The organism is Vampirovibrio sp. (assembly GCF_041737375.1).
In the GTDB taxonomy this organism is placed as follows: domain Bacteria; phylum Cyanobacteriota; class Vampirovibrionia; order Vampirovibrionales; family Vampirovibrionaceae; genus Vampirovibrio.
Map to the genome: position 1 here is coordinate 1 of NZ_JBGSRV010000017.1, position 44,275 is coordinate 44,275.

Here is a 44,275-nt window from a genome sequence, read left to right on the forward strand (position 1 = left end):
TAGCGGCTTTCCAACCGGTTTTTTACAGCCGTTTCTTCTGATTTTTTTACGACGAAGTTTTTTTTGTAACCCAAAGAACTGGTCGTGATAAAATCCAAAAATCTCTAATTCAAAGTGGATCTAAATTAAGGACCCGGTCACAGTCATGTGGTGATTGATCATCCTATTTACTGAGGGGTTGGCTTAAAACACAACCCTTACTCAACATTCACTACAAACTCCCTGCTTCGGGCGACGCACACTCCATTTTTGATGATGAAACATTCGATGCAATGAGATCCCGTATACTCGGTACCTTCCATACGCACAAGTGGGTTATCAAAGATATTACCGCGAAGTCCTCGTGAATTGGCGGCTTGAGTACCAGTATTAACAACCTGCCATTTGACGTCGTATGGTTGCGGAACATTAGGATAGGCTGTGAACTTCAAGGATGCGTATTTGGGAAGAGCGGTACCATCACTATAGAATTCGGTGTATGGGCCATTACCGTATTGCATTTCCCCACGAATGGTGACAGTGTATTGAGAAATATCGGGCCAGCGCAGCGCTTCACGATGCGGAAGATTGAAAAATTGACGTATGGCTTGAGGCGCCCGGCGAGCAACCGCAGAAGAGACGCTTTTAGTTTTTTCGACTAGATCTGATAGTGAAGGGCCTTGGGTTAATGGGGGGCTTCCAAAACTTTTTTGAACTGCTTTTGTAGCGGCATCTTTACCGTAAGCAGCTTGGAGTTTGACCGAGACGTCTTCGTAGCTTCGCGAGTGAAGTAGGTCGATGTGAAGCTGCTCAAGGGCATCCAGCCATCGGAAGAAGTTTAGCATTTTTCGAGGGTGGTCTTCCCATTTGTCTGCAAAATTTTCTAAGGGATTAACTGGATTCGGTACCCAAAATTTGCCATTGATTTTTTTTATTTCAGCACGCATACGGGGGATACCCTGGTATAGGGTCTCCATCAAATCTTCTTCGTTTTGGTAGGCATGCGCAGCAAGAGTTGTAATGATAATCGAGATCGGTTTATCGTCATCATTCTGAAACATAAGATCACGATGGCGCTTCAAGAGCTGAACCATTCGTTGAAGGGGAGTACGAACCTTATAATCGGGAACGTCTACGACTTCAGCCTTCATAACTTGTGCCTGGATGAGCCGGTGCTTCTGAAAGGTGGTTGCCATCCTAGTTTTAAACCATTCTGCATAGCCTTCGGGGTTGCTTCTCGGCCACTCGATATCGTGATCCCAAGTCGCGCTGTCCGTAATGCAGATAGCATGTCTAGCATGACTTGGATCAACGCCATGTTGGATAAGACGTTGCTTGTGTGCAGCATCATCCGGGATGGCAGGCAAAACATCAAGATGGAATTTGGACCCGTCGGCGTATTTAAGTGTCCAGCAGCGTCGCCCACCCCCAGGAGGCTTAAGCATCGCCTTGTACGTCTTATGGTTTTGAAGACGACGACCAACGATAGCCTTAAGATCTTTTTGATGAGCGAATGTGAAAAGGGTGGCATGACGTAAAAGACAAACGGCATCGACATCATAGTCACCGCAATTCTGGGGATGAATTGCGGTGCCAAGCCTGAATGAGCCTTGTGAAAAAATTACGGGGTCATATTTATCGAGGTCAGGACACTCGCTGAGCCAAGCACCTACAGCATCATAGTGCTGTTTTGCCTCGTCATATTTACTGAGAGGAATATCAAGATCAGAAGCGAGCTGTTCAAGAACTAATGACAGATCCTTCTGGGCGACATTGTTCATGATTGACTAATTCTCCTACAGGTAAAGCGCGTTGATTAATGTCGAGAGCGTAAATAAAACCACCCAGTTGCTGACCCTCATCATAGACACGAAGAGGTGGGTCGGCCTTCTCAAGCAAAATCCGACCCATCTCGACAGCGATGGAATTCGGAATCGCGGGAAAAAGATGGATTGCCGCAGATCCATGCATGACTTTGATTTGGTCTAGACATTCCCTCATTGCCAAGCGGAATTCACTGAGTTGTTCTGGGCTTTTCAGGAAGTTAGTGCTGGGGACCTTGATTGAGAAGACCCAAGGGTTAAAGTTGTCACCAAGGATCGCCTGTATGCGATCTAGAGTAATAGTGCCACTAAGCGACATGATCAGAGCTGGAGGTCCGGAAATCGTTGCAGGTGGAGTTAGAATATACCCACCAAACTCAGCAGGGCGGGGCTGCCATTTCCAGTCTTGAACTGGCTCTCGTTGCAATTGACGGATATCCACAGGCGGTAAATGGGTTAAAAGCGAGCCCAAAAGAATCAGAAGTGGAATCGGGGCTACGGCAAATACAGAGATATGGCTAATAGAGTCTTGTCGCAGACGAGGCCGGACCCGATCATTGAACATTTTCATTAGATGAGTAGACTCTACCATCCAGAATTGCTCACTTCGGTCCTCCCAAGTACTATTCTGCATACCAAGAACCAGCCCATCCGGGCTTGCAGGGATTCTTTCCGGGAGTATTGCCTGGCATGCAGCATCATATCTAACCAGCCCGCGACTGGAGCCAATATTCGAGCCATAAATCAGAATTTCAGTGCTCATGTTTGGTTTGATGCCAGTTAAAAGTTGGATTCTGACCTCATGCTTACGTTTCATCTCTTCGAGGCGCTCTCTAGGGTGGCCGGGAACATCGAGATCGTCAATAACCCGGTGACATTGATCGCACATCAACATGAGGTTGCTGATATCTATCTTGAGCCTATCAGAATCGACTGCCTCTCCCCGTGGTCCAGAGGGTTTCCAAGAGACTATGTGAGCAATGTATGCCTTATTCATTTGGCGGAAGGTTAAGTTGTTCCGCCACAGCTCTTCATTGCAATTTTCATATTCACATCTACCGCCGGCAGCTAACCATAGGCGTTTGCAAGTATTCGATGGAATACTCGGGCGCTTCGGATCTTCTTCTGCAGACGAAGACCTACCCTTGGCCGGATTGGGCATTCTTATTTCCCCTAAGCTCTATCTTTGTGCTTGGTGGTAAACACGGGACAAAGAAAATTTAATAGAATCCCATGATCCATGCTCATCGTCTTTGTTCAAGCACAAATAAGAAACATAAGATATTCTTAAGAATCTCAATCTACAGGTTGACTATGGACAAAATTAAAGCCTAGGTCAAAACCTATCCCACCGAACCAGTGACCTCCACAATGTCAATGTGACATAATCTATTATGCTCAATAACTTTCAATCGTTAAAAGCTTTGATTTTAGGCATTTTTAAGGTTATCATGTTATTGAGGCTGATGGAGATTTTTGGAAGAAAGTTGCCCCGCAGTGTCCCATGAATGTCCCATAGAAAATGTAGGATCTGGCCATGGCCACTATAGAGAAACGTGAAGATTTGGACGGCAAGCTGTCTTATAGAGTCAAAATACGCCTCAAGGGCTTTCCCGTTCAAACTGCTACCTTTGCTAGAAAAACAGATGCTAGGCTATGGGCACAGCAAACCGAAGCGGCCATTCGAGAAGGACGGTATTTTAAGTCTTCTGAGCCCAGGAAGCGCACATTAGGCGAGATGATAGACAAGTATAAAAACGAACGTTTGGCTCAGCGTAATGATGACAAAGAAACTGTTGGGCCTCAGTTGCTTTGGTGGAAGGATCAACTTGGACGCTATCTCTTAAAAGATATTAGCCCCCAGCTTATTGCTGAGTATCGGGACAAATTGCTAAATGAACCTATGTTTAAAAAAGGCGAAAAGAAATCTAGAATGCTTTCAAACGCAACGGTTGTCCGATATTTAGCATCGCTAAGTGTTTGTTTTAGCTATGGTATCGAAGATCTGGGTTGGGCAGAATCAAATCCTGTAAAAAACGTTAAGAAACCAAAGCCGGAACGTGGCAGAGTTCGTTTCTTAAACGATCAGGAGCGTAGCCAATTAATCTCAGAGGCCCAAACAGACGCTTATAGTAAGCATCTTTATCCTGTTATTATTCTTGCCCTTCTTACAGGAGCAAGACTGGGCGAAATTATGGGTTTAAGGTGGCAAGATGTTGATTTTAAACGCCGGTCAGTTTTGTTTGAAGAAACTAAAAATGGTGAACGAAGAAGAGTGCCTCTTGCAAAGCCAGCTTTTAGAGTATTAGAAGACCTAAATAAGGTTCGACGAATTGACTCCCCCTTTATTTTTGCTCGTGAAGATGGGAAAAAACCGTATGAAATCCGTAAGCAGTGGGAAAAACTCGTCTCAAAGGTAAATCTTGTCGATTTTCGATTTCATGATTTACGACATACAGCTGCATCTTATCTGGCTATGAACGGTGCAAGCTTGTTAGAGATTGCTGATATACTTGGCCATAAAACTCTTTCAATGGTAAAAAGATACAGCCATCTTACAGAAGGGCATACCTCAAGTGTTATTGAACGGATGGCTCAGCAACATTTTAGTGAATAGTTTATGTACAAAAAGGTTTTTTGAATGATACCTATTAAGCTCAACAACAGGAAAAAACATTTGCTTATAGGTCTTTCAGGTTCAAAGCTTGATGATAAACCCTATCTTCTTAAGAGCAATAAACTGAAGTTCCTGTTAGATGTACTAAGGAATTGTTACGAGCTTAGCATGACTAATGGGACTTATTATCTTCACCCGGACGAAGCCAATTCCATTATCAAAGATCACTTGATGTCTGATCTTACCGCTGAGCAGTCATTGCCTTCTTCTTTTAACGAAAGATTGGGTCATGCTTTACTCTTTCTCATAAAAGATATGGAACAGTATGTTACGCATTCAGAAGAACAAAGCTTTACAGAAAGTTGGGAAAAAAGGCTTGATTTTATAGAGGTCGTCGTGTACAGAGTCAAGTTGACTGATGGGATGAGATGTCGAGTACTCTGGATTTGGAGCAGCGAAAATCACTCTGTGACTCATCTGGCTTTTAAAAATAAATACTGCGTCACTGAAGATGCCATTAAGCAATTAGTTTGGCGTGTAGGTAAAGAACTTAACAAATTTGGTTGGAAGCTTGTAAATTCAGATAATCGATTAACGATTATATAAACAATTAATATTGGCCGATATTTGTAACTCCCCGTCACAACCATACCTTCATAATCAACTTCTGTTAGCAACAGGAGAATGCAAAATGTTTCCAACTGTTTCCATTAATGAGCTAGTGCCTCTCAGTAAAATAGACCATTACCAAAGCGTACTAACGGTTCCTGCTGTCCGTTGGCATCGATTCAGGAATACTAATGGTTTTAATAAAAAAGTATGTCGGATGTTTGGCCGTAAAGTTCTGATCCATTTGCCTTCATTTTTTTCTTGGTTGGAAGAGGGTAATCAGCCCCGCACGTAATTCGCAAAGGGCTATCAGTAATAAACTGCTCAACGCTTCTATGATGGGCGTTAGGGCTTAATTTAATGCGAGGAAAATTTATGAAAAAGGTTTATGACATAGCAGCTGAGATAAATGAATACTCTAGTGGAAGCATCACTACCATAATTCCTGATGAAAAAATTCATCGTGCAGGTAAAAATAACCGATATTGGTACACCTCATCTATAGCCAACGGAAAAAGTGGCGACCAAATCATGTTTTGCACTTTTGGGGATTTCTCTACAGAGGATGAAATAAAAATTTATCAAGTACTTGGAAAGTCATCTCCCAATGTCGTAGCACCTCTAACTAGGGGTAAGATGAGTCTTGAAAAGGAAAAAAGTCAAGAAGATGTTGCCCAAGAGGCATTAAAGTTAGGCAAAATCAAAATTAGGCGAGGTGGAAACGACTATCTTGAAAGGAAAAAAATTCAAGAATATCAAGACCCTGATGTGATTTGGAGAGGGCGCACCCTGCATGTGTCTTGCCGTGATGTGAATGGTAAATTGTGGGGATGGCAAAAAATCAATAATTTGGGCGAAAAATACTTTTGCACTGGTCAAAAAGTTAAAGGTGTCTTTCACACTATTGGTAAAAATAGTAATGGGCCAGTCTGCTTTGTAGAAGGCTATGCAACAGGTGTCACTGTTCATTTAGCAACTGGCTTCCGAACTATCGTTTGTTTCTCAGCCGGAAACATTACTCCTGTAGTTGAAGCGTTTCATTCATGCCATCCAGATCAAGAGCTTCTGATTTGTGGAGATGATGACATAGATGTGAAAAATATTGGACGTGAAAAAGCTACTGAAGCTGCAAGTGCAGTAAGCTGTCCCGTCGTATTTCCGGTCTTTTCAAAGCTGAATGGTAAAAGCACTACCGATTTTAACGACTTGCACTGTATAGAGGGCTTAAAGGCTGTTCGGCAACAAATTCTAGACATGACCGCAGGGAGGAAAAGTTTTGGAAAGTAATCAGACCACTTTTTTCAGCCAACATTCTAACGAGATTGCAGAAAAAATTTTGAAAAAGCATTCAATAATCACTGATGCTCAAGGTCAATTCTATCAATTTGATAGTAGGGTGTGGCAACCCATCTCGAACTATCAGCTAATGCAATTAGCAATGTCTAATGACTTGCCTTCTGCAAAAGCCAGCAGGCGTAAAGAGATTGCTGATTATATCCGCATTAAGGCGCTGAAAGATCCAATTCCCTGGAATAGGATTTCGAAGACACAGGTTCCCGTATTAAATGGAGTTGTCGATTTTATTACAAATAAATTAGAGGCGCACAATGAAAAATATTATCTTAATAAGGTCTTAAATATAAAGTATAAACCAGAAGAAGGCTGTGAAATGTGGCTTTCAGTTTTGAACGACTTGCTTGGAGATGATCCAGAAAAAATAGAAACCCTTCAACTTTTCTTCGGGTATGTACTATTTCCTCATGCCCAGTTTAAAAAAGGGTTGATTTGCTATGGCCCATCTAACACAGGTAAATCTTTGGTGGCTAAAGTATTAGAACTACTTGTGGGTCAATCCAATGTGTGTTCTATCCAGATTGGAGCTATGAGCGATCCCCGAGCTTTAGCGCCGATTAAAAACAAAATGGTTAATATCATCTCAGAACTACCAGAAAATGCGCTAATGGCAGAAGGAGGATTTAAGCAACTGGTTAGCACTGGTGACCCAGTACAAATTGATCCTAAGAATAAACCACCAGAGACAATAACACCGACTTGTAAGCATGTCATTTTCACTAATACATTACCTAAAATTAAAGATACTACTCAGGCAGTTTATAATCGGTTGCTCATTATTTATTTTAAAAATATTATTCCTGAGTCAAGGCAGGCTACTGATTTAATCTGCTGGCTGGAAGAGGAAATTGACGGGATTTTCAATTGGGCTTTACAGGGTGCGAAACACTTGCAGCGAAATCAAGGTAAATTTCCGCAAAGTCAACGGGCTAAAAATGAACTTCAGCAGTATAGAGATAGTCAAAATCCATTGACGAGTTGGGTAACGGAATTGCTCAAGCCTGCTGATGCTTCTGCTTTTATTTCCAATGATGCCCTGTTCCAAAGTTATTCCAGCTTTCCTGATTCAGAAAAAATAACTAAGGCCAGATTTATAAGCCTTCTCAAGGACGCTGGATACCATACTAGTAGGACTAGAACTGTTGGTAAAAGAAGAGTCGGATTACATGCTTACAAACTTGAGAAATAAAGAGGAAGGCTGGCCATCCGGCCATCTTTGTTTAGATCTTTACTTACCAAAAAAAAATATATAAATAAGCCATTATGAGTGACCAGATGGCCAGAAGAATAAAGATTTTGAGAATCAAGCTGGTTTAGATAGGTTTGACAGTGAAATCAGCAAGCCGCTAGTCCAAAGTTTCTTTTTGGTGAGTCTGGTGGGCCTCGCTTCTATTATTCTAGAGTTGATTTAGAATCAGTTTCATTGTTTTAAAGCGCTTTGTGATTTGTGCTGGGTTAAGAGAATGTACTCTGCTAGTAGGTTGTGCCCATTTTCTGGCCCACTGCATGACTGAGGCTGTAGAGATGTGCAGTAGTTTTGCGATAGATTGAGAGCTGTGGCCAACTTCATAAAGAGTGGCTACTTGGCGTTTATAATTATCGCTACGGCCCTGAACCACGACCTTGGTATACTCATAACGGCAGAAACGACATTTCCACCGGCGTTTATTAAGGACATACCCATTTTTGATAGGCGGGCCTTTTAAACAGCGGGGGCAATTCGGACGCATGCTTTCCTCAACTTTAAACACTACCAGTATAAAAGCCTTGAAAGATAATGGGAAAGTTATTTTTTTGCCAGTAGTCAGAAAAACAATTTACTTTACCCATAATACAGAAACAGACACCTTTCAATTCAGGTTAAAACCTATTTTTCATACTATTCTTAAGCCTAATCAAGAAATACTTTCATCTCAATCGCCCCTATTAGAGGTGCTCTCCTGAAAATTCAAAATATTTTGTCAGAGGTTAAAATAGTAATAAAAAGACGATAGATCTATTAATTACTGTAAATAGTAATATAAGATAAAGCCATGGCCAATGATACGAACCTCCCTGCGGTCGCCGCTTGAATCTTCTTGCAACATGTAACTGAATAGCAGATATACTGACCGCCCAAGCAACGAGATACATATAAATACTATATGCATCTTGCTTTACAGAGAGCCTTTAATAAAATGAACGCTCATCAATTCTAAAGAACTCATTCCTGTAAAGGATAATTAAAATCATCATTATGTGACCTGAAACTGCAAGCAGGTGTCCTTTGCACTCCCCCTGTGCTTGAGCATTGCTATTAGTTGCAAGATAAGTTCTCAAGCTGATGAAACGGAAGTGGCAAGTGCCCGAACAAAAACCGGAAGTGTACCCCTATTGTGAATTGATGAGTTTTGGCAAGCTTTAATTCTGCTTACTGGGCGGCGCTTCGATTCAAAATAAATCTTGATTTCGGCCATGGCTTTTCTTGAGCCTGATTAACATTTCTATGCCGAGGCGGTTTTCTTTTTCATCTGGTTATTATTGACAAGTTTGCAGATTGAGCAGTCGTATCAGGTGTATATATTACTGTTAATCTAATCACCTAGTGGCTTAAGCCCCTATATTCTTGTGTATCCTTTCTAGTGTAGGTCGAATGAGTTGTAGATAGGCTCTGCTTTTAGTATGCTATGGAGGTTGTTATCTTTGCGGGTAGCAGCCGGGGCGTAAGAACCCTGCTTGTAGTGGTCAGCATCAGACCATAAAAAGATGCCGTCTTTCCGGTTTTTTAGCCGGGAGACGGCACAATATGTCCAGGCTCCGGCTAAAATGTGCCGTGACCGTCTACAAGCGGTTTCTTAACTCCCGGCTACCCTTCACGGGGTAGCTTTTTACATGATTAAAATTGTGTAAATTGAAAGGGTAAAGCCAATGAAGGACATTTTAAACAATAAAAAAAGAGCTCTGCTTATAGGGTCAGTTGTTTTGAGTGCAGCCTTGATCGGAACATTTCAGGTGAGCCTAAACAACCCAAGCTTTGCTGCCAACAAGGGACACCATTCTCCAGCCAACCAAAAAATGATAATGGTGGACTTTAATGAAAATAGCTACAAATACCATAATCCTAATTGTATTTGGGCCATTCGTTGCACCCATAACTGCATTCGCATCTCCAGAACGGAGGCTCTCCGGCGCGGTGGCGTCCCTTGCCGAATTTGTGGAGGCAGGTAAAATCGAATGCTGGAGGTCATAGCTTGAATTGGGTTTGGATTACTCTTATTGTCTTCTTTTTGCTATTAAGTACCGCTAATCGAAAGGCTGAAGAAAGTATTCAACAACAAGCAGATTTAGAACAAGAGCAATTACAACAAGATGAAGAATTAAGATTTCAAGAACAAGAATACTCTTACTACGAGTAGGATGCTCATGTAAATGAGTTTTAAAAACACGGACACTATTGACGCAAATGGAAACAATAAGTAGCAAGAGAAGGACTAATAAACGCAGGGGCTTTCTTGTGAAAAGAGGTGAATTTTAAATGCAGAAGATTTATACGATTGATTCGACAAACAACTTATCTCACAGATGGTCGTTTTTCAAAGATGAGTTTTGTTTAAATGGTCAACCAATAAAACAGGGCAAGTTGATACTCTTTACAACACATATGGGTAAACCAGCGCAGCTATGGATAAAAACTGCTTTCATGAGGCGTTACCAATGTTTTATCCAAGATGCAGAAGGTGGTAAGAAGCATGATGTTATCGATCTTGAAAGGCACTTTGGCCCGATAATACTAACTGTTCTAATGTTTGTTTTCAGCAATTTTTATTTTGCTATATTATGTCAGCTCATTGTGGAGCGCTGGATTAAGTCTCCTATGAACAAAAAAGAACTCTTTAAAAAAACGGCAAATATTGCATTAGTGGCCAATATTCTTACTTTCTTAACGGCTGGCCTAGCAGATAATGGAGCAGACTTTGTTATGGGCAGTACATTTTATTATGGGATGATACTTATAATTGTTAGATTGTTGGCTTAATTAGGTCGTACTAATCAACAAGAAGATTATTTTAGAGTATAAATTTGGGTCGGGTGCCTCGTTGGGCACCGGGTGCTATGCGATGAGCGGACTATAAAGGATTAGTGGCGGCTATTTCGGTGGTTGAAGGATAGCCCACTCCCTGCGTCGCCCCCTCCCGCATGCGAGGCTCATTAACCTGCTGCCCTTCGCTTGGTATTGTCTGTTCCAGTCCTGAAACATCAAGACCAAGCCCTTCGGGTGGCTTCATTCTTCAGCCAGTCCTGACATTTCAGGCCTTCCACAGAGGAACCCGCTATAAGGTCAGCCTGTTAAAAAATGGCGCAGTGTGCCTATTTTAGCCGATGCGCAGCAGTTCAAGCTTTTGGAGAAATTGAAAATGGCAGTAGAGCAACTAACCCCTAGAATTTATGTGACCTGTTTGTCCGCTTATAACGCCGGTAAGCTACAGGACCGGTGGATGCCTTGTGATGATGTGGATACTCTGCAAGATTCGATTAAAGAGGCTTCTCCTGAACCAGATGCGGAAGAATGGGGCATTCACGACTGTAAGGGCTTTGGCTCGGTCTCCCTGTCTGAGTATCAGAGCTTGGAATCGCAACCGCCATGGCCTAGTTCATCCAAGAGCATGGGCCTTTGGCTTCTGAATTGATTGTCCATTTTGGCGGTAACCTAGAAGAAGCCCGATAAGCTATGGAAGACCGATACGCTGGATGCTATGCCAGCCTGGAAGACGTTGCTGCATCATTGACCGAGGCAGCCGGCGGACTGGAGCAAGTCCCTGAGCATATCCGGGGATATATCAACTATGCCACCATGGCTAGAGACATGGAGCTATGCGGGGATATTTTCACCTTAGAGGCCCATGTTCAGGAAGTTCATGTATTTTGTAATCGCTAGGATGCTTGTAAATGAAAAAGAACAAATGGGACAACAGGTCCGTAATGGGTTATTAAATTCTTTTTGTCATATTCCTTAAGTATGTTCATCTTCTTTGGAGAGACCTAAAAGTCAAAGAGCTAAGAATTTTTAGAAATGATCTGGATTTTTGAGAAGCTCAGAGAAGGCGTTTCGTAAACAATTAGGTTGCCGTTCAAGCTAAAGTATAGGGTATCTCTTTCTGGTTGCTGATATTTGTAAGCCTATTTTGCCGTAGTTGCCCATAGTATTGAAGTTAGAGTAGAAACGAGGTATATTTAAAGTATATATCCCTATTGCGTCCTGAAAAGGATGCTTCTCTTGAGAATTTGAGGTAAGATCCTTCAAAGGAAGGAGATTTTCAGTAGATGGCATCAAGCCCGCAGAATATCAAAGCTTTGTTTGAACCTGCAAATAAAGCGCATGCCATTATTGAGGCAGTATTCTTTTGTGAGTTCCATCAACCGTTTGAAAGATCGGTCATTGATCGTCTGCTGACCTTGGAACATGATGAGACGGTAAAGGCCGATCTGCCAGGGTTTAAGAGGGTTGAAGGTGGAGGAATAGCTTTTTCTGCAAAAGATTCAGCATTTGCTATACAGAGAACAGTAGATATGGAGCCGGTTGGTGTCTTATTAGAACACTTTCAACCAAACGGTACAGCGGACTGGGTAGTAAGGGTAATGCCCAAGGTGGTATCCATTCACTGTCTTGATTACACAACTTGGTCTGATGTCTGGGAGCGCGTACAAAAGTATTTTAATGTGGTTTTTCAGAAGATTACACCTTCACAAACAAAGGTTGTTGGTCTAGGCTTGAAGTACATTGACCATTTTAAGTTTAATGGTCAACCAGAAGAGTATGATCCTAAGCTCCTGTTTTCTCCAAGTTCAGAGTTTTTGCATGGTAAGGCTCTTACTTCCTCAGGTTATCGTTGGCATTGTCATAGTGGATGGTTTGAGACGATTGATAATGCTGAGCCTGATAGAGAGTGCTTAAATCAGGTCAATATTGATGCAACAGGTACTTCTGGAGGGCATCTTACAAAGATAGAGCACAGTATGGTTATTCAAGGTTTTGAAGCTGATACAGAGTATCTAATGGTCCAATCGGAAGTCTCTGATACCGCCTTAGCCAAAGCTATGAACTATCTGCATGACTCAAATAAAAATGTTTTACGAAATCTCTTGACCCCGGAAATGATAAAACGAATTAATTTATAGTCAGGAGGATTGTTATGTCTGCTTGCTTTTCCACAACATATATCTTTCCTGTTAAACCGTTGACCTTGGTTGAGTCCAAGACCGCAGAAATTTCCGTATTAGAAAAAGCTACTGAAGACATTCAGTTTTGGGAAGCTTTTAAAAATACAACTGAGCTGGGCTTCCCTATTCCTAACGAAGCCTATAGTGCTTTAGGTGATTTTCAAACAATCCCCACATTTTTTACAGGCATAACTTTAGATGAGAATCGTGTCGATATTCAAATACTTACTCGGCTACGAACATTAGGAATGTATGAAAACGGCTGGTATGCCCCTGATAGCATAGCGCCTTCCAGAGAAACCATTACTGATGCAGAGGTTTTTGTACGACATATAGATTGGAATAAGGTTGAACGCCCCTTTATTGGGCTAGCAGAAGATGGTGAAATAAATTTTCTCTGGGAAAACAGTCGTATTGACCTTGACTTAGGCTTTTTTGGAGATGGGACCTACTCATACTATGCTAAGCTGGCGGATGGAACAGAAATTTTGAGAGATTATATGCCAGCTAGAGAATCACTGCCAGAGGATATCCTAGGGTGTCTGCAGATGGAGTAATGACTAGTTTCCGAACTCATTTCCTATTGCATGAGGATTGCGCTCAGTCTACCTATTCTCCGGGACTTGTAGGTAACGAGGAAGTTCTGTTGCGTACTGGTTTTAATCCAGAAGCAATAGACGAGCATGGGAATGTTCGTAAGACAGCCATTCCATCCGAGCACTTAAAAAAAAGTGGATTTAGTGTAGATCGCAAAAAGTATGCTTCAGCTGCCATAATTCGGGAAAGAGTGGCTGCTCAAAAAGCCAACCCTAATGTTCAAGGTAGAGCTGAAGAGTTTATATATGAACTCCTCACCCAAGTTGTTAGGCATGAAATGCTGGATGCTAACTCTGAGCGTATCAATATCGTCTTGGACACTGCTCGTGAAGATAATCGGGCACATGCTTCCATCTATACTTTTTATCGTAGTCCTTCTGAGATAAAGCAATTAAAAGATATGCTGGAGCCTTTTTTGCGAAGGTATGTCCCACTAGAGAAGTATCTGCAAGAGCATCTTGAAGTCAGTAATGCTGCGCAATAGAGCCGCAGGAGCACCTACGGCTTAATGATTTCGGAAAAGCGTTGGGCTAGCTATCAAAAACAAAAAATAAAGGTATAGCTTCTTTTCTTTTCTTTTTGAATTTTATTGAAAGTTATCGAAGCTTTTTGACTTTAAGTGTCCCGCTAGTGTCCCATGGGGTATTTGGGGATTAGTTGCGATATCTTGGAAACCCTGGGGAGAGTATGGTGGGCGGTACTGGATTCGAACCAGCGACCTCCACAATGTCAATGTATGTTATTCCAAACAGATTTTAATCGGTGTTTTGAGCTTGTAAATTACAGAATCTCTTTTTGTGGCATATCGATGTACACAAAAAAAACAGCCATTTCCGGCTGTTTTTTAAACTTATGAATTATATGGTGGGCCATCGGTGACTTGAACACCGGACCTCGGGTGAGCCCTAAAAAGAAAAAATCGGGATGACAGGATTCGAACCTGCGACCCCTTCGTCCCGAACGAAGTGCGCTACCAAGCTGCGCTACATCCCGATAGGTCATTTATTTTCCTGCATTATCTGTGAAAGTACTGGACCTTGCAAGCTGGAAGCAATGTACGGTGAACCCTGTCACATCATCTCCTCCTTTAATTCGGGGCTAAAAGCCCACTGTTCAAAATGATGGGTCTGACTTTTGGGTGAAGAAGCAGGTTGCATCGGCTTTTTGTTGACTGTTATTAAAGTTTAAAAAATTAATAACACCTGCCTAACTGGGCAATAGTATTCAGCTCATCATATGGCTTACAATCAAAAAATCTGGCTGCGCGTTTATTGTCGCAGCTTTTACGCTCTGTAATGACGATTCCCTCCCCAAAAAACAACCGAGAAAAAGGAAAACTCATGGTTGTCCAATATGATGACTGTCCTGATTGTGGACATTTTGATCTGGCACCCCGGCAGATCCTGGTAGGATATGGTTTTATGGCCGCACCGGTTCCGCAGTATCGAGAAATTTTGACCCTGAAGTGTCAACAATGCGGCTGGCTGGGTGAGCAACTAACCAATGCTTTAACTTAAATCGATTTCAGCGATTCAGAAATGGCCCATCCTGCGCTCCAGCAAGCCTGAAAGTTGAAGCCGCCGGTTAATCCATCAATATTCAGGCTTTCTCCGCCAAAGTAAAGGTCAGGAACCAATCTGCTTTGCATGGTTTTAAAATCCACTTCTTTTAAAACCACCCCGCCGCAACTCACAAATTCTTCCTTGGAAGGGCTTTTACCGCTGATTTGCAGCGGGCAGCGCTTCAGATTTTCCACCAGTCGATTGATGGTTTTTTTGTTGACGCTTTCCGCTTTTTCTTCCAGCGGGGCACCGCTTTCCGTTAACAGGGCCTGCCAAAGCCGGTTGGGCAAGGGGGCTAAGGAAAGGTTAATTAACTTTTTTTTGCTCTCCGTAACCGTGAAAAGCTGGGTGAGGGTTTGCCGTAGGTTTTCTTCCGTTTGGTCTGGCAAAAAATCGACCTGTAAATCGGCTTTGTATTGGCTCCCTGCCAACGCGCTGGCTCCCCACGCCGATAAGCGGTAAATCATGGGGCCGGATAGCCCGGTGTGGGTAATGAGCAGGGGGCCTTCGGCCTCAAACTTTTGAACCGAATCGGGCAAGGAAACACGCATTTTGCCCCCGGCTTTGGTCAAAGCAATGCCTTGTAAATCCTGCAACAGGCTGTTTTTAACGGTAAATGGAAACAAGGAGGGCGTAGGAGGGATGACCGTATGTCCCAGCGCTGCGGCCAGCTTCCATCCGGTGGGGCTGTAGCCTGTGGTAATCACGCAGATATCAAAAAGCGCCATTTTGTTTTGGCTCTGGGCGCTTTGGTTGTGGACCTCAAACAGTCCATTAACTTGCTGAATCGCTTCTACCCGGCTTTGTGTGCGCACTTCAATGCCGTGCTTCTGGGCCAAGCGCCGAAATAAATCAATCACATCCTGAGAATTGTCGCTGACCGGGAACATGCGGCCATCTGCTTCCGCCTTCAGTTTTAAGCCTCGGCGCTCAAACCAGCTCACCGTATCTTTGGGTTGAAAACGAGCGAACAGAGAGCGCAGCTCTTTTTGCCCCCGTGGGTAGAATTCAATCAGGCGGGTCGGGTCAAAGCATCGGTGGGTCAGGTTGCAGCGACCCCCGCCAGAGATAAAAACCTTTTGCAAAGGGCGGTGGCCCGCTTCAAAAATGGTGATTTGCGCCCGTGGGTTTTTTTCAGCGGTATTAATGGCCGCAAAAAAGCCCGCTGCGCCACCGCCAATAATGGCAATGCGCGTTTTTTGGTGGGTCAGCGGCGGTGGCTCTGGTGTTGAAGGCATGCACCCAGTATAATCAAAAAGCCCTTTTTGTGCGGTCCCGTCCCGTTTGTTTCAGGTTTTAAAAGGAGTGCCAATGCCAGATACTCAATTACCCCCTTTGCCAGTACCCCCGGTTAGTCTGGAGACTTTGGCGACGGTGGTACCCGGTGCCGTGCTTCACGGCAATGGCGCTTTGCAGGTCATCAGTTTGGCGCACCCTCGCATGATTGGATCTGAGCAGGAGATGGTGCTTATTTTAGAGGCTGGGGCCTTGAAATTGCTGGCCCAAAGCCCTATTCAGGTCAAGACTGCCGTGGTAGCCGCTGAAGTTGAAGTACCAGAAGGCTTGTTTGAAGGCTATTTGGCGGTAGAGCGACCCCGTTTGGCTTTGGCCACTTTGCTTTCTGTTTTTGAAAAGCCGTTGCATTTTTACCAGGGCATCCATCCCACGGCGGTTATCGAGGCTTCCGCTCAAGTGCATCCATCCGCTTCGGTGGGCGCTTTCTCCTATGTGGGAGAAAAGGCTCAAATTGGCGCGAATGCGGTGCTGATGCCTCATGTCACGGTGGGGGCTGAGGCGCAACTGGGCGAAGGTTGCCTGTTGCATGCGGGCGCTCGGGTGGGCGAACGGGTGCTAATGGGCAAGCGGGTGGTCTTGCAGCATAACGCCAGTATCGGCGCGGATGGCTTTAGTTACGTTACCCCGGAGCCGGGTAGCGTGGAAGCGGCCAAATCGGGCGGCAAGGTTTCGGGTCAAAACACGTCGGTTTATAAAATTAACTCCATTGGCACCGTGGTGCTGGAAGATGACGTTGAAGTGGGCGCTTGCGCCACCATTGATCGATCCAACCTGGGGGCCACCCTGATTAAAAAAGGCACCAAAATTGATAATCTGGTGATGATTGGGCATAACAACGTGGTGGGCGAGAATTGCCTGATTGTCTCTCAGGTGGGTATTTCCGGCAGTTGTGAAATTGGGGATCGGGTGGTCATTGCCGGACAGGCAGGCTTGGCCGATCACCTGAAAGTGGGCGATGACGCCATTATTATGGCCAAATCCGGCGTAATGCGAGATATTGAACCCAAAGAGGTGGTGGTGGGCATTCCTGCCATGCCACGCCGGGAAACGTTCCAAACCCTTATGTACATGGGCAAGCTGCGGGAGATGTTTCAGGAAGTGAAAAGTCTGAAAAAGCGGGTGGCTGAATTGGAGTCATCACAAACAAACCCCGCTTCTCTCCCTCTTGAGACCAAGCCCGAGCCTGATAAGTTGGAAGTGTTATGAAACTGGCGCCTAAAACCGTGACCCACACAGCGCCCATTGTGGTTTCCGGGGTGGGTGTGATTACCGGCAAGCCGGTGCAGGTGGAAATTACGTCCGCCGAACCCGGCCATGGCATTGTGTTTTATATGGATGGGGTTTCCCCTATTCCGGCCCGGCTTCAGTCTGTGGCCCAGACCGATCGAGGGGTTACTTTGCTCAGTCAGGACGGCAAGCCATTGTCTATTGTGGAGCATTTCCTTTGCGCGGCTTCTTTGGCAGGGCTTTCCGATTTGAAGGTATCTGTTACCGGCGCGCCAGAATTGCCCATTTTGGATGGCAGCGCTCAAGACTGGTTAAAAATATTTGCCCAGCATTTTGAAGTAAGCCTGCCCCAGCCTGAGATTGCCCTGCCGCACGCTGTGTTTTACCGGCATAGTGAGGATATTGCGATTTACGCCATTCCCGATACCCATTTTAAAATCAGCTACAGCGTCAGTTTTGATCACCCCGATTTGCAAAGCCGATGGGTGCGCTGGGATAGCCGCAAGGACAATGCGGCGCTGATTTCCACGGCCTGCACCTTTGGTTATGTGAGTGAACTGCCCGCCTTACACGCCAGAGGCTTGGCCTTGGGGGCCAGCCTGGAAAATTCGCTGGGCTTGTTTGAGCAAGGTGGCTATAGCCGCGCCTTGCGTCATAATGATGAACCCATCTATCACAAAATGCTGGATTTAATCGGCGATCTCAGTTTAACCGGGCTGAATCCGCTTTCCTTAAAGGCCCATGTGTTTGCGTTGAACGCTGGGCATAGCAGCCATGTGCCTTTTGCCCGAAAATTACTAAAAGCACTGCACCGTATGTAAGCCACAGGCGTTTTCATTTGGGTGTGATTTGGTTATAATGCGCCCAAGTGACGATACGGAGCCTGTTTTAAACGTGGAAACCATGGTAATGACTGATAAACCCGCTCAACCCCATCTCTCTAACGATGAAATACTGCTCCCGCCCCAAAAAATTCGGGAAATTATGGACACCCTGCCGCACCGCTACCCCTTTATTCTGGTGGACCGGGTAACGGAACTGGTGCAGGGCAAACGTATTAAGGGATATAAAAACGTCACCATTAACGAACCCTTTTTTCAAGGGCATTTTCCGGGCGACCCTATTATGCCGGGCGTTTTGCAACTGGAAGCCATGGCTCAGCTGGGCATTTTGTTGATGAAGACCATTCCCGCCACTGAAGGGAAATTGGCTGTTTTTGCCGGAATGAATGATGTTCGATTTCGGCGCATGGTGATTCCCGGCGATCAGTTTGAAATGGAATGCGAAATTCTGAAGCTCCGGCTGCCCATTGGTAAAATGTCTTGTAAAGCCTATGTGGCTGGCGAGCTGGCGGTGGAAGCTGAAATTATCTGCTCGTTGGTGGATAGAGAAGCGTCTGCCGGTCGTTAAGCTCCGACAACTCACCCCAACCCGGCACGTTCACTGAATAAGAGGCCTTTAAAGCAATGTCGATTCATCCCACCGCCATTATTGATAGCACCGCCCAGCTGGGACACGGGGTTGAAGTTGGGCCTTACAGCATTATTGGCCCCCATTGCGTGGTGGGAGATAATACCCGCATTGATTCGCATGTGGTGCTGCAACGTTATGTCACACTGGGGGCCGATTGCCAGGTGTGTCCCGGTGCCGTATTGGGCGGCCTGCCGCAAGATATGAAATACAACGGCGAAGTCACCTATGTGCGGATTGGCAACGGGGTGATTATTCGGGAAGGCGTTACCGTCCACCGGGCCAGTGGCGAAGGTTGTCAAACCGTGGTGGGTGATAAAACCCTGCTGATGGCCAATGCCCATGTGGCCCACAACTGCGTGGTGGGTTCGGAAGTGGTTTTGGCCAATGGCGCGCTGTTGGGCGGCCATGTGGAAGTGGGCGACTTTACGTTTATTGGCGGTGGATGCGCCGTTCATCAATTTGTGAAAGTGGGCAGAATGGTGATACTGGGCGGACTCAGCGCCGCCCGTCAGGATTTGCCGCCGTTTGCCATGGTAGATTCCCGTCCTGCGTTTGTGGTGGGACTGAATAAAGTGGGGCTAAAGCGTCGGGGTGTTGATTTGGCCACCCGAACCCGCTTGAAACACGCTTACAAGCTGTTGTTTTTCTCGCCCTTTAACTACAAGCAGGCCATTGAAGTGATTAAAGCCGAAATTGAACCCGATCCGGCGGTCACGGAATTGATTGAATTCATTCAAAATTCGCCCAAGGGCGTTTATCGCATTCGTCGCAAAAGTTCGGCCAAGGCGGCCAGTGCCGAATCGGATGACGTGGATATTCTTTCTCGCACCATGTTGTAAAAAAATTACCCAGTAACCCAGTGCTAGTGTTGACTTCAGAGGGGACCGGCAATGCGTCAAAATCAGTTTAAGGCCGTTATTTTGGCGGCGGGCAAAGGCACCCGGCTTAAAAGCGACTTGCCGAAAGTACTGCACCCGTTGTTTGGGAAACCCTTGCTGGTTCGGGTGCTGGATACGCTGGGGTTGTTAAGCGCGGAAGAGGCTTGCGTGATTGTGGGCCACGGACGTGATCAGGTGAGTGAAACGCTGGATGCTTATGAAGCCGGTTATGCGGTGGGCACCGTGGTGCAGGAACCTCAGTTAGGAACTGGCCACGCCCTGTTGCAAGTGCGTCAAAAACGGGCCGACTGGCAGACCTTTGATGGGGATGTGCTGATTCTGTCTGGGGATGTGCCGTTGCTGGAAGCCAGCACCTTGCAAACCATGCTTCAGGCCCATCAGGCCGAAAAGAATGATTTAACCGTTCTGGTGGCCACCATGGACAATCCCTTTGGCTATGGCCGGGTGTTGATTGAGGGCCAATCCGTGGTGCGGGTGGTGGAGCAAAAAGACGCCACCGATACGGAAAAGCAGGTGAAAACCGTCAATACTGGCATTTATTGTTTGAATTGGGCCAAGGTGTCTCCGCTATTGGAGCAACTGTCCAGCAATAACGCCCAAGGCGAATTTTACTTAACCGATGTGATAGCGCTGGCCGTTCAGGCGGGCTATCGGGTGGGGCTGTCTCATTTGGATGACCCGGATGAGGTGTTGGGGGTGAATGCCCGTGCGGATTTGGCTCAATGCCATGACGTGCTGAATCAGCGCACCCTGAACCGGCTGATGGCCGATGGGGTCACGATTTTGCATCCCGCATCCACCTTTATTGGGCCAGAAGTGAAAATAGGTGCTGATTCCACCGTATTGCCCGGTTGTTATTTGCAGGGGGATATTTCGATTGGCAAGCGCTGCACGATTGGGCCGCACACCACGATGAGTGGTTCTGTGGAGATTGCCGATGATGTCAAGGTCATGCAGTCCGCGGTTCGAGATTCCCGCATTGGGGCGTTTTCCAATATTGGCCCCTTTGCCCAGCTGCGGGATGGGGTGGATATTAGCCACCACGTGAATATTGGCAACTTTGTGGAAGTGAAAAAAACCCGCATCGATCACCACACCAATGCTGCCCATCTCACCTATTTGGGAGACGCCGAGCTGGGGGCGGACGTGAACATTGGGGCGGGTACCATTACCGCCAATTACGATCCGGTTCGGGATATCAAGGAGCGCACCGTGATTGCGGACGGGGCCAAAATTGGCAGTAATTCCGTGTTGATTGCCCCGGTTACGGTGGGCGAAAACGCCAGTGTGGCGGCGGGCTCGGTCATTACCAAAAACGTAAAGCCCTGGGATCTGGCCATTGCCAGAGGCAGACAAGTCGACATTACCGGTTGGGTGAAGCGGGCCAAAGCCAGCACAGTGGAAGTGAAGCCCTAGCAAACCCGAATACCAAGGGTGGGCTGTGCCTTGTCGGTTAGTGAGTTTTTTCGGCGATTTTTTGAGACACTTCCCGTTTTAACCAGGGAAAGCCCGCTTTGTCGCAAAAACTGAGGCCAAATTCGTTTAAAATGGAGAATTGAACCAGTTCATCCAGTGGTAACGCAATACTGGCGGCGCTTTCAATGTTAGTAACTTCGGTTTGTTTTTCTGAGGCGGTTAACATGTCTTTTAATTCCGAATTGAGCCAGAGGAGAAGGGCGTGGAGCCGTTGCGGATCATAGAGTTCCAAAACTTGGGAGAGATGCGGGTTTAGCAGCATGACAACATTCCTGAAAAATTCCCTTTGAACGGCTTTGCCTTGTAACAACTATACTTATAAAAAGGGGCTATTACCCGAATTGATCAAGATAGAGAGTGTATGGGTCAAACTTTACAAAAATTCAAGCGTTTCAGACCCAAAGCAGGCTTCAGAGCCTTGGCCATTTTGGGCGTTTTGGTGTTTGGTTTGTTTCTTTCCAGTTGTCAGCGGCCCACGGAAAAAACCACCCGCATCCAGCTGTCCACCTGGGGTAGCGCACAGGAAGTCAGTGTTTTAAAGTCCATTTTAAAAGATTTTGAGCACACCCATCCCGGCATTTCCGTGGATTTACTGCATATTCCAGAAAATTACTATCAAAAACTGCACATTCTGGTGGCGGGTGATATGGCCCCGGATGTGATATTTACCAACAGCATCAGCTTTCCCATTTATGCTTCTCAAGGTATTTTTCGAGATTTACGGCCCTTGTTGGCCGCCCAATCCGCCGATTCCGATTTGGCCGAGACGCAGTTTTATCCGCAAGCCTTAACCGCCTTTAGCTGGCAACCCCCTTCAGGCCCCAAAATATTGGCGGCGTTGCCTCGGGATATCTCCAATGTGGTTATTTTTTATAACCGGGATTTATTCGCCAAAGCGGGCTTGCCGGAGCCGAAGGCGGGCTGGAACTGGGAAGAATTTCGAGAGACGGCGGACCGGTTGACCGTGGATCACAATCTGGATGGGGACCCGGATCAGTTTGGATTTTCCTTTTACAGTACCCCACCCTTGTTTTGGCTGCCCTTTGTGTGGAGCGCGGGCGGAACCTTATTTAGCGATGATCTCCAGCGGTTTACGCTGGAGCAGCCCAAGGCGGTGGCGGGCTTGCGCTTTTACGCCGATTTACGCACCAAGTGGCATGTGGCTCCTAAAAAAGTGGAAAGCGGCGGGGCCACTATGAGCCAGCTATTCATGCAGCAAAAATTGGCCATGATGGTCAATGGCCGCTGGAGTGTGCCCGTACTGCGAGAGCAGGCACCTTTTCAGTGGGATGTGGCGCCGTTGCCAGTGGGGCCGAGTGGTAAGTCCGCGGTAGGCCTGGATGCCTCCGGGTACGCCATTGCCGCCAAAAGCAAGCACCCCCAGGAAAGTTTTGAGCTGATTCGTTATTTATTAAGCCCCTCGGCAATGAAAAAAGTAACGGCCAGCGGGTTGATTGTGCCGGCTCGCAGGGATGTGGCCGAATCTGATGTTTTTCTGTCGCCGGGGCAAGCCCCCGCCCATGCGCAGGTGTTTTTGGATAGTATTTCCCACGGGGTGCCCAGCCATACACCGGCCCGCTGGAATGAAATCGCCGAGGAACTGGGATTGGCACTGGAACCCGTTTGGGATGGTCAGGAAGATGCCGCTCATGCCATGCGGGGCCTGAAGCCCAAAGTGGATCGCTTGTTGGAGGTAAGCCCATGAAGGCGTATTCCAAAACGGAAACCCGTTGGGCGTGGTTCTTTTTGCTACCCTGCCTGCTGGGTTTGCTGGTTTTTACCTACATTCCCATTGTGGCCTCCTTCGGGTTGAGTTTTTCCTACTGGAACCTGTTGGGCGTTCCCAAATTGGTGGGGCTGGACAATTACGCCGCCGTTCTGAGTGATCCCCTGTTCTGGAAATCCTTTGCCACCACCTGGACTTTTGTGATTATCTCTGGCTTTTTAGAGGTGGCAGTGGCCTTATTGTTGGCAGTGTGGCTGAACCGGGCCGTTCGGGGACAAAGTTTTTTTCGCACGGCTTACTTTTTGCCTTTTATTACCCCCATGGTTAGCGTGGCGCTGGTATGGGGATGGCTTTATGATCCCACCTACGGCCTGATTAACTGGTTATTGCAACAGGCCCACCTGATCCAGCAGCCCATTCCCTGGTTGTATGACCCCAAAACGGCCCTGTGGGCGGTCATGATTTTGCGGGTGTGGAAAGACATTGGGTATAACATCGTTATTTTTCTGGCGGGGCTGCAAACGGTTTCCCCGTCGTTGTATGAAGCGGCCAATCTGGATGGGGCCACCGGCTGGCAAACCTTTTGGCGGGTCACTTTACCCATGATAACCCCCACTCTGTTTTTTATTGGCATTATGACCCTAATCAACGGTTTCCAGTCGTTCGATTCGGTGTATTTGCTCACTCAGGGCGGGCCGCAGCATAGCACCGAGCTGCTGGTGTACTGGATGTTCAAAAACGCCTTCGAATTCTACAAAATTGGCCCCGCTTCCGCCATTGCCTATATTTTGTTTGTGGTGATTTTGCTGTTAACCCTGGGCCAGTGGCAACTTCGCAAACGTTGGGTTCTGTACGAGGATGAAGCGGCATGATGGGCGCAAGCAAGCTGAAAACGGCCTTGATTTGGCTGGCCATGCTGGTGGGGGCCTTGTTAATGATTCTGCCCTTTTGGGTCATGGTGGTCACCTCTTTGGTGGGGCCAGACGAGGTGTTCCAGATGCCGCCCCGCTTGTGGCCAAGGCTGTTCCATTGGGAAAATTACCAGCGGCTGTTTCAACAAGCGCCATTGGCCGTGTACTTATTCAACAGTGTGCTGGTGGCGGTGGTAACCACGGTGGGGCATGTGCTGTTTTCGGCCATGGCGGGTTACGCCTTTTCCCGACTGCATTTTCCCCATAAAAACAAGCTGTTTTTTGTGTTTTTAATGACCATGATGGTGCCGCCCCAGGTTAATATTGTGCCTTTGTTCTTCCTGATGAAGTCTTTTCACTGGCTGGACAGCTATGCGGCCCTGATTGTACCGGGCTTGTTCGGGGCGTTTGGGGTATTTATGTTGCGGCAATGGTTCAACGGCTTGCCCACCGAGCTGGAAGAGGCCGCCCGTATAGATGGATGCAACCCCTGGCAAATTTTCTGGAAAATTGCCCTGCCTTTGGCCACGCCAGCCATGGCGGCTCTGGCCATTTTTGTGTTTATCAACACTTGGAATAGCTTTATGTGGCCCCTGATTGTGACCCATTCGGAAGGCATGCGTACCTTGCCGGTGGGCATTGCCACCCTGAAGGGCAGTTTCAGAGACACCACCGACTGGACTGTGCTGATGGCTGCCGCCACGCTCTCCATTTTGCCGGTGGTTATTGTATTTTTGATCGGTCAAAAGCAGTTTATGAAAGGCATTATGGCAGGTGGGGTGAAGGAATAGTTAAATGAACAGGGCGTGGCGCTCAAGCGTTTTGAGGGATTCATAGGATAGCCCTGCCTCAGTGAGTTCTTCGGGGATGATGTTAAACAGTTCAATCAGGCGCAGCGCCTCTGGGTGTAGTTCGGATAGTGCCAATTGGTCCTGAACCTGGGCAATGGCCTGATTTCTGGTCATGCTCTGCCCTTCCTGGAATAACCAGGCCGAGTTCATTGATCGGATACGCGATTTTTGAGTTCTTCTCATACACAACCACTTCATACACAAATCACTGATTTATCTTGCGCTGACTGCTATTTCAGCGCCTCTTTATCCACAAATTAGCCTGTAATCAGCATAGAGATCTCTTCAGAGGATCTCAAGCGGCAAATATACTACACTGGATCCAAGCAGAACCGGAAAATGACAGTAAGCAGGCTGATCAAGTAGGATCGATCTCATTGTTACCTTTTGAACTTTTCTGTAGTTTCTTCAAGTATTATGAATATTATCGGTCGATTTTTGGCCGGTTCATGGTGGTTTAAAACCGCTTGGTTGTTTAAAGTGAGGTATGTTTATTTATGGCAAAAGCAATTAACTGGCCCCTTGCATTTCGGGAGGAAGTGATAACCGAGGATTGCGAAAATCTATATAGCGCCTTCCGGCTGGGTAGCCTGTATTATGAGAATCGCTACTGGGTGCCGGATGAGGTGGTGGACATTCGGGTGAACCACAAAAAAATCAGAAAAGCCCAAGTGGTGGGTGATTTGAGACAATGCGCCATCAGCGAGCTGTCACCAGAAGACTTTAGGCAGCAAAAAACCACGCTACGCACTCGGGAAGCCCTGATTCGCTTTTTGGCGGAAACCTATAACCAGCCCGTGGATGAACAGACCCCGGTGACCATAGTGACGTATCGCAATCAACCCGTGATTCCCGAGGAGATTGAACAGCAGGATGATCCGCATATGTAGCCTCGCCAAAGCGACTTTGGCTTGATTCCAGCCGCTTTGCGAGGGTTTGAGCTGTAATGGACTACCGCCCTAACAAGCTGAGCGCAATACTAGGAAAGGTGTTGGCCTGTGCAAAGGCGTAAGCGCCTGCCTGTTGCAGGATTTGCAAGCGGGCCAAATTGGCCGACTCAAAGGCCACATCGGTATCTCGAATGCTGGAAAGTGAGGCCGATACGTTGGTTTTGGCAATACTGTTGTAATCCATGCGGTTAATCATGCGGTTTTGGTAACCGCCAATGCTGGCCAGGTTGCCAGCCACCGTGCCTATGGCCGAATCAATCTGGCCCAGTAAGGTGGTGGCGTTGGCTGCCGATGCCAGCGTGGTTTGTGTAATATTTAACCCGCTGGCCCCGGTGGTGTTGTTACTAAACGCCGCCTTAATATCAACGCTATCCCCGGTATTGGGGCCTGCCTGAATGTTAAAGGCCGCCCCGCCCGAAATAGAGCCGTCCAGTAAGGCGAAATCCCCAAAACTGGTGCCGGACGTGATGCTGGTAATGGCGGCCAGTTCGGCAGTTAGGCTGTCTTCAAAAGCGGCGTACTGGGCGGAGCTGTTGGTGCCATTGGCCGCCTGAACCGCCAGTTCCCGGATGTTTTGCAAGTGCTCATTTACTTGCTGTAAAGCGCTATCGGCGGTTTGTAGCATGCTTAAGCCTTGTTGGGCGTTGCTGGTGCCTGCGTCGTAGCCTCGAATCTGGCTGGTCATGTTTTCAGCCACCATAATCTGGGCGGCCCCGTCTCCGGCCCGGTTTAAGCGAGATCCGGTTGAAAGCCGCTCCAGGCTTTTGTTGAGCCGACTATTGGTAGCGTTGAGGTAGCGGCTAATATTCAGCCCAATGGTATTGCTGTTCAAGGTAATGGTCATCTTTACTCAATCCTTTCACTGGCCCTGATAGAATCCCCGATGATTTTATTGATTTGAGCGGGTTGAGCCGTTACGACTACCTTGAATCATGCTGTTTTAAAGCCAGCCATGCCGCGTTATCCAGTGCGCGAACCGATATATGACCGCTTTGGTGGTTCTCTTGGGTCACCTGATCACGGGGGGTGTTCTCTGAATGCGCATGTTGGTGTTTCCACCCGGAGAAAGCACCGTTTCTCATGGAAGGATCGGGTATTTTGGCTGGAAATGTTTCCTGATTGTGGTGTTGCTTTTGCATGGCCTGTCTCCTTAATGGTTTTGGGCGTTTAAACCACCCGGCGCCCGCTTCCTGCCAGCGCCCGACTTGTTTGGAATATGGGGATGATGAACCTGTGAGCCGGGGGGAACCTGTATGAGGTGTGGAAGCGCAGGGCGGAACGCGCCAGATACTTCTACTGTTTCCAGCCAAAGATTCCAGAACGAACTTGTTCAGTGTTAGAAGGGAGCCGGTTTGTTCCCTGTGGGTACCCTGATCAACCACGGTATGGGGACTTACGGCATTCACCGGATATTCCAAAAATCGCCTCAACTCTAAATGAAGGGGCGTTAGCGTTGAATACGCTCTATTTGGGAACAGAGCCTGATGAACGATAGGTCCTGATGAATTACCAAGTTTTAGTATCGACTTGATTTCTGAGGAGCTGAAGGGTACAGCGGACGATTCGTTACATTCCTTTACGGGTAGGGCTTTTTAAAATGCAGCCCATTAAAAAAGCCCCACTTTTTGTAAGTGGGGCTTTTGCGGTTTTTTAGGTTGACGTGGCTGGGGTTATTGGTGTTTTCGCACGGCCATGGCCACGGCAACCCGGCAACTGGACAGGGCAGCGTCTGAAGCGGCTATGTTCTCCATAATTACTTTTAGGGTTTGGCTGGAGACACCGGTGGGCAAAGCAGGCCCGCCCAAGCTGTTGATTTGTTGAATGGCGTTGTCGGACATAAACTTCATGGGGGTTTTTGACATAAGGCTCTCCTTAGGTTGGGCAATGAACAAAACAACACGGCATAATACAATCCCGGCGGGATATCAGAGGTTTACAAGGACAGTTTTGCTAAAGAGCGTTAGCGATTTTGCAACAGGCTGAGGATCATTCGAGGGAGCTGGTTGGTTTGGGACAAAACGGTTGTAGCGGCTTCGGTTAAAATTTGAGATTGGGTCATCAAAGCAGCTTCAGAGGCGATATCCACATCCCGGATTCTGGAATTGGAGGCCGAGAAGTTTTCCACGCCCTGTTCCAGGTTGCTGCTAACGCTTTCCAGCTGGTTTTGAAAAGAGCCGATGGTGGCCCGTTGCACGTTCACTGCTTGCAGCGCTGAGTCTACATCGGTTAGAAACGTCATGGACAAGGCATTGGTGCTTAAGTCAATATCGGCCACGGTGGCAAAGGTTTTGGGCAGGACGCCCACAATGCCAATGCCAATGGAGCTGGCATCCACCAGTGCGGGGCTTAAATCAACACTATTGGTTCCCGCGTTGGAGTTGGGGCCAATTTGCAGTTGGGCGTTGGTGGTGGTGCCATCTAGTAATGGAATGCCGTTCAGGTTGGTGGCGGCCGCAATGCGATCCACATCCGCCAGCAAGGATTTGATTTCGTTGGTAATCGACAGACGTGCGACGGCATCGTTGGTATCGTTGGCCGCCTGAACGGTCAGTTCCCGCACCCGTTGCAGGTTATCGCCAATAACACCCAGAGAACCTTCGGCGGTTTGTAACACGCTAACGCCATCCAGCGTATTGCGAGACGCCTGTTTCATCCGACGAATTGAGCTTACCAGGTTTTGAGAAATGGTCAGTCCCGCTGCGTCATCGGCAGCCCGGTTAATGCGGAACCCGGATGATAAACGCTCCAGCGATTTTTGCAGGCTTTTGGAATTGGTTCCCAGTCTGCGTTGGGCAATGAGGGAACTAATATTGGTATTGGGTACTAAAGACATACGGCACGTTCTCCTTAACGTTTCCGCCGTCGCCTGTCCGTGGCGACCGGTGAGTGAATCGGTTCTTGAAATTGGTTTCGGTTCACCCCCGGCAAAACTTGATAGTCCGCCTCCCGGATTTCCTCCCAATGAATGACCCATATCCGGGGGAAGGCCTTGGTGTGTTGTTTACACCACTTTTTTCAGGCTGGAATCCTTTGCACTGTGTTGTTTTATGGTAAAGTAGAGTCAAAGAGTTCTTTGTGAAACTGTTGTATGAAAGTGAGGGTTGGCCAGTGAAGATCGCCGTTATTGGATCGGGCTATGTGGGAACCGTAACCGGGACTTGTTTGGCAGAAATGGGCCATCATGTGGTGTGCGCCGATGTCAAAGCAGGCCGCATGCGGAATTTGCAGGAAGGCAAAGTTCACTTTTACGAAGAGGCTCTGGAGCCTTTGATCCGGGGCAACCGGGAAGAGGGTCGGCTGGAATTTACCACCGATATCGTGCAAGCCGTTTGCAATTCCGAAGTTATTTTTCTGTGTATCGGAACCCCATTGCTTCCTTCCGGCAAGCCTGATTTCAGCAGTTTATCCGCCGCCGTTAAAAGTATTGCCGAAGGCATTGACGGGTATCGGTTGATCATTGAAAAAAGCACCCTGCCCATTAAAACCGGAGAATGGCTGCAATCGCTGCTGCAAGAGCAGGTTCCAGTGGGTATTGAGTTTGATATTGCCGCGGTTCCCCAGTTTTTGCGGGAAGGCCATGCCGTTAATGATTTTATGCACCCGGATCGCATTATTGTAGGGGCGGAAAGCAAGCGGGCCATTGATACCATTGTGGAAATCTATCGCCCCCTGAATGCCCCCATTCTGGTGACTGATACCAACAGTGCGGAGTTGATTAAACACGCCACCAACGCCTTTTTGGCCACCAAAATCTCGTTTATCAATTCCATTGCTCAAATTTGCGAAAAAACCGGTGCGGATATCACCAGCGTGGCCCGAGGGCTGGGACTGGATCACCGTATTGGGCAGGAGTACCTGAATGCGGGTATCGGTTACGGAGGCATCTTTTTCCCCAAAGATTTGAACTCCCTGATTAACATTGCCGAGGATTATCATTTAAACCTGGATTTGCTCAAGCAAGTGGATATTATTAACCGTTATCAGCGCATTAGCTTTATTGAAAAAATTGATGAGGCTCTGGGCAAAAACCTGTCGGGCAAAACCATTGCCATTTGGGGTATTGCTTACCGCCCTCATACCGATGACTTGCGGGATACCCCCAGCTTAACCATTGTGCGTGGACTGGAAAAGCGAGGGGCTAAAATCCGGGCCTACGATCCGTTGGCCATGGAGCAGGCCAAAGAGTTGTTGCCCGATATTACCTACTGCCAATCGCCCTACGAGGCGGCTCAAGGGGCCGATGCCATCGCTATTTTGACCGAATGGGACGATTTTGCTTACGTGAACTTCCTGCGTTTGCGTCAGGAAAGCGACTGTCGTCTGATTGTGGATGGCCGCAACCTGTTTAACCCCGAGCGCATGAGAAACCTGGGTTACACCTACGTTAGCATTGGCCGTCGCAAAATTCTGGCTGAAAAATCCCCGCTAAAAGTATAGCCTGTTGGGGAGCGCTTGCCTGAGCGATAAGTTTAAACAATAGAACTTAGAACTTGGGCAATGCAATTCAGAGTACGCAAGCTTAGCGGATTCATTTAAAATAGAAGGGAGCCGGTCAAACAATCTTTGGGTTGCGGGGTGGCTCCCTTTTTAAAAACAGAGGTGTGGTTAGCGTTTTTATGGCCAATTTGAAAGATCAATCCCTACAAGGTGGCTCCCTGCCCCGCAAAATTGCGGAAGTATGGCCGGGAAGCGCTTTTTATGAGCCTAATGCGGTGAAAGCCATTCAGCAAAAAGTGGACAGGCTGGCCGCCCATATGCAAAAGCAGCTGAATGAGCATGAAGCCGCTATGCACAATACCTGTCAGGTTTTTGAGTATTTGTTACAGGACATGGAAAACTTTGTGGAGTGCTTTCAGTCCGCCTTTGACGCCAGAAACCCTGAAGATCTTGAAAAGTATGGCCCCCGCATTCGCTCACAATCTGATCCCGATCGCTCGGTGGGGATTTTACAGATTTTGTGGCATGCCATTAGTTTTACCACCCGTGGCAATACCAAGCCGTTGGCCCTGAATCGGCCGGGGCGTCCGCCTGCCTTTACCGGGCGTATTATCGCCCTGAATGGGGATTTTTTGGATACCCGCAGCAATTTGCATGCAGCCAGCTTTAACGAGCTGCTGGATCAGGAAATTGCCTCTCTGTATGTGCCTGCGGACCCGGCAGCGCCAGCGGTGATGAGTATCAAGCATTTGGCTGGTGAGGAAATCTACTTCCATCAAGCCGACGCCCCCCGGCGTTTCCTGCTTAAAGTGGTGGAAATTGTTTGCGGTGGCGGCTTTTTCCACGAGCAGTAGGGCCAAAACAATCATAAGCGCCGCATGCCCCCCCCCGATCAACACTCCGTTTGCAGGGTGGTTTCAATCATTTGCGCAATGGAGGGGATGAGCCGGGTTTGTAAATCTTCGGGGCAATCGCAAAGCAGTTGAATGGCTGAACTCAGGGCCTCGTGCAGGTCGTACCACCGGCGGTGCTGCCTGTGCTCATCCCAGGAGGCTTGAGTGGCCAGCGTTTGATTCAGCGCTTCAGTGGAAATGTCGGTGTCCTCTTCCATCTGATGCTCCACCACGATTTTGATAATATTGAGGGCCACCTGAGCCTGTTGCTTATCAGTGGCTTGGCGTAGCTGTTCCAGCGCTCTTTGCAGGACAGGATCCTGGTCGTACCAGCGATTGGCCAGATTTAATTCGGGTTCTTCCTTGGGGCTGTTCATGTTGGGTGGATCAGTCATATCAACAATATGGTTATTATAGCCTCCGCCTTGGTTGACAAGCACCCTCCATTCAACCCATAATAAAGTCCCCAAGGCATAGTAGCTCAGTTGGCTAGAGCACGCGGTTCATACCCGCGGTGTCGCTGGTTCGATTCCAGCCTATGCCATTTTTTAATTTCTTCAGGTTTCTGGATTTCATGGAGGAAGTGGTTGCCCTCCTTCGGAGATCCCTTTATAAATAAAGGGAGTCTGAAAGAGTGAAAGTGAGAGGCCTATGTCCACAAGCCAACCGTCGTTGCCGCCCAATATGCAGATTTCCGTGCTGGTGTTTATGAAATCCTTGGCCACGCCGCTGGTTTTATACTCGGATAACGCCAATCAGCTTTATGATGAAATAAAACAGCTGATTAAAACGGCCAATCCCCATACCCCCAAACTGGTTGAAAAACAGGGCGCTGGCCCTCTAAAAAAAGTCGCTTTTCTGGATACCGAGATTTCAGGGGTGGCCATGCAGCTAGAGCCGGTTTTTGGTCAGCGCTAAAATCGGTTATTCCAGTAATTTTTTCTTCAGCAGTTCGATATGCTCTTTAATTTCCGCTTCTTCTTCGGTATCGGTGCCAATTTGCAAATAGGTTTCAAACATTTTAATGGCGTTGGCGTACTGTCCGGCCTTTTGGTAGGCGTAGCCCAGGTTGTTATAGGCGTTTCCGTAGGCCGGATCAATTTCAATGGCCTTTTGGTAATGCTGGATGGCTTCCGGCATTTGTTCCTGGCAATAGTTGGCCAATCCCAACTGGTTATAGGCTTTGGCGTAGTTGGGGTCAATTTCAATGGCTTTTTCGCTGTAAAAAATAGTGCTTTCCCAATCCCCTTGTTTAGCCAGAGAAATGGATAAATCGTAATTGGCTTCCAGATTATTGGGATCCAGCTCCAGTACTTTTTTAAAGCTGTCAATCGCTTCTGACAGCTGTACAGCTTGATCTTGCAGTTTGCCCAAAAACAGGAAGCCGTTGATATTTTCAGGATCATATTCGGTGGCCTTTATGTAGGCGGCTATGGCTTCTTCCGTTTTTTTCTGTCCCTCATACACCAGACCCAGGGTGTAATGACAATCCGGGTCTTCCGGGTAAAATTCCAGGGCGGTTAATAACAGCTGCTCGGCTTCCGGGTATTCCTTATTTTCGTAAGCCAGCAAAGCCAGATTATAAAGGGAATCCAAATCTTCTGGCAACAGCTCCAGCACGTTTTGGAAGCAGTCTCTGGCGTTTTCTTTATCCTCCAGCTGTAAATAAATTAACCCCAAATTATAATGAGCATCTGAAAAATTCGAATTCATTTCCAAAGAGCGCAAAAGCAGGGTGACTGCCTTGTCCAGATTGCCCCCTTTGTAACAGTCAATCGCTTTGTTGTAATACCAGCTTGAGCTGCGATTGCTGATGCGTATATAAACTACCAACCCGGCCACGACGAGACAGCAGGCGATTCCGCCTGTGACCATTAAAATCACGCCAAAGGTTTGAGGGTTCATGGTTTGGTTGCATCCAGAAGTGTGTAAACTTCAGGTTATATAGCACTTAAGGAGGAAGTAACGCCTCCTTCTAAAGATATATTAGAGAAATCCAGCGTAAACCGACAGGTCTGGGCGGTGGATTTTCCTTCAGGAAAAGTCATTTCGACTCCTCCGGTTGCAGTAACCAATTCTGTTTTTGCGTTCCAGGACATGGTGGGCGCTTTGAGGGTGCCCCCTTTTCCACCGGTTTCCGGCTTTTGTTTGGAGGCCGCAATGACCCCGCCACTCAGCGTGACCTGGTTATTGTTGGTTAAATATTTGCCATGAGGCGCACTGAATGCCAAAACGGGTTTGCCCTCAGCGTTATAAAACTCCCCTTTTACATCGTTCAGCAAGGCTTCGGAGTTATCCTCGCTATAAGTGGCGGTGGCGGCATCCAGCTTCCACTTTTTAACGTTCCCCTCTGTTACGGTGAAAGAGGCATTTTTGCCGGTCATGGTCGGGTTTTTTTGAGCCGCTTGTTGCTGTTGTTTGCGAATGGCTTCTTCCCGCTTCAGGTTTTGGTCGGCGTTCCAAATGGACCAACCGCCGCCAATCAGCAGGATGATTAAAGCCAATAATATTAATTTACGGTACGAATTCATGAGGGGCCTGTTCGTGTTGAGTATTAGGGGGCAGGTTCCTGAAAGCAGGAAGGCTAAGGGCATCATACCAAAATTCTCCCACGGGAGGCACCTTGTTTTTACTTGCATGCATGCGGGGTGAGCTTTACCATGGGTGAGCCCAACCTAAGGCGAATGAGCTGGTTTATCGGCCTGCTTTCTTTAATAAGGGTTTAAATACGACCTTTGGAATTGCTAAATTAGTCATAAAAAGGAATGATCGTGTCCTCGGAGTTCTCCAGTACTTCCCTAATTATGAAAAACCTGCGGGTTCTGGTGGTGGATGACGATGCCGATATTCTCTTTTTGGCTAAGCTTTTTCTGGAATCAGCGGGTTGTGTGGTAATGGACTGTTTGGAGCCGAAGTTAGCTTTAGCGGCCTTGGAAACCGAAAGCGTGGATTTGTTACTGACCGATTTTCGAATGCCCGGCAGTATCAGCGGGCTGGAGTTGGCCCACTTGGCCACCCGCCTGCATCCTCAGCTTAAAGTGATTATCGCCACGGGCATGGGCCCGGATTTTTGCCAAGAAATTGGAGCGGAGGGCTTTATGGTTCTGGAGAAACCATACAACCGGGATCATCTGGTACGAACCATTCAAACCTTGTTTGCGGAGTGAACATTTGTGGCATGAGGCTGTGGCAGCCAATGTCCGTCGCTCAGTACATTTTGTAGCGCTTGGTGCGCTTTTTGCAGGGCGGGCTTAAACAGTAGAGAAATCTGGTTGTTCAATGCCAAAAAACAGTTCTGCAACCGCTCCACCGCTTGGCTGAGCCTTTCCTGGTCGGCTTGGGTTCTCAGTAGCCCGGCGTTCACGCATTGGCGAATTACATCGATTAGTACTACTTTGTGGGCCACCTGATGCAGTTTGAGAATATCCAGCAGGGGCCATTCCGGGTGGTTCAAATCTGCTTCCAGTGCCTGCAGGAAGGGCTCTTTTAAATGCTCCCACACTTCTGGGCGAGCAAGGATGGTTTGGGCCAGCCGCTGGCCAGCCTGCTGCCGTTGGGAAGGCGCTTGGCGGAAATCAGTGAGGGGTTCCAGAAAGTGGGCGTGATCCAGAAACGGCAGCTTTTTGCTTTCCATTAACTGCTGGAATATAGCGCTGCGGGGCTTGGAAAACCCATCTTCCTCCTGAAAAACCAGTTGACCATTTTGATAGAAGGACCAAAGGGGTTTATTCTGCCAGGAATCGGTTTCCCATAAAAGCAGGTATAAAGTGCTTTTTGAGGTGTCCCAACCTGCGGTCCACTGTCTGGCCCGGTTTCCAAACAGCATGCCCAGCGGGTCATGATATTCTGAGGAAAGCCGTTGCCACCGGTTTTGAAGCAGGTTTTGCAGCAAAGCGTCAGCCTCTTCGGGAAACAATCGGGTGTTTTCCGGGCGCTGCGGGTTGGCTTGGGCTGGGTGGGTGGCAAAGGTAGACATTATTTCAGTGTATAAGGCCCCGCACTAAAAGCAAAGAAGCCGATAGTGCCATTGCTAATGCTGAAATAAAACCCGTCACCCCTGATTTGTTGCGACCCCATCGCTCGGCTGAACTACCCTTCAGCAACAAGGCGCTGTGCCTTGCTTGCCCTAGTGGCCTTAGGCGTTTTTCCAAACTGCGGCGCGCTTTTCCTGAAAGGCGCGCATGCCCTCTTTTTGATCGGCAGAGGCGAACAACAGGTAAAATAAATGCCGTTCGTAGTCCAACCCGTCTTCCAGCGGTGTTTCAAAGGCTTTTAAAATGGCTTTTTTGGCCAGTTGAACGGCCATGGCGGGTTTTTCGGCAATGATTTTGGCCAAGGCCATGGCCTCTGCAATGGTTTGGCTGTCGGGTACAATTTTGTTGATTAAGCCCATATCCAGCGCTTCTTGCGCTTTAAAGGGCCGTCCTGTCAAAATTAATTCCATGGCTTTGGCTTTGCCCGCCACTCGGGTTAAGCGCTGGGTGCCGCCTGCCCCGGGAATCACCCCAATGTTAATTTCCGGCTGCCCAAAGCGGGCGCTTTCCCCGGCGATAATCAAATCGCACATCATGGCCACTTCGCAGCCGCCCCCCAATGCGTAGCCGTTAATGGCGGCAATCACCGGCTTTTTTAAAAGTCGAATGCGATCCCAAACCGCCAGATCATTGGCAGCCATCATCTCAATGGCAGAGGCGCCTGCCATTTGCTTAATATCAGCGCCAGCGGCAAAAACGGTTTCGCCCCCCGTTAATACCATGCAACCAATCTGCTCATCCGTGTCAAAGCGCTCCAGAGACGTTACCAACTCCTTCATCAAGTCTGGGTTCAGGGCGTTTAACGCTTCTGGCCGATGAAGTTGCAACACCCCCACCCGGTCCAGCTGGTGAACCTGAATATAGTTTAGGGGGGTAGCGGCTTGGCTCATGGCTTAATTATCGCTGATGGTGCGTTCAAAAATATCGGCGCTCAAGGCTTTATTACGGGTAAAAGGATTGTTGGCCTCATTGTTTTTCACGATTTCAATGGGCTGAATGTCCTGACCCGTCAGTTTGCGGTGCAAATTCCGTAAAAAGCCACTACTGTAAGGCAGGGATTTGGAATTTTCCTGATGCGCGACCAGTTCCACAATGCCATGGTCGTTACCATGATCAGTCTGATCGACTCGTTTAATGAAGACATCCAGGTTTTCACCAAACAGGTCATGAGAATCTTTTTTAAGCCGTTCAGCCTCCAGTTGTCGCAGCACTTGCGGCTGAACGCCCGAAAAGCGAAGAATTCTTTTTGATAAGGGGCTTAACGGATCCATTTGGGGAATTCCTTTTTAAATTTATTTGTTGCGTATTAAATAACCAAAACAAACTACGGGATCACTCGTAGATGAGCAAAAACAGCATTATTACTTTACAAATGCTCGCAACATCAGGGCGATACCCGACTTGAAATGGCATTCAAAGCCATGAGCCGAGCTGCTTTTCATGTTTTACGCCTACTGTTTTTACACGTTAAGGCGCTGATTTTTAGAAAAATGGATAACAGGCTTTTGCTTTGTAAAGTTAAAAAAATATTTATTAAGTACCGGCTAATTCTACCTGAAAAATAAGGCAAGTCAAATTCTTAACTGTTTGATTATACAAAGGATGGCCTGTTTTGGGGGGATTTAAAAAGCACGGTAATATATATAAATGAGCGGGCTTTCTTAAAGCTTGCTGGGAAAGCCATCCAGTTGATCTCGTAACTGGAGGGCAAAGCGGGCCAATGCTTTTTCGGTAACGCTGAGGCGAAGGGTCAAAGTGTCCTGCTTGCCGCTGGGCAAATCGAGGTTCAATTGGGACAAACGAACCACACAATCAGAGGTTCCCGGCTCCCCGGCATCCGCCCAAGCCAGCTCTAACACGGGTTCCAAAAAATCAGACTGAAAACTGCCGCTTTGGCCTTTGCCAAGTCGGGTGGCCGCCTCCAGCCATTCTTCAATTTCATGTCTCAGTAAAAAAGGGCCTTTGTAGGTTTGGGGTGCTTGATGAGGGGCAAAGGCGCTGATCTGGCAAATCAGCCATTCATCATAACGAGAGCAGGGAAACTGGCCGGTTTCCCACTTTAAAATTTCAAATCGAAAGCCGCTTTGGCCATCGGCTGAAAGCAGTTCGGCCATCGGCACGGTGAGGGGTGGGTTGGGGGTGTTTTTTTCGGGGGGCGAAAAATCTTGAACCACCGCATACAACTTGCTGGCCTGAACCAGTGCCTGAGTTAAAGCCCCTTCCCCGATTTGAACCTGCTGATGCCACGCTTGCACCCGGCTAACCACTTTGGTATTGCCCACATGGGTAACCGTTGAGCGCACCCGAACGGTGGCCCCAACCGGTGTAGCGGCCATGTGCTTTAAATCAATGTGATAGCCCACGCTCTCTTCGCCTGCTTCCAGATAGGGGGCCACTTGTTGTCTGGCGGCCCATTCCATGTGGTTTAACATGGCGGCGGTGGCATACAGGGGGTGAATGACCTGATCCCCGAACTTGGGCCTCATGTCCTCTTGTACCTGAATAAAAAACTCGTGAAAATCGCCTGCCTTCAGCCCTGGTTTCATTGCGGGGTCCTTTTGGGGTTGAGGGGGGTGGTACTTTGGGGAGAGCGGTACGCTTGGGCCAGAATGGAAACAGGATGACGCACTTGCATGGGTAAATGGCTGTCCTGAATGCCTTTTTCCAGTTGCAGCATGCAGCCCGGATTGCCGGTGATTACCGTGGAAGCCCCGCCTTGATGACAAGCGGTTTGCAGGTGTTCCATTTTCACATCCAGTATTTCGCCGCTCAATTCAGGATGTTCCACGTTAAAAATACCGGCGCTGCCGCAGCAGGCTTCCATCTGGGTAAGTGGCACCAGTGTCACTCCCGGTATTTGGGCCAGCAATTGCATAGGTTCCTGTTTGACTTTTTGGACATGATACAAATGGCAGGCCGCATGATAGGTGACGGTTTCGTGCATGGCGTAATTTTTAAAGGGGGCCAGCGGCTTTTTGGCCAGCAGTTCCATCACGTCTACCAGTCGTTCCGAAAACAAGGCCGCTTTTTCCGCAATCAGCGAATTGGTGGCCAGCAAATGGCCATATTCTTTCATGCTGGAGCCACAACCGGCGGAGTTCACCACAATCCATTGGGGGTTCACTTTCAGGGTTTTTTCCACCAGCGCTTCGGCCAGTTGGCGGGTAATATCGGTTTCTCCGGCATGGTGGGCCAAGGCTCCGCAGCAGCCTTGCTCTGGAATGACTACCCAGTAGCCGTTAGCGGCCAGCACCTCAATGGTGTCCCAGTGCACCGGGTTGTAAAAAATATCCATTACGCAGCCGGTGAGCAGGGCCACGGTTTCCCCGGTGGGATCCCCAAAGCCAGCCCCCGCCCGGAGTGCTTTTCGGGCCGGAATTTCGGGCAGCAAGCCTTCCTGATGGGCCAGCGAGGGGGCTATGTTCAATAACCCCAGTTGGCGAACCATTTTTTGCAGGCCGCTGCGTTGATACAGCCTTAACAACTGCCCTCCCAGCACCAATAAACCATGATTGGGCAGGACTTGGCTGAAAATCAGTCGTTTGAAGGCCCGCAAGCCGCTGGTATCCTGCTGGGCCATGTCTTCACGGGTACTCAGTAGCAACTTGCCATACTGTACGCCAGAGGGGCAAACCGTTTCGCAGCCGTGGCAGGCCAAACACTGATCCAGATGGGGCTTGACCGCTTCGGGGGCCAGTTGGCCTTCCAGCAGTTTTTTCATTAAGTACAGCCGCCCACGAGGCGATTCCGCTTCTGAGCCGGTGACTTTATAGGTAGGACAGGCAGGCAGGCAGATGCCGCAATGGATACAAGCTTTTAGCTTGTCCAGTTCCAGTTGCAAGTGGGGCAGTGGGTTGGGGTTCATGGGACTCACGATAAGGCTTGGGCTAAGGGCAATCTAGGCGTAAACAAAATGCCTTTGGGATCATAGCTCTTTTTTAAATCCCGTAGCAAGTGGCGCAAAACGGGTTGAGGGGGAATGTTAAACTCGGCGAAGATGGCGGTGGCTTCCGAGGTGGCGGTTACATCGCTTTTGGCGATTCGCAGGATCTGCAAAACGCCTTCAAACGGTTGGGCCTGTTCTTTCAGGTAGCGCAGGGCGGCAAAGGGCAGCCGGGTGGCGTGGATATAAACCAGTCCTGCCGCGGGGCGAACCTGAAGGCGCAGCTCCCCCAAGGAGCTTTGCTTGCTGATTTGGGTAACAAAGCCCTGCCATTGGTTGAGCGGAAAGGAAACCTCAATCAGGGTTTGCGCTTCCAGCTGGTTTTGCAATTCAAAAATCAGGGCCTGTCCGCTTCGGGTATCCAAAACAGAAGGTTTGGGGCCGCCCAATTGAGCCAATACCTCTTCGTACTGGGCAATAATCAGATCATCCCCGGTCACTTCAATCAGCAGGAACCATTGCCATTTTTGCTGAAACAATTCGCACACATTCAGCGGCAGCTTACTGTCCATTAACCGGGTTAAAAAGCTGTAGGCGCTATTCAGGGATTCTAACTCGTACAGCCATTGCCTGCGGGCTTGGGGCAAGGCCGTCAGCTTCAGGGTAACCGAGGTTAGCACCCCAAAGGCGTGGTGTCCCCCAATGTGCAGCTTGGCTAGGTCGTATCCGGTTACGTTTTTAACCACATCCGCCCCGCTCACGGTTATTTGTCCATTGGGGGTGGCCAGTTCCGTTTTCAGCACATAATCCCGTGGGTATCCCCGCAAGCCGGTTTCCAGCGCTGGTCGCTCTTCCGCTAAAATCTGGCCAATACTCATGTTGGGCGGGTAACTGAGCGGCCAGGTTTGTTGATGAGGCGCCACTACCGCCAACAATTCCCGGTAGGTCATGCCGCATTCCACTTGAATGATAAAATCCGCCACCGGGTGCTGGCGAACCTGATTGAGTGCTGATAAATCCAGCCACAAGGGTTCTGGCAACAGGGCGGCCTCTGTTTCGCTGAAGGCCACTGGTTTGTCTTGGGCCTCGCACCATTGCAACCATTGGGCCACTTGCGGGGCCGTTTGCGGGGTGAGCTTGTGCCCGTTTTTGCCTGCAAAATCCCAAGGCAAAGCCAGTTGGGGGGCTTGCGGGGCGGTGGATAACTTTAAATCCATAAGCCCTCCCCGGTTAGCAGGCTGGGACTGATGGCATGGCGGGCCTCGCCGCAAGCGGTTCGCATGGGGAAAATCTTTTCCGGGTTGCTCAGGTTGGCCGGATCAAAAATGCGCTTCAGTTTTTTCATGGTTTCCAGCGATTCCGGGGAGAACTGTAAGGGCATTAGTTCGGATTTTTCAATGCCGATGCCGTGTTCTCCGCTTAGTGCGCCGCCCACCGCAAGGCAGGCATGCAGAATTTCTTCGCTCGCTTGCATGCCCCGCCGCACCTGATCGGCGTTGTCGGGGTCAAACAATACATGCGGATGCAGATTGCCATCGCCCGCATGAAAAACGTTGCAGATGATGACATCATAGCGCTCGGCCACTTCATAAATTTTTTCCAGTAAGGGAACCAGCTGGCTGCGGGGAATAACGGTATCATTCAGGTAAAAGGCAGGGGCGTAACGACCATAGGCCGCCACTGTGGCTTTACGGGCTTTCCATAAGGCGGCCCGCTCGTCTTCGGTTTCCCCAACCCGTATTTGGCTAACCTGATGGGCGGCCAGAATTTCCTTGAGCTTGATTTCATCGTGCAGTAACTGGGCCGGGTAGCCGTCCAGTTCAATCAGTAAAACCGCTTCGGCATTTTCGGGGAAGCCCACGTTGAAGGCCTGATTGACGGCCACCACGGTAAAAGCATCCATAAACTCAAGAGCCGAGGGCATTAGTCCGCTTTGAATGATGCTGGCCACCGTGCCGCCCGCATCGGCCACACTGTTAAAGGCGGCCAGATAAACCCGCACTTTTTCAGGTACAGGGGTGAGTTTTACAATGGCTTGGGTAATCACCCCCAGAGTGCCTTCAGAACCCACCATTAAGCCCACCAGATTGGGGCCATGGCTGCGACGGTTTTTGCCGCCCATCCAGGTGAGGGTGCCATCGGGCAAAACCACTTGCAGGGCTAAAATATGATCGGTGGTTACCCCGTATTTAATGCAGTGGATGCCCCCTGCGTTTTCGGCGATATTGCCCCCCAGCGTACAGGCGCTTTGAGAGGAAGGGTCCGGGGCGTAGAACAGGCCGTGCGCTTTTAAGGCCAAATTCAGGCTGGCGTTGATGACCCCCACTTCGACGGTAGCGGTGCGGTTGGCTTCGTCAATTTCGGTAATGCGATCCATGCGGTTCAGGCCAATTTGCACCCCGCCTTGCATGGGCAATGCTCCGCCGGAAAGCCCGGTGCCTGCCCCTCTGGCGGTATAAGGCACGTTGGCCTCAATGCAGGCTTGTACAATAAAGGCCACTTCTTCCGGGGTTTTGGGAAGGGCCACCAAATCCGGCTTTTTTTGAATCAAGACGCAGGCATCGCACTCATAGGTGGCGAGTTCTTCTGGTTTATCCAGAATATATCTTGCTCCGAGTTTGTCGCGGAGCTTTCGAACCAATGCTTGCGACATGATGCCTTTCTCAGGATTTAAAAATGGCTTGGTCGTTGGAGGGTTCATCCACATCCGGGGGCAAAACCCGGCTTTTGTCCTGATCGGATTTTGCGAACATCCGGCAATCCAGAAATCCGGCCAGCCAGCCCAGGCCCAGCAGCATCATCCAGCCCGATGGATCGGGTGAGTTGCCGGTCATCAGCAAGGCGGCAATAATTAAGCAAAGCAATACGAAAAACATGCTTCTATTCTAGCTTTAAAGCCACCGTTTTAAAACCGTCGCTTCTAAAATTCTGGCTTTAAAAGCGTTATAAGCCCATAAAAAGTTGGCCAACATTCGACCGCAACCCCATAATCCGTTACAGTATAGCTTGTAGAAACCGGCTGTTCATTCATGTCATCCCCCACCGATTCCTCTAATATTCCTTGTACCGCTCATCCTCAAAGCCTTACCCGGCTTCGTTGCACTGAGTGTGAAACGCCCATTTGCCCCAAGTGTATGGTGATGTACGAGGTGGGCTTTAAATGCCCCGGCTGCGCTAAAAAAAGGCCCAGCCACTTGGCACAGGTGGCATTGCGTCACTGGTTAACGGCAGGGGCTGTGGGTCTGGGTTTAGGCTTGGGTTATGGGTGGCTGCACCCTTGGCTGATGGCCATTGGGGTGCTGCGTATTTTTGGCTTGCCGGTGCTGGCTTTTTTACTGGCTTACGGCTTGGGTAAAAGTGCGGGAGGGCTGGCCCATCGGCTGGCGGGTTATAAAAGAAACTGGAAACTCAGTTTATTGGTGGTGTTCTCCGTCTTGGCGGGCGCTTTTTTGGCCTTGCCGTTCCAAACGGAATTAATGAACGTTTGGGAGGTGGTGGGCAGTGCTTCCAGTAACCCGTATTTATCCGGCACTTCCAGCGCTTTTTATGTGCTGGGGCCTGCCTTGCGTTTGTTGGGGCTATACTTTTTTGTTCAGGGCATTTACCGGGCTTTTCAAGCCTAAGTAAACAGGCCGCAGGGCTGGGCTGGTCTTTTGGTGGTTTAAAATTGTGATTGCGCTCATGAGGGCAAAAGTGCGCATTCGGCTTTTGAACCATCGATAACCGGCGGCACGGGGTTGTTTTGCCAGTCGTTTAGTAGTTGGGTAAGCACTGTTTTATTGGCTTTGGGAAAGGCAAACTGTTCCAGTGCATCGGGGCTAACCCACTGCCAGCCTTGAGAGGCTAGAGATTTGGGTTCGCCCCCCAGATAGGCGCAATGGTAGGCATGCAGCGTAATTTTAAAGTGGGTGTAAGCGTGTTTGACGGCGGTAATTTTCTCTCCCACCGTCACTTCAATGCCCAGTTCCTCTTTAATTTCCCGAAAAACGGTTTGCTCCAGCGTTTCCTCAGGCTCCTGCTTGCCGCCGGGGAATTCCCATAGCCCGCCCAGTAGACCATTTTCAGGCCGTTGTTGAATTAAAACCTGATGATCGTTCCAGATGATACCCACCGCAATGGTATGGTGGGGCGTTGCTTTTTTGGGGGCTTTCACCGGGCGTTCATGCTGGGTGCCGTGGGCGCAAGCATCGCAAAACCGTTTGACCGGGCAAAGCAGGCAGCGTGGATTTTGCGGCGAGCATAGCGTGGCCCCCAATTCCATCATGGCCTGATTGAATAAATGAGGCTCGGTGCTTTCCGCCAATAGTTCTTCAGACGCTTGCCACATTTGATGGATGACCGCCGTTTTTTGAATGTCCTGATCAACATCATACAAACGGCTAATCACCCGCTTTACGTTGCCATCCAGCAGGGGGTGCTTTTGTCCGTAGGCAAAGGTTAAAATGGCCCCAGCGGTGCTGCGACCGATGCCGGGTAAGGCTTCCGCTTCCGCCAATGTTTGTGGAAATTGCCCGTTATGTTTTTCTACCATTTGTTGGGCTGCTTTTTGTAAATTACGGCAGCGGGCATAGTAACCCAAGCCTTCCCATAATTTTAAAACCTGATCGGGCGGTGCTTGGGCCAAAGCCGAAATGGTGGGGTATTGGGCCAGAAATCGCCGGTAATAATCCAGCACGGTTTTAACCTGGGTTTGTTGCAGCATAATTTCTGAGAGCCAGATGGCATAAGGATCGGTGGTGTCACGCCAGGGCAGTTGTCGGTGATCCGCTTTGTACCAATCAGTCAGTGCGTTGGCAAAACCCGGTTTGGATATCAATGGGTGCGTCATGAGATGGCTTTTTCTTAACAGTTGGCATGGGATAAATGGGGCGGAAGGGCCTTTCAGGTCCATCATATTCGTCGAAATGAATCAGTAGTTATTAAAGTAACAAAAACAAAAAGGAGGCAATTGCTGTTTATTGAATGTTTTTATTTTTTAAGGAATTGCTGCCAAGTGCAATGTAAAAAAGTATTGATAGCGCCATGAATGATGCATGACCGATCATTCACGCTGAAAGAAACATTTAAACAATAAACGCTGTGAGATAAAAAGCGCGAATTTTAGAGGAGAGAACAAGATGTCAATGTCTGGAATTGGAGCCGGTGGCCTTATGCCTACCGCATATAGTTATCCCCAAATGAGTAGTGCGCAAGCTGGTACTGCTGGGGCAGGCACCGCAGCAGGCGGCGGCGTCTTGGGCGGCGCTAGTGGCACTGCATTAGGCGGCGGCACCATGGCCGGTACTGCTGGTGCTGGCACCGCATTAGGTGGCGGTATCTTTGGTGGTACTGCTGGGGCAGGCACTGTATTAGGCGGCGGCACCATGATGGCCGGTACTCCTACCGCAGGCACGGCAGCCGGTGGCGGCGTCTTGGGCGGCACTGCGGGTGCAGGCGCCGCAGCTGGTGAAGGCGCTGGAGCCACTCAGATGCTACAAATGA

At 48.5% G+C, this 44,275-nt stretch carries 45 protein-coding genes, 2 tRNA genes and 1 pseudogene; 26 read left to right on the forward strand and 22 right to left on the reverse strand.

What is annotated here, in order from left to right:
- Nucleotides 1-197 precede the first annotated feature (197 nt).
- Both ACEW81_RS11185 and ACEW81_RS11190 read right to left on the reverse strand, forming a co-directional pair.
- Nucleotides 198-1,760, reverse strand: coding sequence for a nucleotidyltransferase (locus ACEW81_RS11185; protein ID WP_373533071.1), 1,563 nt, complete (start codon nt 1,758-1,760; stop codon nt 198-200).
- Nucleotides 1,720-2,964 carry an HNH endonuclease gene (locus ACEW81_RS11190; RefSeq protein WP_373533072.1) on the reverse strand — a complete coding sequence of 415 codons (1,245 nt, stop codon included), beginning with the start codon at nt 2,962-2,964 and terminating at the stop codon, nt 1,720-1,722. Before ACEW81_RS11190 ends, ACEW81_RS11185 begins: the two co-directional genes overlap by 41 nt.
- A gap of 375 nt (nt 2,965-3,339) precedes the next feature.
- On the opposite strand from ACEW81_RS11190, the gene ACEW81_RS11195 reads away from it, so the two are divergent.
- The 10 genes from ACEW81_RS11195 to ACEW81_RS11240 all read left to right on the forward strand — a co-directional run bounded on the left by ACEW81_RS11195 (nt 3,340) and on the right by ACEW81_RS11240 (nt 13,660).
- Nucleotides 3,340-4,419: a tyrosine-type recombinase/integrase gene (locus ACEW81_RS11195; RefSeq protein WP_373533073.1), complete on the forward strand. Its 1,080-nt coding sequence runs from the start codon at nt 3,340-3,342 to the stop codon at nt 4,417-4,419.
- Between the two features lie 24 nt (nt 4,420-4,443).
- Nucleotides 4,444-5,025 (forward strand): hypothetical protein, encoded by a 582-nt coding sequence (locus ACEW81_RS11200; protein WP_373533074.1) that lies wholly within the window; start codon nt 4,444-4,446, stop codon nt 5,023-5,025.
- A gap of 378 nt (nt 5,026-5,403) precedes the next feature.
- Nucleotides 5,404-6,315, forward strand: coding sequence for a toprim domain-containing protein (locus ACEW81_RS11205; protein WP_373533075.1), 912 nt, complete (start codon nt 5,404-5,406; stop codon nt 6,313-6,315).
- Nucleotides 6,305-7,570 carry a DNA primase family protein gene (locus tag ACEW81_RS11210; RefSeq protein WP_373533076.1) on the forward strand — a complete coding sequence of 422 codons (1,266 nt, stop codon included), beginning with the start codon at nt 6,305-6,307 and terminating at the stop codon, nt 7,568-7,570. The genes ACEW81_RS11205 and ACEW81_RS11210 overlap by 11 nt, the downstream gene beginning before the upstream one ends.
- A 2,325-nt stretch (nt 7,571-9,895) precedes the next feature.
- On the forward strand, nt 9,896-10,396 hold the full coding sequence (locus ACEW81_RS11215; RefSeq protein ID WP_373533077.1) for a hypothetical protein: 501 nt from the start codon (nt 9,896-9,898) through the stop codon (nt 10,394-10,396).
- A 379-nt stretch (nt 10,397-10,775) separates the two neighbouring features.
- Entirely contained in the window at nt 10,776-11,048 is a 273-nt protein-coding gene (locus ACEW81_RS11220; RefSeq protein WP_373533078.1) for an antirestriction protein ArdA, read from the forward strand.
- A gap of 41 nt (nt 11,049-11,089) precedes the next feature.
- Nucleotides 11,090-11,296, forward strand: coding sequence for an antirestriction protein ArdA (locus ACEW81_RS11225; protein ID WP_373533079.1), 207 nt, complete (start codon nt 11,090-11,092; stop codon nt 11,294-11,296).
- Between the two features lie 386 nt (nt 11,297-11,682).
- Nucleotides 11,683-12,537: a TIGR04255 family protein gene (locus tag ACEW81_RS11230; protein ID WP_373533080.1), complete on the forward strand. Its 855-nt coding sequence runs from the start codon at nt 11,683-11,685 to the stop codon at nt 12,535-12,537.
- 14 nt (nt 12,538-12,551) lie between these two features.
- On the forward strand, nt 12,552-13,136 hold the full coding sequence (locus ACEW81_RS11235; protein ID WP_373533081.1) for a hypothetical protein: 585 nt from the start codon (nt 12,552-12,554) through the stop codon (nt 13,134-13,136).
- Between the two features lie 89 nt (nt 13,137-13,225).
- The gene (locus tag ACEW81_RS11240; RefSeq protein ID WP_373533082.1) at nt 13,226-13,660 is read left to right on the forward strand and encodes a hypothetical protein; all 435 of its coding nucleotides are present in this window, start codon (nt 13,226-13,228) and stop codon (nt 13,658-13,660) included.
- A gap of 435 nt (nt 13,661-14,095) precedes the next feature.
- Here the strand turns inward: ACEW81_RS11240 and ACEW81_RS11245 are convergent.
- Together ACEW81_RS11245 and ACEW81_RS11250 are read right to left on the reverse strand one after the other, a co-directional pair.
- A tRNA-Pro gene (locus ACEW81_RS11245) sits at nt 14,096-14,169 on the reverse strand.
- Nucleotides 14,170-14,689: 520 nt separating this feature from the next.
- On the reverse strand, nt 14,690-15,976 hold the full coding sequence (locus tag ACEW81_RS11250; RefSeq protein WP_373533083.1) for a BaiN/RdsA family NAD(P)/FAD-dependent oxidoreductase: 1,287 nt from the start codon (nt 15,974-15,976) through the stop codon (nt 14,690-14,692).
- Nucleotides 15,977-16,049: 73 nt separating this feature from the next.
- On the opposite strand from ACEW81_RS11250, the gene lpxD reads away from it, so the two are divergent.
- The 5 genes from lpxD (at nt 16,050) to glmU (ending at nt 21,049) form a co-directional block, all read left to right on the forward strand.
- Complete coding sequence (gene lpxD, locus ACEW81_RS11255; protein WP_373533084.1) at nt 16,050-17,240, forward strand: UDP-3-O-(3-hydroxymyristoyl)glucosamine N-acyltransferase; 1,191 nt, start codon at nt 16,050-16,052, stop codon at nt 17,238-17,240.
- Nucleotides 17,237-18,082 carry a UDP-3-O-acyl-N-acetylglucosamine deacetylase gene (locus tag ACEW81_RS11260; protein ID WP_373533085.1) on the forward strand — a complete coding sequence of 282 codons (846 nt, stop codon included), beginning with the start codon at nt 17,237-17,239 and terminating at the stop codon, nt 18,080-18,082. The genes lpxD and ACEW81_RS11260 overlap by 4 nt, the downstream gene beginning before the upstream one ends.
- 88 nt (nt 18,083-18,170) lie before the next feature.
- Nucleotides 18,171-18,671, forward strand: a complete 501-nt coding sequence (fabZ, locus tag ACEW81_RS11265) for a 3-hydroxyacyl-ACP dehydratase FabZ (RefSeq protein ID WP_373533115.1) — start codon at nt 18,171-18,173, stop codon at nt 18,669-18,671.
- Between the two features lie 56 nt (nt 18,672-18,727).
- Nucleotides 18,728-19,573, forward strand: coding sequence for an acyl-ACP--UDP-N-acetylglucosamine O-acyltransferase (lpxA, locus tag ACEW81_RS11270; protein WP_373533086.1), 846 nt, complete (start codon nt 18,728-18,730; stop codon nt 19,571-19,573).
- 51 nt (nt 19,574-19,624) lie between these two features.
- A complete protein-coding gene (gene glmU, locus ACEW81_RS11275) occupies nt 19,625-21,049 on the forward strand; it encodes a bifunctional UDP-N-acetylglucosamine diphosphorylase/glucosamine-1-phosphate N-acetyltransferase GlmU (protein ID WP_373533087.1) in 1,425 nt (474 codons plus the stop codon).
- Nucleotides 21,050-21,086: 37 nt separating this feature from the next.
- Here the strand turns inward: glmU and ACEW81_RS11280 are convergent, their stop codons facing one another.
- Complete coding sequence (locus ACEW81_RS11280) at nt 21,087-21,371, reverse strand: hypothetical protein (RefSeq protein ID WP_373533088.1); 285 nt, start codon at nt 21,369-21,371, stop codon at nt 21,087-21,089.
- A 99-nt stretch (nt 21,372-21,470) separates the two neighbouring features.
- On the opposite strand from ACEW81_RS11280, the gene ACEW81_RS11285 reads away from it, so the two are divergent.
- The 3 genes from ACEW81_RS11285 to ACEW81_RS11295 are packed head-to-tail and all read left to right on the forward strand — an operon-like array spanning nt 21,471 to nt 24,537.
- Complete coding sequence (locus tag ACEW81_RS11285) at nt 21,471-22,814, forward strand: ABC transporter substrate-binding protein (RefSeq protein WP_373533089.1); 1,344 nt, start codon at nt 21,471-21,473, stop codon at nt 22,812-22,814.
- A complete protein-coding gene (locus tag ACEW81_RS11290; RefSeq protein WP_373533090.1) occupies nt 22,811-23,707 on the forward strand; it encodes a carbohydrate ABC transporter permease in 897 nt (298 codons plus the stop codon). Before ACEW81_RS11285 ends, ACEW81_RS11290 begins: the two co-directional genes overlap by 4 nt.
- Nucleotides 23,704-24,537, forward strand: coding sequence for a carbohydrate ABC transporter permease (locus ACEW81_RS11295; protein WP_373533091.1), 834 nt, complete (start codon nt 23,704-23,706; stop codon nt 24,535-24,537). The genes ACEW81_RS11290 and ACEW81_RS11295 overlap by 4 nt, the downstream gene beginning before the upstream one ends.
- Here ACEW81_RS11295 and ACEW81_RS11300 read toward each other — a convergent pair whose 3' ends face one another.
- The gene (locus ACEW81_RS11300) at nt 24,538-24,711 is read right to left on the reverse strand and encodes a hypothetical protein (RefSeq protein ID WP_373533092.1); all 174 of its coding nucleotides are present in this window, start codon (nt 24,709-24,711) and stop codon (nt 24,538-24,540) included.
- Nucleotides 24,712-25,094: 383 nt separating this feature from the next.
- Here ACEW81_RS11300 and ACEW81_RS11305 point away from each other — a divergent pair, with 383 nt between their 5' ends.
- Nucleotides 25,095-25,487 (forward strand): hypothetical protein, encoded by a 393-nt coding sequence (locus ACEW81_RS11305; protein WP_373533093.1) that lies wholly within the window; start codon nt 25,095-25,097, stop codon nt 25,485-25,487.
- Between the two features lie 61 nt (nt 25,488-25,548).
- Here the strand turns inward: ACEW81_RS11305 and ACEW81_RS11310 are convergent, their stop codons facing one another.
- The 4 genes from ACEW81_RS11310 to ACEW81_RS11325 form a co-directional block, all read right to left on the reverse strand.
- Nucleotides 25,549-26,391: a flagellin N-terminal helical domain-containing protein gene (locus ACEW81_RS11310; RefSeq protein ID WP_373533094.1), complete on the reverse strand. Its 843-nt coding sequence runs from the start codon at nt 26,389-26,391 to the stop codon at nt 25,549-25,551.
- 76 nt (nt 26,392-26,467) lie between these two features.
- Entirely contained in the window at nt 26,468-26,686 is a 219-nt protein-coding gene (locus ACEW81_RS11315; RefSeq protein ID WP_373533095.1) for a hypothetical protein, read from the reverse strand.
- 531 nt (nt 26,687-27,217) lie between these two features.
- Nucleotides 27,218-27,409 (reverse strand): hypothetical protein, encoded by a 192-nt coding sequence (locus tag ACEW81_RS11320; protein WP_373533096.1) that lies wholly within the window; start codon nt 27,407-27,409, stop codon nt 27,218-27,220.
- Between the two features lie 98 nt (nt 27,410-27,507).
- Nucleotides 27,508-28,380, reverse strand: coding sequence for a flagellin N-terminal helical domain-containing protein (locus ACEW81_RS11325; RefSeq protein ID WP_373533097.1), 873 nt, complete (start codon nt 28,378-28,380; stop codon nt 27,508-27,510).
- Between the two features lie 275 nt (nt 28,381-28,655).
- On the opposite strand from ACEW81_RS11325, the gene ACEW81_RS11330 reads away from it, so the two are divergent.
- Nucleotides 28,656-29,984, forward strand: a complete 1,329-nt coding sequence (locus ACEW81_RS11330) for a UDP-glucose dehydrogenase family protein (RefSeq protein ID WP_373533098.1) — start codon at nt 28,656-28,658, stop codon at nt 29,982-29,984.
- 179 nt (nt 29,985-30,163) lie between these two features.
- On the forward strand, nt 30,164-30,838 hold the full coding sequence (locus ACEW81_RS11335) for a hypothetical protein (protein ID WP_373533099.1): 675 nt from the start codon (nt 30,164-30,166) through the stop codon (nt 30,836-30,838).
- Nucleotides 30,839-30,876: 38 nt separating this feature from the next.
- On the opposite strand, the gene ACEW81_RS11340 is transcribed toward ACEW81_RS11335, so the two are convergent.
- A complete protein-coding gene (locus ACEW81_RS11340; RefSeq protein WP_373533100.1) occupies nt 30,877-31,272 on the reverse strand; it encodes a hypothetical protein in 396 nt (131 codons plus the stop codon).
- A 75-nt stretch (nt 31,273-31,347) separates the two neighbouring features.
- On the opposite strand from ACEW81_RS11340, the gene ACEW81_RS11345 reads away from it, so the two are divergent.
- Nucleotides 31,348-31,421, forward strand: a tRNA-Met gene (locus ACEW81_RS11345).
- Between the two features lie 107 nt (nt 31,422-31,528).
- Entirely contained in the window at nt 31,529-31,795 is a 267-nt protein-coding gene (locus ACEW81_RS11350) for a hypothetical protein (RefSeq protein WP_373533101.1), read from the forward strand.
- A 6-nt stretch (nt 31,796-31,801) separates the two neighbouring features.
- On the opposite strand, the gene ACEW81_RS11355 is transcribed toward ACEW81_RS11350, so the two are convergent.
- Nucleotides 31,802-32,782 (reverse strand): tetratricopeptide repeat protein, encoded by a 981-nt coding sequence (locus tag ACEW81_RS11355; RefSeq protein ID WP_373533102.1) that lies wholly within the window; start codon nt 32,780-32,782, stop codon nt 31,802-31,804.
- Nucleotides 32,783-32,817: 35 nt separating this feature from the next.
- On the reverse strand, nt 32,818-33,408 hold the full coding sequence (gene lptC, locus ACEW81_RS11360; RefSeq protein WP_373533103.1) for an LPS export ABC transporter periplasmic protein LptC: 591 nt from the start codon (nt 33,406-33,408) through the stop codon (nt 32,818-32,820).
- Nucleotides 33,409-33,648: 240 nt separating this feature from the next.
- Here lptC and ACEW81_RS11365 point away from each other — a divergent pair, with 240 nt between their 5' ends.
- Nucleotides 33,649-34,044: a response regulator gene (locus ACEW81_RS11365; protein ID WP_373533104.1), complete on the forward strand. Its 396-nt coding sequence runs from the start codon at nt 33,649-33,651 to the stop codon at nt 34,042-34,044.
- On the opposite strand, the gene ACEW81_RS11370 is transcribed toward ACEW81_RS11365, so the two are convergent.
- The 8 genes from ACEW81_RS11370 to ACEW81_RS11405 all read right to left on the reverse strand — a co-directional run bounded on the left by ACEW81_RS11370 (nt 34,023) and on the right by ACEW81_RS11405 (nt 41,670).
- Nucleotides 34,023-34,853: a hypothetical protein gene (locus ACEW81_RS11370; protein WP_373533105.1), complete on the reverse strand. Its 831-nt coding sequence runs from the start codon at nt 34,851-34,853 to the stop codon at nt 34,023-34,025. The genes ACEW81_RS11365 and ACEW81_RS11370 overlap by 22 nt on opposite strands.
- A gap of 159 nt (nt 34,854-35,012) precedes the next feature.
- On the reverse strand, nt 35,013-35,801 hold the full coding sequence (locus ACEW81_RS11375) for an enoyl-CoA hydratase-related protein (RefSeq protein ID WP_373533106.1): 789 nt from the start codon (nt 35,799-35,801) through the stop codon (nt 35,013-35,015).
- Nucleotides 35,802-35,804: 3 nt separating this feature from the next.
- On the reverse strand, nt 35,805-36,182 hold the full coding sequence (locus tag ACEW81_RS11380; RefSeq protein WP_373533107.1) for a hypothetical protein: 378 nt from the start codon (nt 36,180-36,182) through the stop codon (nt 35,805-35,807).
- A gap of 390 nt (nt 36,183-36,572) precedes the next feature.
- Nucleotides 36,573-37,457 carry a thioesterase family protein gene (locus ACEW81_RS11385; RefSeq protein ID WP_373533108.1) on the reverse strand — a complete coding sequence of 295 codons (885 nt, stop codon included), beginning with the start codon at nt 37,455-37,457 and terminating at the stop codon, nt 36,573-36,575.
- Nucleotides 37,454-38,776 (reverse strand): (Fe-S)-binding protein, encoded by a 1,323-nt coding sequence (locus ACEW81_RS11390; RefSeq protein ID WP_373533109.1) that lies wholly within the window; start codon nt 38,774-38,776, stop codon nt 37,454-37,456. Before ACEW81_RS11390 ends, ACEW81_RS11385 begins: the two co-directional genes overlap by 4 nt.
- Nucleotides 38,777-38,781: 5 nt before the next feature.
- The gene (locus ACEW81_RS11395) at nt 38,782-40,011 is read right to left on the reverse strand and encodes an FAD-binding oxidoreductase (protein ID WP_373533110.1); all 1,230 of its coding nucleotides are present in this window, start codon (nt 40,009-40,011) and stop codon (nt 38,782-38,784) included.
- The gene (locus tag ACEW81_RS11400; RefSeq protein WP_373533111.1) at nt 40,002-41,447 is read right to left on the reverse strand and encodes an FAD-binding oxidoreductase; all 1,446 of its coding nucleotides are present in this window, start codon (nt 41,445-41,447) and stop codon (nt 40,002-40,004) included. The genes ACEW81_RS11395 and ACEW81_RS11400 overlap by 10 nt, the downstream gene beginning before the upstream one ends.
- 10 nt (nt 41,448-41,457) lie before the next feature.
- A complete protein-coding gene (locus tag ACEW81_RS11405) occupies nt 41,458-41,670 on the reverse strand; it encodes a hypothetical protein (protein WP_373533112.1) in 213 nt (70 codons plus the stop codon).
- Nucleotides 41,671-41,823: 153 nt separating this feature from the next.
- Between ACEW81_RS11405 and ACEW81_RS11410 the strand changes: the two genes are divergently transcribed.
- Nucleotides 41,824-42,417 carry a B-box zinc finger protein gene (locus ACEW81_RS11410; RefSeq protein ID WP_373533113.1) on the forward strand — a complete coding sequence of 198 codons (594 nt, stop codon included), beginning with the start codon at nt 41,824-41,826 and terminating at the stop codon, nt 42,415-42,417.
- A 56-nt stretch (nt 42,418-42,473) separates the two neighbouring features.
- On the opposite strand, the gene mutY is transcribed toward ACEW81_RS11410, so the two are convergent.
- The gene (mutY, locus tag ACEW81_RS11415; protein ID WP_373533114.1) at nt 42,474-43,622 is read right to left on the reverse strand and encodes an A/G-specific adenine glycosylase; all 1,149 of its coding nucleotides are present in this window, start codon (nt 43,620-43,622) and stop codon (nt 42,474-42,476) included.
- Nucleotides 43,623-43,911: 289 nt separating this feature from the next.
- Here mutY and ACEW81_RS11420 point away from each other — a divergent pair.
- Nucleotides 43,912-44,275: pseudogene (locus ACEW81_RS11420) on the forward strand (hypothetical protein); the annotation flags it as partial.

Bases quoted from the DNA above. Each gene is read 5' to 3' on its own strand.
- ACEW81_RS11405 (WP_373533112.1), bottom strand. From the start codon at position 41,670: ATGTTTTTCGTATTGCTTTGCTTAATTATTGCCGCCTTGCTGATGACC.
- ACEW81_RS11205 (WP_373533075.1), top strand. From the start codon at position 5,404: ATGAAAAAGGTTTATGACATAGCAGCTGAGATAAATGAATACTCTAGT.
- ACEW81_RS11230 (WP_373533080.1), top strand. From the start codon at position 11,683: ATGGCATCAAGCCCGCAGAATATCAAAGCTTTGTTTGAACCTGCAAAT.
- ACEW81_RS11310 (WP_373533094.1), bottom strand. From the start codon at position 26,391: ATGACCATTACCTTGAACAGCAATACCATTGGGCTGAATATTAGCCGC.
- fabZ (WP_373533115.1), top strand. From the start codon at position 18,171: ATGACTGATAAACCCGCTCAACCCCATCTCTCTAACGATGAAATACTG.
- ACEW81_RS11375 (WP_373533106.1), bottom strand. From the start codon at position 35,801: ATGAGCCAAGCCGCTACCCCCCTAAACTATATTCAGGTTCACCAGCTG.
- ACEW81_RS11390 (WP_373533109.1), bottom strand. From the start codon at position 38,776: ATGAACCCCAACCCACTGCCCCACTTGCAACTGGAACTGGACAAGCTA.
- ACEW81_RS11340 (WP_373533100.1), bottom strand. From the start codon at position 31,272: ATGACTGATCCACCCAACATGAACAGCCCCAAGGAAGAACCCGAATTA.
- ACEW81_RS11295 (WP_373533091.1), top strand. From the start codon at position 23,704: ATGATGGGCGCAAGCAAGCTGAAAACGGCCTTGATTTGGCTGGCCATG.
- ACEW81_RS11305 (WP_373533093.1), top strand. From the start codon at position 25,095: ATGGCAAAAGCAATTAACTGGCCCCTTGCATTTCGGGAGGAAGTGATA.
- ACEW81_RS11285 (WP_373533089.1), top strand. From the start codon at position 21,471: ATGGGTCAAACTTTACAAAAATTCAAGCGTTTCAGACCCAAAGCAGGC.
- ACEW81_RS11320 (WP_373533096.1), bottom strand. From the start codon at position 27,409: ATGTCAAAAACCCCCATGAAGTTTATGTCCGACAACGCCATTCAACAA.
- ACEW81_RS11195 (WP_373533073.1), top strand. From the start codon at position 3,340: ATGGCCACTATAGAGAAACGTGAAGATTTGGACGGCAAGCTGTCTTAT.
- ACEW81_RS11290 (WP_373533090.1), top strand. From the start codon at position 22,811: ATGAAGGCGTATTCCAAAACGGAAACCCGTTGGGCGTGGTTCTTTTTG.
- ACEW81_RS11225 (WP_373533079.1), top strand. From the start codon at position 11,090: ATGGAAGACCGATACGCTGGATGCTATGCCAGCCTGGAAGACGTTGCT.
- ACEW81_RS11260 (WP_373533085.1), top strand. From the start codon at position 17,237: ATGAAACTGGCGCCTAAAACCGTGACCCACACAGCGCCCATTGTGGTT.
- ACEW81_RS11250 (WP_373533083.1), bottom strand. From the start codon at position 15,976: ATGCCTTCAACACCAGAGCCACCGCCGCTGACCCACCAAAAAACGCGC.
- ACEW81_RS11380 (WP_373533107.1), bottom strand. From the start codon at position 36,182: ATGGATCCGTTAAGCCCCTTATCAAAAAGAATTCTTCGCTTTTCGGGC.
- glmU (WP_373533087.1), top strand. From the start codon at position 19,625: ATGCGTCAAAATCAGTTTAAGGCCGTTATTTTGGCGGCGGGCAAAGGC.
- ACEW81_RS11200 (WP_373533074.1), top strand. From the start codon at position 4,444: ATGATACCTATTAAGCTCAACAACAGGAAAAAACATTTGCTTATAGGT.
- ACEW81_RS11300 (WP_373533092.1), bottom strand. From the start codon at position 24,711: ATGACCAGAAATCAGGCCATTGCCCAGGTTCAGGACCAATTGGCACTA.
- lptC (WP_373533103.1), bottom strand. From the start codon at position 33,408: ATGAATTCGTACCGTAAATTAATATTATTGGCTTTAATCATCCTGCTG.
- ACEW81_RS11385 (WP_373533108.1), bottom strand. From the start codon at position 37,457: ATGAAACCAGGGCTGAAGGCAGGCGATTTTCACGAGTTTTTTATTCAG.
- lpxD (WP_373533084.1), top strand. From the start codon at position 16,050: ATGCCAGATACTCAATTACCCCCTTTGCCAGTACCCCCGGTTAGTCTG.
- ACEW81_RS11400 (WP_373533111.1), bottom strand. From the start codon at position 41,447: ATGTCGCAAGCATTGGTTCGAAAGCTCCGCGACAAACTCGGAGCAAGA.
- ACEW81_RS11190 (WP_373533072.1), bottom strand. From the start codon at position 2,964: ATGCCCAATCCGGCCAAGGGTAGGTCTTCGTCTGCAGAAGAAGATCCG.
- ACEW81_RS11395 (WP_373533110.1), bottom strand. From the start codon at position 40,011: ATGGATTTAAAGTTATCCACCGCCCCGCAAGCCCCCCAACTGGCTTTG.
- ACEW81_RS11220 (WP_373533078.1), top strand. From the start codon at position 10,776: ATGGCAGTAGAGCAACTAACCCCTAGAATTTATGTGACCTGTTTGTCC.
- lpxA (WP_373533086.1), top strand. From the start codon at position 18,728: ATGTCGATTCATCCCACCGCCATTATTGATAGCACCGCCCAGCTGGGA.
- ACEW81_RS11325 (WP_373533097.1), bottom strand. From the start codon at position 28,380: ATGTCTTTAGTACCCAATACCAATATTAGTTCCCTCATTGCCCAACGC.
- mutY (WP_373533114.1), bottom strand. From the start codon at position 43,622: ATGACGCACCCATTGATATCCAAACCGGGTTTTGCCAACGCACTGACT.
- ACEW81_RS11315 (WP_373533095.1), bottom strand. From the start codon at position 26,686: ATGCAAAAGCAACACCACAATCAGGAAACATTTCCAGCCAAAATACCC.
- ACEW81_RS11185 (WP_373533071.1), bottom strand. From the start codon at position 1,760: ATGAACAATGTCGCCCAGAAGGATCTGTCATTAGTTCTTGAACAGCTC.
- ACEW81_RS11370 (WP_373533105.1), bottom strand. From the start codon at position 34,853: ATGTCTACCTTTGCCACCCACCCAGCCCAAGCCAACCCGCAGCGCCCG.
- ACEW81_RS11215 (WP_373533077.1), top strand. From the start codon at position 9,896: ATGCAGAAGATTTATACGATTGATTCGACAAACAACTTATCTCACAGA.
- ACEW81_RS11355 (WP_373533102.1), bottom strand. From the start codon at position 32,782: ATGAACCCTCAAACCTTTGGCGTGATTTTAATGGTCACAGGCGGAATC.
- ACEW81_RS11350 (WP_373533101.1), top strand. From the start codon at position 31,529: ATGTCCACAAGCCAACCGTCGTTGCCGCCCAATATGCAGATTTCCGTG.
- ACEW81_RS11280 (WP_373533088.1), bottom strand. From the start codon at position 21,371: ATGCTGCTAAACCCGCATCTCTCCCAAGTTTTGGAACTCTATGATCCG.
- ACEW81_RS11235 (WP_373533081.1), top strand. From the start codon at position 12,552: ATGTCTGCTTGCTTTTCCACAACATATATCTTTCCTGTTAAACCGTTG.
- ACEW81_RS11410 (WP_373533113.1), top strand. From the start codon at position 41,824: ATGTCATCCCCCACCGATTCCTCTAATATTCCTTGTACCGCTCATCCT.
- ACEW81_RS11335 (WP_373533099.1), top strand. From the start codon at position 30,164: ATGGCCAATTTGAAAGATCAATCCCTACAAGGTGGCTCCCTGCCCCGC.